30 protein-coding genes, 3 tRNA genes and 1 pseudogene are annotated in these 41,735 nt (G+C 53.0%); 18 read left to right on the forward strand and 16 right to left on the reverse strand.

Annotated elements, in window-relative coordinates; all coding sequences use genetic code 11:
- Positions 1 to 77: 77 nt before the first annotated feature.
- Positions 78 to 1,613, reverse strand: a complete 1,536-nt coding sequence (locus RBB62_RS18615; protein ID WP_309400757.1) for an adenylosuccinate synthetase — start codon at positions 1,611 to 1,613, stop codon at positions 78 to 80.
- On the opposite strand from RBB62_RS18615, the gene RBB62_RS18620 reads away from it, so the two are divergent.
- Positions 1,612 to 2,547, forward strand: coding sequence for a hypothetical protein (locus RBB62_RS18620; protein WP_309400759.1), 936 nt, complete (start codon positions 1,612 to 1,614; stop codon positions 2,545 to 2,547). The genes RBB62_RS18615 and RBB62_RS18620 overlap by 2 nt on opposite strands.
- Positions 2,548 to 2,551: 4 nt before the next feature.
- Here the strand turns inward: RBB62_RS18620 and RBB62_RS18625 are convergent, their stop codons facing one another.
- From RBB62_RS18625 to RBB62_RS18635, 3 genes are all read right to left on the reverse strand, one after another.
- The gene (locus RBB62_RS18625) at positions 2,552 to 2,827 is read right to left on the reverse strand and encodes a PLDc N-terminal domain-containing protein (RefSeq protein ID WP_309400760.1); all 276 of its coding nucleotides are present in this window, start codon (positions 2,825 to 2,827) and stop codon (positions 2,552 to 2,554) included.
- 110 nt (positions 2,828 to 2,937) lie between these two features.
- Entirely contained in the window at positions 2,938 to 3,792 is an 855-nt protein-coding gene (yaeI, locus tag RBB62_RS18630) for a phosphodiesterase YaeI (RefSeq protein ID WP_309400761.1), read from the reverse strand.
- Positions 3,793 to 3,813: 21 nt separating this feature from the next.
- Positions 3,814 to 5,469, reverse strand: a complete 1,656-nt coding sequence (locus tag RBB62_RS18635; RefSeq protein ID WP_309400762.1) for an AAA family ATPase — start codon at positions 5,467 to 5,469, stop codon at positions 3,814 to 3,816.
- 180 nt (positions 5,470 to 5,649) lie between these two features.
- Here RBB62_RS18635 and RBB62_RS18640 point away from each other — a divergent pair, with 180 nt between their 5' ends.
- Positions 5,650 to 5,979: an HU family DNA-binding protein gene (locus RBB62_RS18640; protein WP_309400763.1), complete on the forward strand. Its 330-nt coding sequence runs from the start codon at positions 5,650 to 5,652 to the stop codon at positions 5,977 to 5,979.
- Positions 5,980 to 6,183: 204 nt separating this feature from the next.
- Here RBB62_RS18640 and RBB62_RS18645 read toward each other — a convergent pair whose 3' ends face one another.
- Entirely contained in the window at positions 6,184 to 6,972 is a 789-nt protein-coding gene (locus tag RBB62_RS18645) for a ParA family protein (RefSeq protein WP_309400764.1), read from the reverse strand.
- 120 nt (positions 6,973 to 7,092) lie between these two features.
- On the opposite strand from RBB62_RS18645, the gene RBB62_RS18650 reads away from it, so the two are divergent.
- Together RBB62_RS18650 and galK are read left to right on the forward strand one after the other, a co-directional pair.
- Positions 7,093 to 7,166, forward strand: a tRNA-Cys gene (locus RBB62_RS18650).
- 380 nt (positions 7,167 to 7,546) lie between these two features.
- The gene (gene galK, locus RBB62_RS18655) at positions 7,547 to 8,707 is read left to right on the forward strand and encodes a galactokinase (protein ID WP_309400765.1); all 1,161 of its coding nucleotides are present in this window, start codon (positions 7,547 to 7,549) and stop codon (positions 8,705 to 8,707) included.
- Between the two features lie 267 nt (positions 8,708 to 8,974).
- On the opposite strand, the gene RBB62_RS18660 is transcribed toward galK, so the two are convergent.
- Complete coding sequence (locus RBB62_RS18660; protein WP_309400766.1) at positions 8,975 to 11,326, reverse strand: PAS domain S-box protein; 2,352 nt, start codon at positions 11,324 to 11,326, stop codon at positions 8,975 to 8,977.
- A gap of 294 nt (positions 11,327 to 11,620) precedes the next feature.
- Here RBB62_RS18660 and RBB62_RS18665 point away from each other — a divergent pair.
- The 7 genes from RBB62_RS18665 (at position 11,621) to RBB62_RS18695 (ending at position 20,290) form a co-directional block, all read left to right on the forward strand.
- Positions 11,621 to 11,698 (forward strand) — tRNA-Pro (locus tag RBB62_RS18665).
- Between the two features lie 161 nt (positions 11,699 to 11,859).
- Positions 11,860 to 12,273 (forward strand): ExbD/TolR family protein, encoded by a 414-nt coding sequence (locus RBB62_RS18670; protein ID WP_309400767.1) that lies wholly within the window; start codon positions 11,860 to 11,862, stop codon positions 12,271 to 12,273.
- 6 nt (positions 12,274 to 12,279) lie between these two features.
- Entirely contained in the window at positions 12,280 to 12,723 is a 444-nt protein-coding gene (locus tag RBB62_RS18675; protein ID WP_309400769.1) for an ExbD/TolR family protein, read from the forward strand.
- Between the two features lie 235 nt (positions 12,724 to 12,958).
- A complete protein-coding gene (locus RBB62_RS18680) occupies positions 12,959 to 14,293 on the forward strand; it encodes an efflux RND transporter periplasmic adaptor subunit (protein WP_309400770.1) in 1,335 nt (444 codons plus the stop codon).
- Between the two features lie 21 nt (positions 14,294 to 14,314).
- Positions 14,315 to 17,575 (forward strand): efflux RND transporter permease subunit, encoded by a 3,261-nt coding sequence (locus RBB62_RS18685; RefSeq protein ID WP_309400771.1) that lies wholly within the window; start codon positions 14,315 to 14,317, stop codon positions 17,573 to 17,575.
- A gap of 4 nt (positions 17,576 to 17,579) precedes the next feature.
- Positions 17,580 to 19,115 (forward strand): TolC family protein, encoded by a 1,536-nt coding sequence (locus tag RBB62_RS18690; RefSeq protein WP_309400772.1) that lies wholly within the window; start codon positions 17,580 to 17,582, stop codon positions 19,113 to 19,115.
- A gap of 182 nt (positions 19,116 to 19,297) precedes the next feature.
- On the forward strand, positions 19,298 to 20,290 hold the full coding sequence (locus RBB62_RS18695) for a hypothetical protein (RefSeq protein WP_309400773.1): 993 nt from the start codon (positions 19,298 to 19,300) through the stop codon (positions 20,288 to 20,290).
- Here RBB62_RS18695 and RBB62_RS18700 read toward each other — a convergent pair.
- Together RBB62_RS18700 and ovoA are read right to left on the reverse strand one after the other, a co-directional pair.
- Positions 20,280 to 20,984: a heavy metal translocating P-type ATPase metal-binding domain-containing protein gene (locus RBB62_RS18700; RefSeq protein WP_309400774.1), complete on the reverse strand. Its 705-nt coding sequence runs from the start codon at positions 20,982 to 20,984 to the stop codon at positions 20,280 to 20,282. The genes RBB62_RS18695 and RBB62_RS18700 overlap by 11 nt on opposite strands.
- Positions 20,985 to 21,027: 43 nt before the next feature.
- On the reverse strand, positions 21,028 to 23,175 hold the full coding sequence (ovoA, locus tag RBB62_RS18705) for a 5-histidylcysteine sulfoxide synthase (RefSeq protein ID WP_309400775.1): 2,148 nt from the start codon (positions 23,173 to 23,175) through the stop codon (positions 21,028 to 21,030).
- 180 nt (positions 23,176 to 23,355) lie between these two features.
- Here ovoA and RBB62_RS18710 point away from each other — a divergent pair.
- Positions 23,356 to 23,431 (forward strand) — tRNA-Lys (locus RBB62_RS18710).
- 272 nt (positions 23,432 to 23,703) lie between these two features.
- Here the strand turns inward: RBB62_RS18710 and RBB62_RS18715 are convergent.
- Positions 23,704 to 24,057, reverse strand: a complete 354-nt coding sequence (locus tag RBB62_RS18715) for a site-specific integrase (protein WP_309400776.1) — start codon at positions 24,055 to 24,057, stop codon at positions 23,704 to 23,706.
- Here RBB62_RS18715 and RBB62_RS18720 point away from each other — a divergent pair.
- On the forward strand, positions 24,056 to 24,427 hold the full coding sequence (locus tag RBB62_RS18720) for a hypothetical protein (protein WP_309400777.1): 372 nt from the start codon (positions 24,056 to 24,058) through the stop codon (positions 24,425 to 24,427). The genes RBB62_RS18715 and RBB62_RS18720 overlap by 2 nt on opposite strands.
- Before the next feature lie 333 nt (positions 24,428 to 24,760).
- On the opposite strand, the gene RBB62_RS18725 is transcribed toward RBB62_RS18720, so the two are convergent.
- A complete protein-coding gene (locus RBB62_RS18725) occupies positions 24,761 to 25,507 on the reverse strand; it encodes a hypothetical protein (RefSeq protein ID WP_309400778.1) in 747 nt (248 codons plus the stop codon).
- A gap of 228 nt (positions 25,508 to 25,735) precedes the next feature.
- Positions 25,736 to 27,580 carry a heparin lyase I family protein gene (locus tag RBB62_RS18730; RefSeq protein ID WP_309400779.1) on the reverse strand — a complete coding sequence of 615 codons (1,845 nt, stop codon included), beginning with the start codon at positions 27,578 to 27,580 and terminating at the stop codon, positions 25,736 to 25,738.
- 169 nt (positions 27,581 to 27,749) lie between these two features.
- Between RBB62_RS18730 and RBB62_RS18735 the strand changes: the two genes are divergently transcribed.
- Positions 27,750 to 28,499, forward strand: coding sequence for a hypothetical protein (locus RBB62_RS18735; RefSeq protein WP_309400780.1), 750 nt, complete (start codon positions 27,750 to 27,752; stop codon positions 28,497 to 28,499).
- Positions 28,500 to 28,601: 102 nt separating this feature from the next.
- On the opposite strand, the gene RBB62_RS18740 is transcribed toward RBB62_RS18735, so the two are convergent.
- Together RBB62_RS18740 and RBB62_RS18745 are read right to left on the reverse strand one after the other, a co-directional pair.
- Positions 28,602 to 29,315, reverse strand: coding sequence for a hypothetical protein (locus RBB62_RS18740; RefSeq protein ID WP_309400781.1), 714 nt, complete (start codon positions 29,313 to 29,315; stop codon positions 28,602 to 28,604).
- Between the two features lie 10 nt (positions 29,316 to 29,325).
- Entirely contained in the window at positions 29,326 to 32,382 is a 3,057-nt protein-coding gene (locus RBB62_RS18745) for a hypothetical protein (protein ID WP_309400782.1), read from the reverse strand.
- Between the two features lie 193 nt (positions 32,383 to 32,575).
- On the opposite strand from RBB62_RS18745, the gene RBB62_RS18750 reads away from it, so the two are divergent.
- Entirely contained in the window at positions 32,576 to 35,068 is a 2,493-nt protein-coding gene (locus RBB62_RS18750; protein ID WP_309400783.1) for a DUF4962 domain-containing protein, read from the forward strand.
- On the opposite strand, the gene RBB62_RS18755 is transcribed toward RBB62_RS18750, so the two are convergent.
- From RBB62_RS18755 to RBB62_RS18760, 3 genes and pseudogenes are all read right to left on the reverse strand, one after another.
- A complete protein-coding gene (locus RBB62_RS18755) occupies positions 35,065 to 35,997 on the reverse strand; it encodes a LacI family DNA-binding transcriptional regulator (protein ID WP_309400784.1) in 933 nt (310 codons plus the stop codon). The genes RBB62_RS18750 and RBB62_RS18755 overlap by 4 nt on opposite strands.
- Positions 35,998 to 36,132, reverse strand: a pseudogene (locus RBB62_RS20345) (LacI family DNA-binding transcriptional regulator); the annotation flags it as partial.
- Positions 36,133 to 36,146: 14 nt separating this feature from the next.
- Positions 36,147 to 37,079 (reverse strand): NAD(P)-dependent oxidoreductase, encoded by a 933-nt coding sequence (locus RBB62_RS18760; RefSeq protein WP_309400785.1) that lies wholly within the window; start codon positions 37,077 to 37,079, stop codon positions 36,147 to 36,149.
- A 389-nt stretch (positions 37,080 to 37,468) separates the two neighbouring features.
- Between RBB62_RS18760 and RBB62_RS18765 the strand changes: the two genes are divergently transcribed.
- From RBB62_RS18765 to RBB62_RS18775, 3 genes are read left to right on the forward strand one after another with little or no spacing between them, the layout of a single operon-like run.
- A complete protein-coding gene (locus RBB62_RS18765) occupies positions 37,469 to 39,229 on the forward strand; it encodes a sodium:solute symporter family transporter (protein WP_309400786.1) in 1,761 nt (586 codons plus the stop codon).
- Between the two features lie 2 nt (positions 39,230 to 39,231).
- Positions 39,232 to 40,710, forward strand: a complete 1,479-nt coding sequence (locus RBB62_RS18770; RefSeq protein WP_309400787.1) for a sulfatase family protein — start codon at positions 39,232 to 39,234, stop codon at positions 40,708 to 40,710.
- A gap of 32 nt (positions 40,711 to 40,742) precedes the next feature.
- On the forward strand, positions 40,743 to 41,609 hold the full coding sequence (locus RBB62_RS18775; protein ID WP_309400788.1) for a sugar phosphate isomerase/epimerase family protein: 867 nt from the start codon (positions 40,743 to 40,745) through the stop codon (positions 41,607 to 41,609).
- Positions 41,610 to 41,735 lie beyond the last annotated feature (126 nt).

Here is a 41,735-nt window from a genome sequence, read left to right on the forward strand (position 1 = left end):
CACGATCTACTGTCACAAAATCCATCAAAACAGCAAATCAACTTCACCACAGCTAGGCCATCAAATCCGACAGGCTGTTAGGCGAGCTTCAATAGCTCGCTGATCTCAGGAACATCCTTAATAATCTGCGACGGATCCGGGCCCACGCCGACGTAGCGGACGTTGAGGGGCGGGTGTGAGCCGCCGCGGCCTGCGATGTCGAGCGTCGCCTTGGTGCAGAACGCTACGTAGCGCTGAGCGGCGGCGGGGAGGTCGGCAAAGCTGCGGACCGTGGAAATGTCTTCGGTCCAGCCTTCGAGCTCTTCGTAGATCGGCGTCAACGTCTTGCGGTAGGAGTCCTCGCGCGGGACGCCCTTGACGACCTTGCCTTCGGGATCTTGATACGCCACGCAAACCTTCAGCGTGCCACCATCCTTCTGGGTGAGGGCGTCGAGCTTGTTCATGACGAGGTCCTGGTAGCCGCCGTAGCGGAGGCAGTCGCCTTTTTCCACGGCGTCAAACCAGCCGACCATGCGTTGGCGGCCGGTGCTTACGCCGAATTCGATCTTCTTGAGAGCAACGGTCAGCGGTGCTTCGTCATCCATTTGGGTGAGGAAAATGTGCGTGCCGACCTTGGTGTCGTAGGCCTTGCAGCAGCCGATAGTGTGGACGGGCTGCGCGGGGATGCCGGCGCTCTGGAAGAGTTCGGGCGTAAAGGTGTGGGAGGCGGTGACGTTGGGCGAGAAGCCGGCGCGCTTGTCGAGCCAGTAGCTTTGGCCGAACTCGCCGACCAGGTATTTGCCCGCCTGTTGGTTGGCAATGACGAGCTCGCGCACGTCGGCAATGTTCTTCTCCAGCTCCTGCAGCGCGCCCATATATACTTCGATTACGCGGTCGACATTGAGGCCGTAATCGCCCTCGCCGCGGAACTGCGTGAAGTCGAATTCGCTCGTCGGGAAAATGCCCGCTTCGATGCTTTCCTTGTTCGCGCGGGTCTCGGCGTTGGTCAGGGTGTCGAAGAAGCCGCTCCAGGACTCGGGGGAGACTTGGCAGACGTGGCGGATGACGTTCACCGCGCGCTCAAGGCGTTCGCGGAAGCGCTTAGCGATGTTTTCCGGCGCGTCGTGGATGTCGCCGTAGAAAATCTGCATCTGGCCAACTTCGTCCAGGTAGGCGGGGGTGATGCCGCGTCCGGTCGAGCCGCGCGCTTCGCCCTTGAGCACGTTCACGCGGTAGTCTTCCCAGGCCAGGTCGAGCAGGCGGTGGGAGAGATCGCTGACCATCGTGCGCTGGTCAAAAACAAGGCGCTCCCAAAGCTTGTAACCCTTGGCCTCCAAAGGCTTAAGCTCCCACAGGGCCTTGCGGGGGTCGGCCACCACGCCGCTGCCAATTGCGAGCCAGCGGACGGAGCCGTCGACCACGCCGGCGGGCAGGAGGTTGAGCTTGAGGCCGCCCGCGGTGTGCCCGCTGTTGGCGCCGCCATTGACCTTCATGACGATCCCCACGGAGTCATGATGCCCCGTCTGCTCCGTTATCTCGGCGATCACCTCGGGGATGAGCCGTCCCTTGCCTTCGTCCCCCATGCTGACGCCAACGTCGGCAATGAGGCGGCTGGAAAATGGAGTAAGGGCCATGTCTTATGTGCGGTTTTTCGGGTTGGTTTCTGGTGCCCGATATTCGGGCAAAACGAAGCAGCCTAGGACTTCCCCAACACAATGCAACCCAACGTTCCGCTGGATCGAGATTTTCCATCTTTACCTAATTGTCTCAGTGCGTGATGGTGAAGCCATGCGCCATTACCGCTGTAATACCTGCCAGCAAACCTGGGATCTGGAGGAGTCGACCGTGCAGGCGCACGGGGCGGGGTTGACGTGCCCGGCATGTCGTAGCCCGCTCGCGGAGGTGTCGGTAGTGCAGGCAAAAGCGGCTGCGGGGGCGGACGGCAATGCGGAGCTGGAGGGCACGTTTCTTGATTGGCTGGGTGAGCGGTTTCTGGGCGCGCCTAAGGTGGAGGATCCGTGGGCCAGTGGGGCGCGCTTTGTGTTCTGGTGCCTGGTCGCGTGGGTGAGCATACCGTTTTTCCGGTTGCCGCTACGGCTGCTCGACGACTACCATTTCTGGATCAACCGCGTGAACCTGATTTTCCACGAGGCGGGGCACATGATCTTTGGCGTGTTTGGGAACGAGCTGCTAATGTTCCTCGGCGGCGGCTTGGGGCAACTGCTCATGCCGCTGATGATTGGCGCGGCGTTCTTCTTTAAAAACCGCGACTGCTACGCGGCGGGCCTCGGCCTGTGGTGGGCGGGGCAAAGCCTCGTCGACACGTCGATCTATATTAATGACGCCCGCGCGCTCGACTTGACTCTGATCGGCGGACACTCGGGCCGCGAAGTCGACGGTCACGACTGGAACAACATCCTGACGATCCTCGATTGCCTGGACCAGGATATCTACATTGCGCGCACGGTGCTGCTGACCGGGCGGATCATCATGTTCGGTGGGCTGCTGTGGATGCTTGTCGTGATTGCGCGCGGGGTGACCCTGTCCGTAACGGCGCGCAAGGGCTAGGCTTCTAGAGGGGCGGTGACCCGGGGTGATAATGGCGCGGCCCTTGCCTGCGCTGCGGACGGCGCACGAAGTAGTAAATTAGCGCGCCAATCCAGTTGGTTAAGACGATGACGAGCACCCAGATGATCTTGTCGTTGCCCTCGGAGGCTTCGTTTTGGAGGCAGTCGACAAGCATCCAAATCCAGAACGCCAATGCCGCCAGCGAGAATATCACGCTCGCGGCCATGATCATAAACCAGAGGATCATGAATCCTCCTGCGGCAGGTCCGGCTACTTCCATAAACTTATTTCAATTGGGTTGTCTTAAAATAAGATTGGAAACGTCTTTCATGCTGGCAATGGAAAAGTGTCCGCTGTTTGCGGCTCACTACCCACAGTGGTTAACGCTGATCATCCTAACGTCAGCACGCTCACTTCCGGGCGGCAGTTGAAGCGCAGGCCGTGGAGGTTACCGATGCCGCGCGTGATGTGGAGGTGACGTCCGTCCCAATGGTGGAGGCCTTCGGCGAAGTGCTTGTCTTTGACGGGGAGGAACGGGCGGACGCCGAAGAAGGGAATGATCAACTGGCCGCCGTGGGTGTGCCCGCACAGGGTGAGGTCCCACTGGTAGGGCTGGAGCAGCGTTTTGGTGTCGGGGTTGTGGCTGAGGACGATGACCGGGGGCGTTGCGGTGGCCGCTGACTCGGCGGGCGCGAGGACGGTTTCTGGTTTTGCATCGCCGGACCACAGGTCGCCAAGGCCGGCGATGGTCAGTGTTTGCCCGTCGATTGCGATGTCGCGCTTTTCATTAAAGAGAAAGTCGACGCCGGCGTCGGTGAGCATTTGCTGGACGCGGCCAAAGTGCGAATAGCCTAGCGTGCCGCCCGCCCACTTGCCGCCGTCGTGGTTGCCAATGCAGGCATAGGTGGGCATTGCCGCGCTGAGCTTGCGCAGGATGGCGGCGTAGCGCGTGGGATCGTCCAGGCTCCAGGTGATGAAGTCGCCGGTGAGGCAAGCGAGCTGCGCGTTTTGCTCCAGCGCGAGGTCGATCGCTCGCTCAATGTAATCGAGGCTGACTACATCGGAGGCATGCAAATCGGACAAATGTAGCAGCCGGATCGGTTGGCGCAGTTTGCCCAGCGGGACGCGCCGCTGCGTGACCTCAAGCCAATGCGGCTCAAGGTAATGCATGTAGCTGAGGCCCGCAAGGCCCGCAAACGGGGCCCCCAGCAGGGTGGCGAGGAAGGCTTTTCGGGTCAGGCGCATGGGGACGGCGGTGGCTTGGCGTCAGTCTTTGGATTCTTCCGCGTCGATGACGGGCTCGTCGGCTTCGGGCGCGGGCGTGGACTCTTCCACGTGCTTGAAGCTTTGGACGACCCACTGGGAAAGCTCCTTGTCGGGATTTTCCGCGGCGGCGAGGTTGATTTCGAATGTCGTCTGCCCGGTGTTGCGGGCCACGATGTTGAGGCCGTGTGGGAAGTCCTTGAAGCGCTCGTCGCAGATGGTGCGCAGGGTGCGGTCGGCTTCGGTGGCGGCCTCGATGAGGTGGTCCGCCGCTTCGTCGGTGAAGGTGAGCTTGAAGCTGTTTTCGCTCTCGAAGGCCTTGGTGAAGGCGTCGAGTTCCTCTTCCCACACGCCGCGCATGAGGTGCTTGTGATCGACAATGAGCTTGGTCAGCGCGTCCTCGGGGTTGGCGATCATATCGGTCGTTACCTCGAAGGATTTGATCGCGGTGGAGGGCAGCTCGAACTTGTAGTTGCGGAAAATGCGCTCGAGGACGGTCATCAGGCCGCGGGCGCCGGTCTTCTCCTCGAAGGCCTGGCTGGCGATCTCGATGATGGCCTCGGGCGTGATCTTGAAGTCGATCTCGTAGCCCTGGAAGTCGCGGCGGTATTGTTTGAGCAGGGAGCCCTCGGAGCTGGTCAGGATCGCGGCGAGGTCGTCTGGCTGAAGGCTTTCGCAAGCCACGCGGACCGGGATGCGGCCAATGAACTCCGGCTCGAAACCGTAGTCGATAAAGTCGCGGGTCGCGGCTTTCTTAAGATACTGGAAGGGGTCTTCGCGGGCGGAGTCAGAGCGGCTCGCGCCGAAGCCAATGGACGACTGGTCGACGCGCTTCTGGATCGTCTCACCGAGCTTGTCGAAGGCGCCGCTAACAATGAAGAGGATGTGACGCGTATTGATGGTACGCTTGTTGGGCTTTTTGCCGCGCTGGCCACCGGTCATCATGGCCTGCATCTGGCCCATGAGGTCGTTGGGGGAGAAGAGGTTGACCTCGGTGTCCTCCATGAGCTTGAGCAGGTTGATCTGCACGCCGCGGCCGGAGACGTCCTTGCCACCGGCCATGTTGCCGGAGGAGGCGATTTTATCGATTTCGTCGATGTAAATGATGCCGTATTGGGCGAGCTCCACGTTGCCATTGGCGGCCTTTACGAGGTCGCGGACAAGGTCTTCCACGTCGGAGCCGACGTAACCGGTTTCCGAAAATTTTGTGGCGTCGGCTTTGACAAAGGGCACCCCAATATAACGCGCGATGTTGCGCATGAGGTAGGTTTTGCCGACGCCGGTCGGGCCGAGGAGCAGGATGTTTTGCTTGGCGTAATCTTGCTGGAGCAGGCGCTCATTTTCGAGGCACTGGCGGATGTGGTTGTAGTGGTCGCAAATGGCGACGGAGAGCACCTTTTTGGCGTCAAACTGCTTGATGACGTAGCGGTTCAAGTGGTCGCGGATATCCTTGGGCTTGAGATTAAAATCCCTTATACGACGCAGGGTTTCGGCGTCTTCGGCCTCCTGATCGATCTCGCCTTGCGGCTCTTCTTCATCGGGCGCGGCGCCCATGCTGCCCATAGGGTGCATGCCCATGATTTTACTGCCTGGCGGCATCATATTCTGAAGCTTCTTTTGGATTTCTTCGAGGATGTTGCCGTCGTCTTTATCACTCATGATTTGCGTAAATTAAGGTGGGTTATGTTGGGTTGTGCGGCGTGGTAGCGCCTGTAAAAAATTTCCTAACTAATAGATGATGAGGGACTAAATAATGTTTGACACTCTAAGGACGATGCAAGACTATCACTCTCACCAGTCCACCGCGTTGCGTCAATTACATCTCTTCCTTTCCTAGTTATGTCCGGGAACCTCACCAAACGGGATATCGTCCTACAAATCTACGAAAAAACCAATTTTCCGCAAAAGGAGGTTCGGGAGACAGTCCAGTTGACGCTCGACGCCATTGCGGACGCGCTCGCCCAAGGGCGCAATGTCGAGTTACGTAATTTCGGCGTATTCGAGGTCCAACTGCGCAAAAGCCGCATTGGCCGTAACCCGAATCGTCCGGAGAAAGACGTCGTCATCCCCAAGCGCGCCGTGATTAAATTTAAGGCGGGCAAGGAGCTGAAGGCGCACTTGAAAGATCTAGATTTGTCCAAACTAGACGCTGAAGACACCGCCGAGTAGGCTAGGTTCGCTTTTTTTAGGCGCAGTTTTTAACTACGAATGGCGCAGATGTGCGCAGATTGTAGGTTGATGTTTTTTAAGTATGAGTGGGCGCAATTGCCTCAATGTTTCTCTTACTGAATGTCATCCACGCCCTTGGCACACGCAAATATCTGCGTCGATCTGCGATATTCGTAGTTTCCTAATTGTGGGAGTTACCGGCGTTTACCCGGCCTTTTCCAGATCGAAGCGCGTGATGACCTCCTTGGCGAACTTGCCGTAGGCAAAGGCGCCGGGGTTCAGGCGGGCGTATTCGAAGATGGATTTGCCGAAGCTGGGTGCCTCGGAGAGTCGGACCGTGCGCGGAATAACCGTCTTGAAGAGGAGGTCGGGGCGGTAGTTGCGGACTTCGTCCACGATTTCCTTGGAAAGCTTGGTGCGGGAGTCATACATCGTCATCAGGATGCCGCCGACTTCGAGGTCGGGGTTGACTTCGGCTTCGCGGAGCTGTTCGACCACGCTGAGGATCTGGCCAAGGCCTTCGAGCGCGAGGTATTCGCACTGCAGGGCGACGAGCAGGTAGTCCGCCGCGGTGAGGCTGTTCATGGAGATCATGCCGAGGGCAGGGGGGCAGTCCAAGACGATGGCCGAGAACTGGCCGCTGGCCTTAACGGGCTCCAGCACGTTCTTGAGCTGCATCAGGTAGTCTTCCTTCTGGCCGAGCTCGACTTCGATCGCGGACAGGTCGACTTCGGACGGGATGATCCACAAATTCTTTTCGCGGGTGGGCTGAACCTTGTCCATAGCTTCGCCTTCGCCGTGGAGGGCGTCGTAGAGGCTGCCGCCGGGCTCCTTCTCAAAACCGAGGCCGCTGGTGGCGTTGGCTTGGGCGTCGAGGTCGATGAGTAGCGTCGGCACCTTGCGGCGGGCCAAGCCCACAGCGAGGTTGATAGCAGTCGTGGTTTTACCCACTCCGCCTTTTTGGTTGGCAATAGAGAAGACCTTGGTCGGCATGCGGGTGGGTTTAGAGAAATATGCCCTTCGGCGGAAGGAGAAAAAGCAGTCCGGCAGAAAAAACGCAAAAAGCGCTTGAAAGCTGCGGGAAATTTCATTGGGTTGTCCGCTTCAACCGATGGTGCGGTAGCCAAGTGGTAAGGCCCGGGTCTGCAAAACCTGTATCGGCGGTTCGATTCCGCCCCGCACCTCCATCCCCGCCAATCCGCATAGAAGTGCGGTTTTTTTGTTTCTGGGACCTTGGAAATTGAAAAGTGAGAATGAAGCTATAGGGTTTTCTCAAGAAAAACAAGGTGCTCAAACAGTAGCTTGATGCTTCGTGACGGAAGCTTTCATTTAACTGATTTGCGGCTTCGTATTCTGGCAAAGAAGGGCCAGAGGCTTGGTTAGTCTTACATTTTGAATATACTGGCCAGCGCCGGATCAAAATCGAGCTTCGGCAGGAGATGCGGTGATTGGCGATCTGTGTGTCAAACATGCGAAAAACACCCTTGACTAAGCGCCATCATAGAAACCTTGGCCCTTGTGGAAATTTTGTCTTTCAATTTTCTCCCAACCCCCTTGCTTAGAAGGCGTGATCGAAGACCTCTATATCCAAAAGTTTGGCCGCAGCCCGGAAGTGATTGCGCAGGCCCCCGGCCGCCTTGAATTTATTGGCAACCATACCGACTACAATGGCGGGCCAGTGCTCGGTGTCGCAGTCGACCGTCGTGTGTCCGTTGCGCTTGCGGCGCGTAGTGACCGCCAAGCTTGCTTCCGCAGCGCCAGCATGGAGGGCGAAGTGTGTGTGGATATCGATTCGTTTGCACCGCTGAGCGGCAATGAGTCTTGGGCCAATTACCCGCTGGGTGTCCTCAAGGAACTCATTTCGGCTGGTATGCCAATCCCGCATGGCTTTGATATGCTAGTGGACAGCGACTTGCCGGCTGGCGCCGGCCTGAGTAGCAGCGCTGCCTTCGAACTCGCCAGCGGCTATGGCTATTGCGGACTTTACGAGTTTGAGCTCGATCGCGCTGATATGGCTCGCGTGGGTCGCCGTGCGGAAAACAACTTTGTCGGCATGCCTTGCGGTATCCTCGACCAAGGCGTTTCAGCATTTGGCGATGTCAACAGCCTCGTTAAAATCGATTGCGAAAAGGAACTTTTCAGCCGCCTCACACTTCCGGACGACGTGCACTTCTGGGTGTTTAACACTGCCAAGAAACACTCACTGGTCGACTCGCTTTACGGCACGCGCCACCAGGAATGCATGGAGGCCCACCGCCGAATGCAAGCCCCGCTCCCTCAAGCGCAAAACCTTGCCCAAATCTCTACGGCGCAGCTCAGTGAGCATCAGGACCTCCTTGGTGATGTGCTCTACCGCCGCGCCCTCCACATCTCAGGTGAATGCGAACGCGTGCTGGCCGTGGAATCTGCCTTGGGGAAAGGCGATATGGCTACGGTTGGCGAACTGCTTTTTGAGTCGCATGAAAGCTCGCGTGTAAATTTTGAAAACAGCATCCCGGAGCTCGATATTCTAGTCGATGCTCTGAAGGAATCGCAGCACGTTTGGGGCGCCCGGCTGACTGGCGGCGGTTTTGGTGGCGCGGTGATGGCCGTGACTAATGGCCAATTTGGGCAGGCAGACGCAGAAAAAATTGTGGCCGCGTATCAGGAAAAGTTCGGACAAGCAGCGACCTTCTTCCACACGACTACTGGCCCCGGAGCCAGCCAAGGCCAACTCTCGGCTACCTGATCGGGCACCTAAGGGCTGATTCAGTCGCCGAGGTTCAGATATGGAATTTCGACCTCACAGACTTAGAGGGCGTCTAAAAAGTCTGATCGAGTCGGCGAGATGTATTTGGGAGGCAAAATTTCGGCTTCTGAATCGAGGCGAAACCAGTTTCGTCGAGGTGAAGAAATGAAATTTTGACCACGAAGACGCTCTCCAACGAAGGTCAATTGACTTTTTAGACGCCCTCTTAGAGCTGGCCTAATCCCAGGCAATTCAGAAGAGCACGCATTAATGCTTCACTGCATCTCGCCCAATTGCGATTTTTCGCAAAATAGAGCGGACATTGCGGGCGATGATAGGCTTGTAAATGAACTCTACGCGCTCACGAGACTGCGGAGTTGAGGCCTTGTTCTGGGGGTTGTTTTCGAGCAAAGCAATCAAGTTGGCCGAGATGTTGGACTCCCCAGCATTGCCACTGCGAATCAGTTCGAGCATCTCGCTGAGCGTGAAGTCGTTGAGATCGTCGTCGATCATAACGATGTCGTAGCCGTGATCCTGAAGGTGGCTGATCGCCTCAATACCATCATGATGCATGGCGATTTCATAGCCCATGCTGCTCATGACCTTGCCCAAAACCTCACCCGTGGCATGGTTGGGGCAGAGCAGTAGGATACTCAGCGGAAATATTTCAGCAAAGCGTCGGTCCTCGATTTCCTCGTATAGCAGGCCGGTGACCGTCTCACCATCGGCCAGCTCGTTTTCACGGGTCGGTAATGTAAAGTAGAAGGTGGAGCCCTCATTGAGGTTGCTTTCCGCCCAGATTTTACCGTCCCAAAGCTCAACAATGCGTCGGCAAATCGCCAAACCGAGCCCTGTCCCTCCAAAGCGCCGCGTAGAGCTGGAGTCGAGTTGAGTGAAAGACTGAAAGAGTTTGCTTTGGTCGCTATCACTTATGCCGATGCCAGTGTCCTTTACAGCAAAAAGAAATTCCCAGCTCCAAGGGTCTGATGCAGGCAATGGATGTGCAGAAATGGAAATCGTAACGCCACCCATCTGTGTAAATTTAAGCGCATTCGCGGTAAGGTTGAGTAAGACCTGGCGGAGCTCAGTAAGGTCTGCCATAATATTACGCGGCGTATCTGGCTCAAACTCGATAGCGAAGCTCAGGTTTTTCTCCTTAACTTCCGCCTGTGTTACCTCCTGAATCTCATGGCAAAGCGCAGTCAGGTCTGTATCTTGGACCTTCAGCTCGATCTCACCAGCCTCAAGCCGACTATAATTAAGCACATTATTAATGAGTTCCAGCAGGTTAAAGGCGTTGGCTTTGATGATATTGACCAGTTCGACGTCATCCTCGCTTTTAAGCGATTCCATGAGCAGGTCCGCAAAGCCAATGATGGAGTTCATTGGCGTGCGCACTTCATGGCTCATCACAGCAAGAAATTCATCCTTACTGCGGTTGGCTGCAAAGGCGGATTCGCGGGATTCCTTCAGCTCGTTTTCAATGCGTATCTGCTCGGTAACGTCATTCACGATGGAGGCGTAGCCCACGACATTGCCTCTCTCATCTAGCAATGAAGAGTTGATCCACTCACAGATGATCTTCTCGCCACTGCGCGTAAGGTTGGTGTTCTGGCTGCGGTTGCTTCGCTTTTGCTCGCGCATCTCGCAAAACAGGCGATGGGCCTTCTCGACGAACTCCTCCTCGATGAGCATAGAAAAAGACTGTCCAATAGCCTCCTTCTGGCTGTAGCCGAAGATCTCCTCTGCCGAGTCGTTCCACGCGCGAATTTGGCATTCGGTGTCCCACTCGATAAAAGCCAACGGCATGCGGTCAATAAAGAAGCTTAAACGCTCAAACGCATCGCTGCGTTCAACCTCTACCCTGCGCCGTAAACTGATGTCTCGGCAGCAGCAAATAACCCCGATAATATCCAGCTGATTATTTTTTTCCAAGCTCATCGAAACCTGAATGGGCAACTGGACCCCATCACCCCGGCGGATCTCAGTCTCAAACTGATGCCGATCATGGATCAATAGCGGTTCCAGCAAAGAATGCATATTGAAATCTCGTTGTTGAGCCTGCTGGAATATAATGGACAAATTCCGTCCTATTGCCTCGGTCTCGGAATAGCCAAATATGACCTCTGCCCGCTGATTCCAGGACTTGATGACGCCATTCAAGTCCGTGCTAATAATAGCCATCGCAACTTGGTCTAGCATCCGTTGTTGCTGTACAAGATCTCTTTTTTGTTCGAATAGATCGCGCCGAGTCTTAGCCAAGCGCAAGAGCATAGGGACCATTGTCGGCAGCGCTTCCGTGGAATCTAGGGGCAAAAAGGCATCATAGATTTCGACTGAGGGAAATGGGCTAGAACCTTCCCCAATTCCGAGCACGGACGCATATTTCGCTTCTTGCGTCAACAAAGCCTGCGTCTTCTTGCTCAACTCGTCCCAAGCTTGAATGACAAAGATCAAGACGCGATCCCCTTGATCAGCAATTGCTTGCAGCAGAAGGTGCGCATCATCTGAACACTCCACGTAGCGCACTCCCTGAAGTGCCGTTCGGGTAACAAGATTGGAGCAATCGCCGATCAGTAACAGGGTGGCCTTGGTGTCCAATGATAATTCAGGGGCCATAGATAGGATTTATACACTAGACTGATTTTGTTCTTTGTCCAACCCATTCCTAGTGTCCCTCGTCGCAATATTTAGACAAATCGGATTTTATTTCAAAGTTGGCATAACCGATGCTTTTAGTTTATTCGAAGGCGGCTTCCGCGCATGCGAAGTCACCAATTCTAAAGGGGTCGACGTTTCGGGGTTTCCGTCGACCCCTTCTTTTTTGCCCCCTGCTTAAAGAGCGGGATAAAAAATGGAAGAATGGATTGACAAGCCTCCCTGAGCACGATGTCTTCTGCATTTCTTTTTTGGCGGGCTGTAGCGCAGTCTGGTTAGCGCACTACACTGGGGGTGTAGGGGTCGGAGGTTCGAATCCTCTCAGCCCGACCATTTGATTTAGGCCTTGGATTGCTCCGAGGCCTTTATTTTGGGGGCTACACCAAAGATTGGGGAGTGGGCCATTTTTAGCCCAAGAGTAACAGTCGGGTGACGTTTTTTGCGCGACTTCGCGAAGTCTTGACCTATTGGCATGTTTGTTGCCTGTAGGCGGTATGGCACTGAAACTACACCGATCCGAACGGCCCGAGGAGGAATTCCAAATGGCTCCGATGATCGATATGGTGTTTCTGCTGCTGGTTTTTTTTATGTGTGTGAGCACACTGGCCCAAGCAGATAAATCCAAGGAGGTGACCTTGCCCGAATCGCTGGAAAGCGAGGTTGCAGAGGATTTATCGGACCGCGGTGTGGTGACTGTAGATGCCGACGGCCAAGCCTATCTGGGCGAGCGTCCGGTTTCGACGGAGGAAATTAAGTCCACGCTCCAAGCGTCCTTGCAGCAGAACCCGCGTTTACGCGTGACCGTTCGCGCAGACCAACAAACGGCCTACAAGGACATCAAGTCCGTGCTCAAGGTTTGTGCCGAGGCTGGAGCCTACGAAGTTATTTACGCAACCCACCAGCAGTAATTCACGATGGCGCAGCTCAAAAAGAAACCGGAGGAAAAGGTGTCGATCCCAATCGCGCCGATGATCGACTGCGTGTTTTTGCTCCTGATTTACTTTATGGTGGCGGCGACGCTCCAAAAGCAGGAGGCGGACATTTCATTCCAGCTCCCGGGCACTGTGGAGCAAACCGAGCCGTTGGAAATGCCGGATGAGCAGATCATCGAAGTCAGTGACGAAGGGCAGGTGGTCGTGAATGATTATGCCTACGACTCACCTGAGGCGTCCCGCTTTATGGAGCTCGCGAGTATGCTGTCCCGTTTTAAGCAAGCCAGTGACGCCAATCAGGTAGAAGCTCTGGTGACGATTGCACCAGCAGATGGCGCTAACCACCAAACTATCGTCAAGGTGATGGATGCGGTTTCGCTGGCGGGCATCAAAGGCGTTAATTTTTCCTTTGGGGAAGAATTCTAGATCAATTGTTTTTCTGGTTTCAGAGAATTGCTTCTTGTGGAGTGCAAATGTCATTTGTGTGGGGGAATGTGCAGCGGGGGCATTTTGCTCTATTTTTTTCGAACGTACGTTTAATGCTCAGTTGACAGTCCTCGTGTGAGGAAGATATTACACACATTCAAACTAGGGCTTACTGCGCATGATTTGTAAATTTAAGAACCACATTGGGCTGACGCCAGCATGTTTCATTGCTGGCTTGAGTCTCATTATTACTGGCTGTGGCCCTGAGCCCATTCAACCTAAGGGCCCACCTCCACGCACGGTAACCGCGACTGAGGTTACACAGGGCAGTGCGCCACTGTATTTGGACACTTTGGGGCGTTCTACTGCTTTTGAGGCGGTCAATATTGTTAGTCAGGTCGACGGTCGGATTGTTGAAACGCCATTTACCCAAGGCTCAGTGGTTAAAGAGGGTGATTTGCTCTTTAAGATTTTCCAGCCGCCGTACATTGCTGCGGTTGAAGAAGCCGAAGGCCAAGTTGAGCAAGCGCGCGCACAGCTGGCGATTGATAGCCTGAGCCTGGAGCGTAATCGCCCGTTGGTCCCACAGCAGCTTATTTCTGAGCAGGATTTCCAAACCCTCGAAGCGAACGTGGAATCTGACCGTGGGGCTCTGCGAATGGCGGAAGGCCAACTCTTGGCGGCTCGGGTCAATCTGGACTACACCGAGATCCGTTCCCCCATCGATGGCATGGCGAGTGTCTATTATGTGGATGCTGGGAACGTGGTCTCTGCGATGGATGGCACCACATTGGCTACTGTTCTGCGGATGGACCCGATATACGTGGACTTCATTGCTCCAGTTTCCAAGTTCGACCAGATCCGCAAATACTTTAGGGAGTCCGGCAACAAGCTGAAGATACGCGCCAGCTACATTTCGGACCCAACTCAGGAACGTTACGGCGAACTGACGATTCTGGGTAACTCGGTGGACACTGAAACTGGTACGGTTAACCTGCGAGCTACCTTCAAGAACAGCGACCAGTTTTTCTGGCCGAATCAACCCTTAGCCATCCGCGTGATCCTGGAAGAAATGAAGGATGTGCTCCTTGCTCCAGATCATTGCGTGGGCATTGGTCAAGGGGGGAATTATGTCTTCGTGATCGACGAGGAAAAGAGCACCGTTACCCAAAAGAACGTGGTTATCGGGCAGGTTCAGGATGATGGCAATGTTGTCATTGAAAGTGGTGTCAAGGCTGGTGATAAGCTGGTTGGCGAGGGGCTGGACTTTTTGCGCTCCGGTATGGAGGTGATCGTTACCGACGGTAATCCGCGCGACGTCAAGTTGCCACCGAGTATGATTGAGCCAATCGTCGATATGCTCAAAAAATACAAGAAAGCGACGCCAGCCCAACTCAAGAAAATGCAGGATAGTCGGCGCCTTCCGGTTGATCTTTTAAAGAAGCTTAAGGAGCACGGTGTGTTGTCCGCTAAGGAAGAACAGTTTCTGCTGAACCTGGAGACGGGAAGCATCACGGGCGAACCGTCGGATGGCAGCAAGCCATCCGCCACAGGGGAGCAAAGCAAGTAACCGGCCACGCTGGAATCCGACATGGCTGATTCGCAATCCCAAACTGCTCCCGAGGGTGAGAAGCCCGAGGAATTAACCGCGAGCGATCAAAACTCGCTGTCCGCGCCTTTCATCAAGCGTCCGGTGATGACCTTGCTGCTGGCTTTGTCGGCGGCGTTGTTTGGCATTTGGTCGTACCTTACCTTGCCCGTTAGTGACTTGCCGAATGTTGACTACCCGGTCATCCAAGTGCAGGTGAGCTATCCCGGCGCGAGTCCGGAAATTATGGCGGCCAACGTCGCTTCACCTCTGGAGCAACAGTTCCTGCAAATTCAAGGCATTGAGCTGATCACTTCAAGTAACACGCAGGGGAACTCCAACCTAGTGTTACAGTTTGACTTGAGTAAAAGCATCGACGCGGCGGCGACTGATGTCCAGTCCGCCATCACTCGAGCGCAGGGTAACTTGCCGACGGACTTGCCCAGCCCTCCTACTTACACCAAGACGAACCCGAACCAACAGCCTGTTATTTATATTGGCTTGGTTTCATCGACGATGACTGAGGGCGATATTTACGACTACGCATTTACGGAAATCGCCCAACGTCTGCAACTGATCAACGGCGTTTCGACTGTCGATGTTTATGGCTCGAAGCGCTCAGTTGAAATTCAGCTTAACCCAGATGAACTTTATAATCGCGGCCTTACGTTTGATCAAGTAACGCAGGCGATTCAGCAAGGCACGAATTCTCTGGGAGCAGGCCAGTTTAAAGGCAGTACGACGCAGTATACTATCCAGCCAAATACGCAGCTCGATACACCCGAGGAATATAACAACCTGATCATCGCGGTGAAAAACGACCGCCCGATATATTTGAGCGATATTGGCGAGGCAGTTGAAGGATTGCAGATGGAGGACCTCAAGCTCGATTATTGGACGAACCCGGTCAACTCTGGCATTGAAGTCCCGCCAAACGCGGCGGGCGTAGTGCTCGCTGTGCAGAAGGCAGACGGGGCGAACGATGTGGAGATTGCGAATGAGGTCAAAGCCATGTTGCCCGAACTACAGCAGCAGATCCCTCAGTCGATCATCATGAGCATCATCTATGACCGCTCGAAAACGATTGTTGCTTCGGTAAAGGATGTGGAGGAAACGCTGATTATCGCTTTTGTGTTGGTTTGCGGAACGATCTTCCTCTTCCTTGGCCGGGCGCGTGACACGATTATCCCGATGGTCGCGCTGCCGATGTCGCTGCTACTCACCTTTGTGGTCATGAAGCTATGCGGCTACACGCTGGACAATCTTTCGCTGATGGCGCTGACCTTGTCCATCGGCTTCCTGGTAGACGATGCCGTGGTGTTTTTGGAGAACATGGTGCGACGCATGGAGGACTACAAAGAGAATCCAATTGTTGCTACGTTCCGGGGTGCGAAAGAGATCAGCTTCACCATCATGTCGATGACTTTATCGCTGGCGGCGGTCTTCATCCCGCTGGTCTTCATGGGCGGTTTGATGGGGCGTATCTTCCGCGAGTTTGGTATCACGATTACGGTGGCGGTCATCATGTCTGGCTTGGTCTCTCTTTCGCTGACGCCTCTGATGTGTGCGCGTATGCTGCGAGCTCACAGTGAAGAGGACGAGACCTTCATGCAGAAGCTGGCGAACCGAATCGAAGGTGCTTGCCTGGGACTTTATGATCCGTCGCTGAGGTTTTTCCTGAAGCACAAGTGGATTTCTGCCGTGAGTTGGATTATTTGTATGGTCGGGGTTGGCTATTTCTTGGTTATCGTGCCTAAGACCTTCATTCCGGTCGGAGACAGTGGCTTTATTCAGGGGGCGTTCATTGCTGATACTGGTGCTTCAGCACAAGACCTCCAGCGCTACCAGGCGCAGATTAAGCAGGTGATGTCGAAGAATCCCTACGTGGATAACTTTGTGACGGTTTCCGGTGTGAGTGGCTTTGCCCAGAGTAACTTCATCCTGACTTTTATCTCGCTCGTTGATGCCAGTGAGCGCCCCGATGCGCCAATTGAGATGGTAAACGGACAGCTACAGGCTGCTTTATCGTCCATTCCGGGATTAATTCCGGCAATTCAACCTAATCCTTCTCTGGAAATCTCGACGGGGGCAACTTCGACAACACTTGGTAATTATGCATATACGCTCTCGGGGCTGGATACTGAGGCAGTCTACAAGGCAGCGGAGCAGTTAGTAGGAGCGATGCACCAGAGCGGCTATTTTTCCTCGGTGGTCAGCGACCTTTACTTGACTAATCCGCAGGTCGAGGTGGAGCTGTTTCGTCCCTTGGGCAGCGCTTACGGGATCTCGGCAACGAATTTTGCGACTGTGCTGAAGGACGCCTATTCGCTGAATTACAGTTACCTGATCAAATCCCCCTTCCAGCAGTATCAGGTCATTGTGGAGGCTGCTCCGGATTGGCGTTCTCAACCAGACAATCTGAATGCGTTGTATTTCCAGTCGGCTTTTAACCAGAGTGAATTATTCACGAGCAATTCGGCGGTCTTTGATATTGAGAACAATCTGGTTCCATTTTCTTCAATTGCGACCTTCCGTGAAGATGTTGGTCCTCTGGCAGTGAATCACATCAATAACTTCAGTTCGGTCACCATTTATTACAACATCAAGGGCGATGCTGTTGGTCCGGCCAATGATTTTGTGAAACAGAAGGTTGCGGAGCTGGTGACGCCAGAGATTCAAACCAGTTTCCAGGGGCAAGCATTGATGTTCGAAGAAACGGTTAAGAGCATGCTTATGATGGCCATTGTGGCCGTGTTTGTAATGTATGTAATTCTCGGCATTCTTTACGAAAGCTGGATCCACCCGATTACCGTGCTGACCGCGTTGCCGGTTGCCGTGGTGGGCGGCTTGGCGACTTTGCTCGTGTTGCAGCAGGAACTCTCGCTTTACGCCATGATCGGTATGTTTATGCTGATGGGCATCGTGAAGAAGAATGGTATTATGATGATCGACTTCGCCATCATGCGGCAGGCTGAGGGGCTTTCCCGCGAGGAAGCGGCGCATGAAGCCTGCATGGAGCGTTTCCGACCGATTATCATGACTACCGCAGCCGCGCTCTTGGGAGCGGTGCCGATCGCAGTAGGGTGGGGGGCTGATGCCGCGGCGCGCAAGCCTCTGGGGTCTTCAATTGTTGGTGGACTCATCGTTTCGCAGCTAATTACGCTTTACGTGACGCCTGCCCTATATCTGTATTTCGATTGGTTCCAAGAGCACGTCATGGACAAGATTCCACTGTTCCAGCGAGGGGAGCGCGTTAAGGTATAAAGCCATGAAAAATTTAAAATTTAATGTCCCCCATGTTGGTTCGTCGCTGAGTCTGCATGTTGGCAGACTGGCGCTGATTTGCGGCCTGAATTTAACTTTTTGGCTCTTCCCTGGATGCGTGAATGTTGACGACGAGGTCGCGGCGCGCCCCAGTGAGCTTTGGCGTCCGCCAGCCGAGGCTCTGCGCAATGCTCCCAAGCCCGATAATCCGGGTATGGATGCGGTCAACTTTATTGCTGGAGAGGACAAATATTACACGCAGAACCCATCTGGCTCCAATGAGAGCCCAGTGGCGTCAGTAGGGCTCCCGAAGCTGGATCTACCTGCCTTGGTGGACATCGCTCTTTCGAACAACCCGGACACTCGCTACACTTGGCTCATCGCACGGACCCGTGCTTCGGAATACGGCCAAAGTTTGAGCACTTATTATCCATACGTATCGGTTGGTGCCAGTGTGCAGCGTGAGAAGCTGAAGAACGTGAACTTCGCTGGCAAGACCTACGCGACTACCTATGGACCGTCGCTCGACATCAATTGGCTACTCTTTAATTTCGGGGCCCGAGAGGCACAGGCTAATGCTGCTCGCCAAGCGCTTTACGCGTCGAACTACGACTTCAACCAGATTTACCAGGACGTTGTGCGCACTGTTCTGGTAAATTACTACGACCTTTGGTCAGCTGAGTCGAATCTGGCTGCCTCACAAGCCTATCTGCGCAATACAGAGGCAACTTATGATGCGGCTTCCAAGAAGTTGGAGTCCGGCTTGGGTAACAAGCAGGATGCCCTTCGAGCCCTGGCCAACGTGAAAACCGCTGAAGCGCAAATTGAAGGTGATTTGGCGAATATCGAAGCCGCTCGCGCGAAATTGGCGACCAGTCTTGGCGTTGAGGTTTCCTCCAATTTGCAGATCGAGCAAATCGAAGAGTTTCCTGATTTTGCGGGCCTCGATGCTGATGTAAATCGATTGGTTGCAGAAGCTCTGCAAAATCGCCCGACTTTGCTTTCTTCGTACGCTTCCGTGCGAGAGCAGGAGTATAATCTGGATGCGGCGAGGGCAGATCTATTCCCAGAGCTCAGCGCTCAAGTCTCCATGCAATATGCGGAGGTTACTGGCAGCAATCCTTCACCTTACAATGATTACGTTGCAGCCCTCGTGCTGGAATGGGATATCTTCCAAGGATTCTATAAGTGGTATGAAATCGACAAGCAGCGTGAGTTGACGCGGGCCGCGCGCCAAGATGCTCGCAGAGTTGAATTGGAGGTGCTTCAGCAGGTTTGGACGGCGTTTTTCGCCTATCGTTCGGCGATCAAGCAGGTGGATTCGACTACCTCGGCCTTGGATGCTCAGCAAGAGGCCTACGACGCCATTGCCATTGGTTATCAGTCAGGCATCAACAGCTTGCTGGACTTGCTGACATCGCAGGAGGATCTGGATAACGCGCGTCGTAATTTGATTTCAGCCAAGAATACACTCGGTACATCGATCGCGGATTTAGCTCGCGCAACTGGCAGATTGCCACGGTTGACGGCGGATCAATGAATTGCCATGGATTCAACTTCATGAAGAAGTGAATCCTGATATTGCGCTCTGCAATTTTGATGGCTAGTCTGATCACTTAAATCTCTACATGTGCTTATAATAGTTAGTGGAATTCCTTTACCTGCATGGGGTTCCGCTAAGGAAACTTAGATCATACACGGGTGTCTGACAAATGGTATTACATGGTTGATCGCAACAAGATCGGTCCTGTTACAAGGGACCAAATCTTGATTTTGTTGCGTCGCCGGGTCCTGAAAGGACATACACCAGTATGGAATTCTTCGCTTCCACGCTACGTTCCGTTGGAAACCTTGGAGGAGCTAGCACCCTATGTTCCGGATGACGAGTCAGAGCTTACTGATCCCATTGTCGAAGAGGCACCGCCCCCCCCGTTAAAAGGTTTCACCCGTTTCTTAAATCCCAAGAAAAAGGTTGAGCCCAAAGCCGTCGCTGCACCGACGCGCGCGCCATTTCAACGACCTCACCAGCTGTCTGATGAGGAAGATCTTTCGAAGGAGGATCCAGACGCTATACCTGGTTCCCAGCGGAAAAAGACGGCGAAAAATTCCCTGAAACTAGAGCCTGATGAGCCAAAATTAAGCACTGTAGATCAGATGCGGGGGGCCGTATCCGAAGGCATGCGTATGTTTGGCGCCGCCTCGCTGGCTATTGGTGCCGCGATTTTTGGGGTGTTCGTACTCGGCCTTATTGACTTGTTGATCGGTGCTCAACGGGATGTGCTCTATGATAATTTAACTTGGCTGCTGCCGCGTGAATTTCTCTCATTGCTCGATCCGGTGGAATGGATGGGCGTGTTGATCGTCGGCGGTTTGGTTGGCTCTGGGGCATCGGCTGGGTGTGGTGGTCGTGGTAATGTGACCATCGCGGCCATCGCGTCGATCTGCGCATTTGTCAGTGTTTCAGTGGGCGCAATTTTTGCCGAGATTCTGGCTGTGTCGGTGGAAATTCAAGAGCCACTGGCCACTTTGGTCCTCATGCCGGAATCTTGGTTTGATGGAGCTTTGGCGCTCTATCATAACCTGTTGGAGGAGCCGGATGATTTGCTCTTCCTTTTTGGTGCCGCCGGTGAAGCGTTTCTAATCGCGCGGCATAACTATCGCCGCCACGAAGATGAGGATGAAAAGCGCATCGTTGACCCTTTCCTCAAGACGTAACCAATTTACGGTGTCGCTGCCAGCGGGTGAAGAAATGCCCCGCGCATAGGATGGTCAAGGCTGCCATGAGCAAGCTCATCATGTCGAACAAGCGCGCATAAGCAAAGCCTTCCAGCGCCCCTAGAACGCGTGGTAACTGTAGTAGGAACGCATTGACGCCAAACACCGCCGCAAAGACCAGGGAGGACTTTGAAGGAGCAGTTAGCGATGGCTTTGATGCTGTGTTGAGGATGAAGCCGAATCGCTGGAGTGCATTAGCCAGTTTGGGGAAATCGACTTGGCCCTTTTTCCAGTCAAGTTCGATAACGGAGTAGGGCGAACTCATGCGGCAACCTTCGATGCCGGTGAGTTCCGTGATCGCACGCTCCGCAAGCCACGCACAGGCTGGGCAGGAGACTCCTTCGATGACAAATATACCGTGTGCCATCTCGTTCACGGAGTGTTCGTAGTCCTGGGCTTGCTGCGCGACATCGCCCCAGTCGTGGTGCTCGAATGGGCGCTCATTAAGCGGCTCGGTCAGCCCCACCTTGAGTTGATAGTATTTATCCAATCCTTCCGCGTGAATGAGCTGGGAGACGCTTTCACAACCACGGCAGCAAAAGAGCTCTCCTTGCTTGGGCAGAAAGGGGGCACCACAATGTTGGCAGCTCTGCCTTTGAGCGCTTAGATACTTGGAATTCCGGTTCGCCGTCATGCCGATCTCTCAACACAACGGCGAGTTTGCTTCGAATTCAACCTTAAGCTTTTCGCCAAAAGCTGACCTGAACGAGATTGTGCTCAAATACCCGTGCGTTGCGACGAATGACCTGCGGTATCTCAATCGGCGCTTCGGCGCTCTTGAAGTGCTCACCCAAAGCCAGTTCGATGCCATCTAGAGTTGATTGGTTTTCGCCCGTGCGGTCTTTAAAACCGCCCAGCCACTTGTCGCGCTGAGTGTGCGTTTCGTTCCAATCATTGGTCGATGCAATCACGAGTAATCCGCCTTCGTTGAGTCGCTCATGCACGGATTTAAGGAATTGCGCCGGATCGTAAGATCGCTCTAACTGACAATTGATGAGAATCAGGTCATAGCCGCGATAGAGATCCTTCATGTTTGAAAGATCGGTTTGCATGAACTCCACTTTAGAGCGTGCGCTGTCGAGCCCGATGTTTTTCAGATACGCCTGACGAAAGTCGACAATGTCGCCCTCGGAAGGAATCTCCCACTGGGTGTAGCCTTTGTCGACCATTTCCACGCCAATGCGGATTGTGCGCGCCGTTGGGTCTAAGCCCAAGACTTGTTTAAAGCCGGCCGCCAGTTCAAAGGTGGTGCGGCCGACCTTGCAGCCAATTTCCAGCGCCTTGTTGCGTTCTTCCTTGGCCATGCGGTCTAGGCAGATTTGGGCAATCTTTTCGGCGTAGTTGTCGACGCCCAGACCGTCTGGACCGTAGTGGGCTTCGCAGTAGGGGGTTACGTCGGGATCGGTCTCGTAACGGTCGTCCTTGATAACGACTTCATGCTTGCTCTCTACATAGCGAAAGCCTGCGTGCTGATAGAAATGTCGGCGAAAGGCATAGCGGCTGTCGCGGATGACTTCATTGCCCGTAGAAATCCAAGAGCCGCCTTTTATTAGGTTGTGCTTGGTGTCGAAGGTTGGCGTGGAGAAGTCGTCATATAGCGGATGCACCTCGAAGCCTGCGAAGCCGGCAATTGGGGTCTCTGTGTGCTGCCATACATTGCCCATTACATCGAAGAAACCTTGACCAAATTCGTAGCGATTAACCGGGGTGGAGGAGGCGCAGACTTCTAAATTGATATTGCCCGGCGCGCCGTTTTTCCACGCGCCAACATCGGGCGTCCCGGTGTAGTCTAGCAGACGATACCACTCCTCCTCACTGGGTAACCGAATGGATTTTCCGGTCTTGGCGCTGAGCCAGTTGCAATAGGCTTTGGCTTCCAGATAATTGACTTCAGCGGGCCATGACCAAGGCATTTCGATCTCCTTCAGCATCGTGCGGAGGGCATATGATCCATCTCCCCGCTTGCGCCAGAAACGCGGCATGCCGTGGGCGTCATACTGCGCCCACTTCCAGCCTTCTTCGCTCCAGTACGCCTGTTGTTGATAACCGCTGTCGTCAACGAACTGGCGGAATTCGGCGTTACTGACGAGGTATTTAGAAGCCTTGAATTCAGCCACTTCAGTTTCGAAGCTGCCATATTCGTTATCCCATCCATAAAAACGGCTGGGTTGCTCTTTACCTTGTTGGACGAGTCCACCCGGTACACCAACCAAATCATTCTCGGGGGGAGTCGGGTCATCTTGGCAAACGGCCCATGATGGGTGCTCCTGCTCCACTAGGGATAAGGGAAGCTGCCGTATTAGCACGGAGGAGGTCTCCAAGTGAATGCGTTCATGCTCAATGCCCATCATGATGATCCAGTAAAGGCTGTTCCACTGGACGGGCATTTCGAGCGGCGTTTCGTCGATTAGCTTATCGATGGTCGCGCGCACTTGCTCGCGGTAGGCTTTTACCTTTACGTGGTCGGGCCAGACGTAGTGGGCTTCATTTAGATCGTCCCAGCTCATCTCGTCCACGCCAATTGCGCACAATGATTCCAAGTGCGGATCTAAACGCTCCTTCAGGAACTTGCCCAAAATCAGTTTATTGATGTAAAAGACCGCCGTGTGACCGTAATAAAAGATCAACGGGTGCCGTAGAGGATCAGCGCGAGTCACGAAGGCCTCTTGGCTGACCATCGGCTCAAAGAGCTTTTCGTAGATATCAAAAGTTTGGTGGAAGTAGCGTCGAATCTCTTCACGCTTTTCTACAGGGGTGCCTTCTAAGAGGTTGATGGTCAAAGGGGTTTCGACGCCGTCGAGAAGTGAGTTGGTTGTCGTTGGCATTGCGAATACAGGTAGCGGGTTTATGTTGTTGTTACGATTAGACAGTCTAACTAAATCTCCAAACCTGACAACCGAATCGGGAGATTTTTTGTTTCTTCGAGGTTTTGTAAGAAAATAGAAACTTTTTTCTTGCGTGAACCGGTCGAATCAAGTTTTCTCCACGGCTTTCCAACGTTCTGGGCCTCTCTAGCTCAATCGGTAGAGCAGTTGACTCTTAATCAATTGGTTCGGGGTTCGAGTCCCCGGGGGGGTACCATTTTTTGGTGCGTCAATTCGCATCAGAACGTGACTAACAAGCCCATTATCATGGGCTTCCGTATGTTTGTCATCGTGATTGAATTTGCCAGTTCGTGACTTGGGAAGCCCCGTAAAGTCTGCATTTTGTGAAGCTGGCGCAGGCTGATTTTCTTTGGTAACTTCCTGGTTTTCATCATCCTGCCACGGTAATTGCTGGACTGCCTCCTGCATTGGGAGCTGAGAAACGTCTGTGTAGACCTGTGAAGTAAGCTTTGGATCGGCTATGACGCATCAATTCCTGAGCCATGCGTTGAGGGGTGCCACACTGGTCGCATATGTGTAGCGCAGAGCGTGAAAGTCTAATTTGCGGCCTAAGGCATCAATACGGGCTATCCCCGCCTTATCCAGATCAACAAGCAGTGCATGGCTGATATCTTTCATGCGCGGAAAGACAGAAGCATCTGGTGTGGCGTTGGCAGGCTTTGACGCGAGAAGTTGGCGGGCGAGTCCGGGGTGGAGTGGAATCGTGGCTTCTTTGCGGTTTGGGGTGGTTGATGCGCGCGCCTTGATATGCGGCAGTGAACCGTCAAGCTGACAGTCTGCCCAGATGAGCGCAATTAGCTCACCTTTCCGCAAAGCACTCATGAGTATTGAGGCTGATCGGCAGGCGATCACTGAACTGCCGTTGACTCCTGGCTTGCTTCAATCTCTACGTGAGAGTGCCCGGCTGCATTCAACGCATTATTCCACCCAGATTGAATGTAATCGCCTGACCGAGACTCAGGTGCGCGAGGTCATTGAAGGCGGCGGGCATTTTCCTGGACGCGAACGCGATGAGTATGAAGTGAAGAACAATTTCAAGGCATTGGGGTTCGTTGAGACTGAGGCGCGTGCAAATGTATCGATTACAGAAACCTTGATCCGAAAAATTCACGGTCTGGCATTTGATGGCGTTGCAAAAGTGAACCCCTATCGCGATGGACAAAATGTTAGTGGTCGAAAAGGGCAATGGTGATCGAAATGATCGAAATCATGCAGCTAAATCGCACCCTTGAGGCACGCTGAAACTGCTTATAATAGCTCGATTACGATTACGGTGATCGAAATCAAATCAGACGATACGGCCTGATACTTTGGGCAATGAGTCTTTCGGCATTGTCATACCCCTGAGGGCACAATTTCCGCCAGTGTTATTAAAGAGCTCCCAGTTAAGGACCCCAAGAGCGGCAACTTATATTACTACAAGCCATCCTCTGACACGTCACAACGCAGCCAGGCTAACGAATGCATTGGCTCAGTTTGCGTAGTGAGACGAGGGGCGCTTTTGCTCGTCTGGACGCATTGAGTTTTATTTACGTGAGCGCCGTTTGACATAAGCAAGCAGGAGCGTTATGGAGGCAACTCCAAGGGCGTAGGTGGAAGGCTCGGGGATCGAGGATACATTCACGTTGTCGATATATGCCTGCTGGGTTGCTGCATTGAAGACACGAAAGCCAAAGCGCTCGACGTTGTTGGATCCAACGGTCCCGTCTGAGATGATTTGGGAATAGGTGTCGGAGGTGTAGTCGTAAACCCACAAGTTGTAAGTGGAGGCAGCGAGAGATACGTTCGTGTTATCGCCAATAGAGTAGAATGTATTCTCGGCGGTGTCATTGACGTAGAGGAATATGCGCACATCGGTGTCCATCGAGTAGGCGGAGATTCCCTTGATGCTGCCCTCGCCAATGCTCAGCACAGCTGGACCGCTGGAGTTGATATCCGAAGCCCCATAGCCAAAGTTCATTGTGTCTGTGTAGATGCTGGTTGGCTCGTAGTAGTCGAATGAGAAGAGGCTCGCAATTCCTTCCAACTCATTTGTGGTTTCAGAAAAGTTAAGCTGGCCGCCTGTCGTGCTGTCGATGAGTTCTACATATTTATTGTTGGCCCCAAAGGGGCTGCCAGTGTCTTGAACGATTGTTTTGCCGGGACTTGTATTGGTCCAACCCGAAGGAGTGGAACCGACCGTGTCCGATTCAAAATTATCAGAAAAGTAAACCGTTTGAGCTGACAGGCCTGTCAACCCGGTGAGGACTAAGATAGGTAACAATTTTTTCATGACATTTAGTTCGTTTTTGGGATTAATTTCAAGCTTGTCGCCTTGAATGTTCACCGTGCTCAGTTAGTAGGCTGCTGGGTGAATATGGGGCAGTTTTGATGATTCGGCTATAGAATCATGCCGACTTGTTGAGGTCAAAATGGTCGTTTGATTTAACTGTAAACACTTGGGTTGCGCTCTGTTTTGATCTGGTGAGGTTGCGTTAAAGAGTTGGTTTCGGCAGGTCATTTAGCGCAGTAGTAGAAACAGGATTGGGCGGTTTGGTATGAGGCTGCTTTCTCTCGAATCAAGTTTGCAGAAGTCGCCGATGGTATCATCAAATTGGAGTTGGAGTGAGATTTCATCGTTGAGCGTTGCATCGGGAATCGGGAGGTCGATATAGCCCAGCGCCTCACTGCCGGAGCCTTGATATCCTAGATTGATCAAGTTGCTGGCGTTACCGTAAGTGAGGGTAGATTCTGTCCAGCTGTTATCTACTCGGTAGGCTTTCATTGGCGATGTGAAATCAATAAAATCGCAGTGGACACTGAGGATTGCAGACGCTGTGTTGTAAGCTGCGTATTGGCTGTAATCGAAGTGGATGTATGTCTGACGATCGTATTTGAGCTGGTCGGGCTGATGCTTCACCATGATGAGGCTGTCGCTGCCATAGTTATTATTGCTGTAATAGCCGCCCTGAGTGTAAGTGTCTCGGTCAGGGAAGGCGATCAAGCCATCTTCGAGGATTTGGAAATTATCAAAATAGATCGTCTCTTCCTGTGTGTAGCTAATGTGGCGATAGATGCCGCACTTGAAGTAGGGACCGTCGGCGTCGTTGTATGAGGTCGGGCCGCTGTAGTTAACAATGTGTTCGCCATCTTGCCAAATATCGAGAAAGCCATTGCTGGTATAATCCCAGAGGACGGAAACTTCGAAGGTGATCCATTGCCCCTTGGGCAAATCGAAGTTACTACCGTCGGGATTTTTATGACTAACCTTAGTCGTGGTGGAGCCATCGTTAACTGGTTCGGCGCTGTAAGCTGTGGTAATGGCGAGTTTGCTGTCAGTGGTAATGCTAAACGCTAGGTTGGCATTGCGATAGGATTCGTTGGGGTCTTTTCGACCATGCCACTGTGCAAAGATAGAGTGACCTCCGCTTGGCAGTTTGGCGGGGTGCCCGACTGTGGGCAGATAAACGCTGAAACGGTAGAAGTATTGTTTCCCGATCGTTATTGGCAACCGGTGGCCGATCTCGGATCGCACAATCGAGTTGTCCGGGTTGCTTAGGGTTACTTTTAGCGCCCGGTTGCCGGAGTGGACAATGTTGTCGGTCGTTTCAAGTACGGCGGTTGTTCCCGGGGTTTCCTGCCACCATTCGTCATCGTCGGGCACGGTTAAGCCCTCCCAGTCCTGCGTTTGGTAGACGATGTCTTCTTCGATTCGCAATAGCTCGACGTTGTCAATGTATGCGCATTGTTGGGGGGAGGCGAATGTTCTGAAACCGACCTTCGCAATGTTGGACGCATTGATGCTGCCTTCGGCTACAATTGCGGAGGTGTTGGCACCGGTGTCCTCAAAGATAACGCGGTAATCGCCGGATCGCACAGATCCGCTGGCGTCGGCAACCGTGTAACGAGTGGCTAGCGCAGTGTCGTTGACAATCAGGTATACGCGATACGTGGTGTCTAGACTATAAGCAGAATTGCCGTTGACGGTGCCATCGTTCAAGCTGATGCGGACGCAATTGCCGGTAGAGTTGAGATCGGTATCGGCGTAGCCAAACCACATTTCATCGTGGTTGCTGTCGTTGGGTTCGTAGAAGTCGAAAGAGAGGATTGAGGCTTTGCCCGCTACGTCGGGAACATTCTTGAAGAGTGAAATTTGAGCGCCTCCTGAGTCGTCCAGGCTGATGCACTGATTGCTCGATCCGAAGGGGGAACCGTTGTTTGAAATTAAACAATTGGCCGCAGTGTCCCAGTTGGCGGGAGAGGTTGCTGGAGTTTCGTTTTCAGCGTCTTCGAAAAATATCTGGGTATTCGCGTTGAGGCTGAGGGTAAGGGTAGATAGCGGTATTAATAGGAGTTTTTTAAGCATACGATAATGGGGGTAAGGGGTTGGCTGATCTATCCCCATTGCGAGTAAGTTTATCAACATGCTTGGCAGTTTAATTGTAAAGTTGGCCGCACTGTTTACAGTTAAATTATCATGGCAATTGGGAGTAAGATCGCGACTGGCTAGGGTGGCTATAAACCATAAGTTTTATATGTCTAAAGTTCTATATATATCCCTCTTGGCTTCCGCTTGTTCCTTGCAGGCCGACACTTCAAAAATCTTTGAAGATGATTTTGAAAATCGAAGAACTGGCACTGTGTTGCAGGATTCTATTTCATCCGACGGCAAGGCCCAATGGTCCTTTCAAGGTGGTGATGACGGTGGTGTTATTCTCGAGAGGAACGGAGATGTCCTGGTTTGTTTTCGGCAGAATGAAGCCGCAGATTCGGGCATCCTGTCTGCACGTCTGGTGTCTGATCCGCACTCTTCTATTCATGTGAAAGACGGGGTCATTGAATTCGATTATTACTACCTTCAGGCCTTCAATGATAACGTGAGCTTTATGTTGAACTACCGCTTGGAAACGGATCTCAAGAACCCGAATACCGGTGGCGTGATCAATGGCTACCAGCTTCGTTTAAGAGCGCTTAATTCGACCAACCCGGATTCTATTATGTGGACGATTCAAAAGGATCCAGATTTGCCTGATCCGGTTATCCAGACTGGTTCATTCTATGTCTCTGACCTGGTCGTGAAAGGGAACGATGCTCCCGGTGAGGTCGTTCGGGTAAAGCTTGAGCTGGATGGTGAGTCGCAAAAACTGTCGCTGAACGGCTCGATCGTTGCTTCCTTCAAAGATGCGACTTCGAATAACGCTTACGAAGGCGCGTTTAACTTCATTAACAATGGGTCGCGTGCAAGAGGCATCGGCCAAATAGTGGTTTCGAAGAAAACGAAGTAAGCCAATGCGCTTTGCTTGAGGTGCGGCCCGAGCGTTCGCATCTCAAGCACGCTTTTAGAATGGGCAAATTTTTGAGCGACAAATCGCAGCCAGTTGTTTTCGTCATTGCGCTTGCTGAGCCTGATCGGTGGGGGTCGATTTCAGACGTTCCCTCATGGGGATCATTTCCACTCGCCCATTACTGCCTGGGATAAAAATAAGGTGAACGGACATATCGGGAGTCACACCAAAGGTGCTGTTTATCTTTGGCTCCCAGCCTTCGCCTTCTTTTGCGGCGAGTTGGATCGAGACTTTAATCACTCCGGGATTATCAGACTCGAATGGCAAAACCGTTGATTCTCGGGGCGCCAGTTGAAACTTCATTCCGTTGAGGCGTCCGGCAATCTGGCTGGAGGTCATGTTGATCAACCTGGATTCTCCGTTGTGCAGCGGCTCAGTCGGCATTGGCATGGCTTCGGCCGCAACTCCATCCCCGGAGTATTGCTTGATGAAGACCAGTGCTCTCCGGACGCTGGCGTCCAGCATGACGTCGGCGACGGGAAGGGGCTCTGCTGAGTCCTCTTGGCGTTTATATAAAAGCATTGGAGCGGCACCGCTGTATTGATACGGCTTGGATAAAGCGCCATTGGGAATGAAAACCCGCTCAAAGGCGTCGCCTGACTGGACATACAGGTCTTTGATTGTGCGGTTCACACTGATTGCCCGCCAGGTTACATTCAACTGCTCTTCGGGTAGTTGGCTTTGAGCGGTGCAGATTGGACTAGTCGCAGTGAGAGACAGAAAGATGGATGCGTATTTGATGGAGTGGGTAATCATGCTAGTCGCTTTATTTTTGTTCAGGAATCCAACGTAGGGCTACGATTCGGAAACGTCGCCCCATGCTGCCGGCGGTAGTTGCAGTTTCGATCGGTTCAGTCGCTGAGACTTTTTCCGGGAAGCGTTGGACAATGGCTTCCAGCCATGCCTTTACCGGCGTGCTTCCGGTGACGTGGGATTCGCCGTATGCGCGAATGCGAAATGTGTCAGAGCGTGCGGTGATGATGGGCGCGATTGGCGTTAGTAGATCCGCTTGAGTTATCGCTCCAGGCGCTGCATCGAATTGGTTTCCGTAGAAGAATGTAGGTTCTGGAAAAGTAGTCCCATCGGGTTCGCTGTTGATCTCGTCGCCAACGATGTCGTCATTAATCTGGCTCTGGTCGATGGCTCGCTGAAGTGCGCCGGATAGCGCCTGGTAGGCGTTTGCGCCACTGCCTGCGGTCAGATTTCGATTGATGAAATGAGCAAGCGAAAGGAAAGGACCACGCGCTTTGACTTCTTCTACAATCGCCTCGGCCAAGTCGTTGATTTCGTCATCGGTCAACGCCCGGGCGCCGTTCCACACTTCGCTGCTATCGGCGCTGTTTACGCTATCGGAGTCAAAGCCATTGCCAATTGGGCGGGCCAGGCGCGGAAAGAGATAAGACAAGTTGTTTTGTTGAACGCCGTCTTCGTGAACCAGCGTATGCTTATTCAAGCCGGCGAGTAGCGCCTTCCATGCTTCAACAGAAGTCGAGTTGACATTGAACGCGCCTTCGACGAGCAGGCTCTGGGCGCTGCCATAGGCATTGTCTGGAATCTCGGAAAGCGCTGATTGTAGCGTGAGCCTTGGATTGCGAGGGTTGTCAACCGCAGTGGCGTCATCGCTGGCGTCTAGCGTGGAAAAGAAGAAACCATCCCAAAGCGCTTCGTTGGTGCGGTATGACTCATCGAAGTTGGCCTGCATAAGATACCAATGGGTCGTGTTGTCGTCAAAGTAGCTCAGTGTTCTGGGGACGCTAGGGTCGGCCAGGGAATTCCCCAAAATGTAGCTTGGGGCGAAGGAATCCGTGTTGTCATAGGTAATGCTTGGGTTCATGAACTTGACGCTCAGATCGACGTGACGTAGTTGGCCGAGTGATAGAAAATTTTTCGGGTCGGAAGGGATTTCGAATAAACCAACTTTCGCGTGGGCGGAGAAACCGTGGCTATTGCCGAAGTAGGCGTTGCTAGTGCTTGCTTCTACATCCGTGGTAAAATCGCCCAAGCCATAATCGCCAGCGAAAAGCCTGGGGGTGCCTGTGCGCACATATCCGTTTCTGGAAAAGTGGCTACTGCGTAAGTTGAAGTTCGCCAAGTAGCGCACGTTATCCAGGTCGATCTTGTAGCTGAATCCAGCTTTAGGGAAGATGACCAAGTTATCGCCCTGCTCTGCGATGGCCGAAGTGGAGGTGACATTGGGGGAGTAGGCGATACCATCGTAGTTACTCAATGGCGTTTGGGAATTTGCGCCATCGAGTTGCAGCTTGAAGCGCAGGATGCCTGAGTTATCCAGCATAAACTCATAGAACTCCGGAGTGACCCCCTCGTTCAGGGTGTCCTTGAATTCTACAATGGCGCTTTTGGAATCATCGAATCCGGCGACGAGCATATTCCCTTGGCTGTCATCGGCATTGTGTGTCGTTAGGTCTGGATTCAACGGCCCGACATAATTGCCAGTGTCTTTCAGGGTGAGCACTTTGACTTCTCCTGGACTGAATTCCAGTATATCCGAATGGAAGAAAATGGCACCGCTGTAGTCGTTGCTTCCACTTTTACTCCTAGGATTAAAAAGAGCGTTGAGGCCGTCTTTGAATTTATAGCCACCGAATGTTACCGGACCATCTGAGGTTTCAACGTCGACCGTAAGCTCTGTAGAATCTCCCGTGTTGTGTTGTTCAAATACGAATCGGTAAGTGGCGGGCGCCAAGCTTGCGTTGTAGGGATTGTGGAGCACGACAACCGGGAAGAGGTGCATGCGCAAGTGTCCGCCATTTTCGCCTAGAGTTGGGTTGCTGAAGGAGAAGTTGAAGTATAGCTTTAGTTGAGTGAGCACCGGGCCAATGCCGTTTTTATGGTTGCTGCTATTGTGGATATTACGGACCAGAGGCGTTGGGGTAAGGCTGCCGTTTACCTTGAGGACTTTTGCATGTTGGTACCAATCCTGGAAAGTACTCCAGGCAGGTCCCGGCAGCGTATCGCGCGTTAAGACCGGGTCGGGTTCTTGGTAGAGATAGCCTGTGGGCAAGGCGTCGTTTTCGAACATCCAGGTTAGGTCTTGCTTGAGGCCGCCGAGACGTTGATCACTGAGGACGCCTTTGGAGTGCACACTAATGTCGTGGAAATGCGACTTGCGAAAAGTGTTGTCATTGCCAAGGGCGAGATCCAGCGAGTCGTCTGAGAATATGCGGTCCAGCGTTTCGGGATTCATTGGAAAAGCATCTCCTATCGCTTCGCTGTCTGGCGCGGTGCTGGCCTGCATCATATGTGCTCCTGTTTGGGGCATGGTCAACAGGCGTCGCTCATCGGTAAGGGTGTGGGCAAGGTCGTCGCTGATGTTAATGGTCGCTTTGACGCCTTCATCGCCAACCCAGTAGGCATAGCTATTGGTCGTGAAGGTTGGGCCTGAATCGATGCTAACGAGCTCCGCGCGCACCTTATCATTTACATCGTTGACTGATGTGTCGCCTACGAGCACGGGCCAATCGGTGGACACTGGATCCAGGAGGTTGTCTTCAACGTTTTCGCCCGACACGAGCACTTTCTGAAGAGAGGCAGAGTAACTGCTTAGGTTTCGAGAAGCGTCATAAGCGCCGGTGTTTGTCCAAACGCCGGTCCAATGTTTTTTCGATGAGTCAGGCGCGAGGGTGGCGTCTACATTGATTGATCCGGTTGCTACGGTGTCTTCACCGGCTACGGATTGTAGTTCTCCCATTGCGACATAGAGACCGTAAAGCGCATTTTGCTTAGCCATCATATGCTGCTTCTTGATGCTCACACTCGCCAGCTCCACTTGCGTCATTGTGCCAATCGATAGCAGGAGCAACATGATGAAGGCCATGAGCGTTAGTGCTATAACAAGGGCAAATCCACGTTTGCCTTTGGGGCATGGGGGCGGGAGGTCTTTCATTACAAGCTGATTAGTGCGAAAATGAATCGTCTAGTGGGGCGCGGGGCATATATTTTTATGCTCCTGATTCAAACGAGGCTGAGTCATTGGCAGGGGTATTATTATTGCTTCTTTGACGGATATCATCATGTTTTCGATGAGCGCGAGCAAGGTTCGTTTAAGTCGTATATCATTTAACTGTAAACGAAGGGAAGGGGATGGCCGCGATTTGTTTACAGTTAAATGCGCGTACATGTTGTCTGTCGCCATGCACAGGATGCTTATAATTGGGCATATGTTTGTTAACCCTATCCGCCGTAATGCATGCCTCCAGGCATGGATTATTCTGATTTCAGTATGCCTCTCAGCCGCCTGTTACGCTGATGCTAAAGGCAGTGAGCGTATACCGCCCCGACAAAAAATAGTGGTGACTCCCGAGCCTTATGAAGGGATGCCCATTGCGCTCAATCCGCCAACCTTTCGCTGGCCAGAATCGACAGAACTTCCCGCTACGGTAACGGTGCGCTCCAGCTCTGGAGATGTCGTGCTGAAGTCGGATCCACGGGATCATTACTACTTCCGCCCTCTTGAGCCGTTGCCATCCGGTGAGTACGAATGGTCCTTTACTGACGCCAACGGCGTGGTGACTGGCGGCGGTCATTTTGAGTTGTCAGAAGACTTGGAGAAATGGCCGGTTGCGCCAGCAAAGGAAGCGGTGAACAACATTCCTTCCGGGCATCCGCGTGTTCACACCCGACCGGAGAAGATCGAAGCGCTGAAGCTGTTGCTTCAGAATACGGAGAATAAGGATTTTCAGGATTTTCTGAGGCGGCATGCCGGAGGTAAGCGTCCTGATTTGGAACCTTTGTCGGAGGAGTTTTTCTTCGATGTGCGAGATGATAGCTACAAGTCATCGAAGCAGATATTTTGGAAGTCTGGAGATTACTCTTTGAAAGCAGCCCGTGGCATTGTGGAAAACTGCATTCTCTACCAACTGACTGGTGAGCAGAAATACGCTGAGTACGTAAAAAAACGCGCGTTGGCAATAGCTGATCTGAACCCGTGGGGATTGACCACGCATGATGTTAATCAGTTTGGAAACAGCCGCCTCGTGAATGCGCTTGGTTGGGCTTACAGTTGGCTTTACGATCAATACACGGAGGAAGAGCGCGAGAAGATTCGTAATGCGATTGTCGATCGTTGTCGTATCGCTTTGTTGGATGCGGAAGCTGAGCGCTGGCCTTGGCCAATGATTCCACGTTTGGAATACACGAAGGTTGAGCCGCATGCCTGGCAGTTTGTTGTCTATCATTTGTCGGTTGGTTTGATTGCTGTTTATGGAGAATCGCCGGAGGCGCAGGAATGGCTGCCTTGGCTGATTGATTTGTATGTGGCCAATTATCCGTGGTTCAGCGGTTCGGATGGCGGTTCCGCCGAGCAGGTTCCTTATTTCCTGGGGACTAATCTGATTTCAAGCCAGCAAGCCGTGCATCTGGTCAAGACGGCTACTGGTCTCGATTTGGCTGGTAATCCCTGGCATCGCAATGCGCCTTACTTCATGATCTATGGTTTTGGAACTGGCGCTAATGCGAGCCAGTATGGAGACAACTCTGGGCGTCCTCCGGGTGGTTCTGGCACGATGACTGCGCGCAATGCCGCAGTGCAGTTTCAGGATGGCGTGGTTGCGAGTTATTACGATTTTCTGCTGCGTCGAGCATCTGCGCGTAATACATATATCCCGTTGCTGGAGGCTCCCTTTGAGCTGCCGGAGCGTAAGTCGCTCGCCGACTTGCCTACGAGTCGCTTGTTCAGCGATGTGGGTTTGGTCTTCATGCGTTCCGAGTGGGAAGATCCCAATAACGAAATTTTTATGGAATTCAAATCGTCGACGTTTGGTTCCATTGGTCATGGGCATAACGACCAGAATAGCTTTAACCTGTCGGCCTACGGAAAAGTGCTACTACTCGATAGCGGATTCTATAACTACTATGATAGCCCGCACCACAACGGTTGGACGCGGACAACGCGCGCACACAATGCCATCCTCATGGATGGCACTGGGCAGCCGGGTAGCTCGGATCAATTCTATGGCGAGATTGTGCACTTTGAAGACACCGATGACACCACCTATACCATTGGGGATGCACACCGGGCCTATAATAAAGTCGACCTAGAACGCTTTGATCGGCATGTGCTATGGATCAAGCCCGATGTGTTTGTCATCGCTGATGATGTTCAATCGAGCGAAGCGATTCAATATCAGTACATGCTCCACGCCAAGAATCCCTTTAAGATTGATGGGAACGTACTGCAGGTGGACAACGAGCCGGCTCATGCTAAGGTCACTTTTATTGAGCCGACTAATCTGAACATCTCGCAGTCGGATCAGTTCCTGAAGCCTATTGAGGAAATTGTGCGCCGCCCCGGAAAAGCGACTCCTGTTCCGCAGTGGCATATGACGGCGGAGACACCCGAGAAGTCAAAGGCGCAGCGATTTATCACGGTCATCGAAGTTTACAAAACAGGGGACTCTAACGAGGTCACGGTGGATGTTGTGGAAAGCGACGAAGGGGTGTCCGTGGAGCTCTCCGATGGACGCAAAGGCCAAATTACCTGGCGGGACTAGCGCAGTGACTGATGTGCCAAAGATACGGGTGGACCGACTTTGTGGACAGAGTTGCCCGGAGTCCAACTGGGAAAGATTAAGTGGGTAATGGGGTGGACGGGGACGCCCTTGTCGTTCTGTTCAATCAGCGATGCCAGCAGGCGCATGGCTTGCGCTCCAACGGACTGCTTGTCTATGACGATGTGCCCGATCTCGGTGAAGTCACTGTGTTGATATGGCGATGCAATGCCGATTGATTCTTTGCCAATGAACTCAGGGTCTTGCAACCGGTTAATCACCGTGGGCGTTAACGCAATGACGGCATCTGGGTTTTCTTTTTTAAGCCAGGTGGCCAGAGTCTTATCGCTAAAGTCAACTTCGATCAGCGGCTTCAGGCATGACTTTCGGTAGGGCAGTTTGTGTTGAGAAGAAAAATACGCGGCGGTGTAGAGGTTGTTGACCCGCTCATCGGTGTGCGGGTCTGAGATGAAGCCGATCCTGCGATAGCCAAGTTGACAGAGTTCTGCAAAGACCCTCTGAACGGCCGCGTAAACGTCGGTTGAAATCGTATGCAGCCGTGGCGACTCGAGTGAGAAAAAGAGTTGGACGCTGGAAAAAAGCTCCCACTTCAAATCGAGCGTGGTGTGCGGCGACTGCTGTGGTCCAACGATCAAGCCCTCAATGCCGCGAGCTGAGAGAATGTTGGAAATGCGGTCGAGATTGTATTCAAGCTCCGGTGATTTGAGCCAGAATTCTTCCAACTTATAACCCAATTGTTTGGCGGTGGCTTGGGCTCCTTCAAAGAGATCCCGGTGGTGGGGATTCAGTTGTGAAATGTGCGCGTGGTCGTGGTTGTTCAGGTAGGCGATGATACCTGAAAACTGACGGCCCGAACGCTGGTGCCGATAGTTGACGAGGGCGCTCAAAGCAGGGTCTTTGGTAAAGCCCATCTCTTTGGCTATCTTTAAGATTTTTTCTCTGGTTTCTTCAGAAACTCTTTTGGAGTCGCGTAAGGCCAGAGAAACTGCCATCACACTAACGCCTGCTCTACGCGCGATGTCGCGCATGGATACTCGCTTCTTCATTCAGTCATCGAGTATCAGGTCATTCGCTCATATTGTTCAATAGTAATCTCGTTGGTCAGTGGGGCTTGGCTGAGGTATGCATCGATGTTCTTCAGCGCAAGCACGCCGGCATTGCGGTGCGACTTTACGTTGTTCCCGCCCAGGTGTGGTGTGCCGATCATGCCGCGTAAGCCGCGAAGCGGGGAATCCTCAGGCAGCGGTTCTGTTTGGTAGACATCCAACCCGGCGCGGAGGCGCCTTTCACTGATTGCATTGGCCAAGGCGAATTCATCCACCAGCTCACCGCGTCCGACATTGATGAACACGGCATCGACAGGCAGCATTTGGATGCGTCTGCGGTCGACCACGCCGACGGTTTCCGGCGTAAGCGCGCAGCATTCGAAAAAGACTTCGCTGGTATGGAATAATTCATCGATGTCTGCTACGCGGCGAACGTTGTTTTCGAGAAACGCGGATGGCTCGGCGTATGGATCATAAGCGCTGATCTCGGCTTCGTATGGCTGGAGGAACTTTGCCAGGGATGCGCCGACTTGCCCCATGCCATGGATGCCGATTTTTGCGCCGATGAAGCTCTTTTGAGGTGGCGACTTTGGATCCCTCCAGCCTTTCTCGTAGTGCAGAGAGTTTGTGTGGTAGCCGACATTTCTCAAGGCGGCAAGCGCCAGCATGATGGCGGATTCTGCCACGGTCTTCGCGACCGTATTGCCCCAGTTTGTGACTTTCATTCCAAGTTCAAGATGGCGCTTGTCGACTTGGTGGCGAACGGATCCGCAGATGTGGCAGTAGATCGAGGCAGGCGGCTTCCCGTTGATGATGGGTAAGCGTGGCGTCGACCAGGCGCCGAGAATGATTTCAGGTTGTACGTCCTGAATAATGGCTTCGAGCTCACGCTCGGTTGAGCCCTTGACCCAAGTGTATAAGCGCGGATCGGGAAAGATGCGACTCAAGCTTTGCTGGCCATAAAAATGGTCTAGTTCCTTCTCGGTTAGTAGAATCAGTGTATGTGCATTAGCTCGCTTGGCACCTTTGTGCTTCGCCTCTGTGTGATGAGATAACATTAACACCTATGGAAGCATTTGCCAGAGGCTAAACAAGGCACCTGATGGTGTAACTGTAAACCTGCTGGAGGTGTTTTTCTTGCGGTCGGTATTGAGGCGTATTTTTGGAATAGTGCTTTTGCTGTTTTAGTTCGTTTACGTCAGGGATTTACAGTTAAACACCCGCATGGTTTGTTTTGCCCGATCCTGAGCTCATCCTTACTGTTTTACTTATACATGAATCATGTTTGCATCGAGCTGTTGGCTGCGAGCGCGACCCGACTTTTGCTTTGCCCCTTATGGATACTCCTTCAATTCACACCATCGATTACATTACGATAGTTGTTTATTTGCTACTGATGATGGGAGTCGGTTGGGCTTTTAAAAACTTCAATAAGGGCATTAGCGATTACTTCAAGGGCGGCAGTCGAGGCACCTGGTGGCTGGTTGGAATGAGCATGTTCATGGGCACGTTTAGCGCCTGGACTTTTACGGGCGCGGCCGGCGTGGCTTACCAGGCTGGTTGGTCTGCTTCGATTATTTTTCTGTCTACTGCGACTGGCTATCTTCTGAACTTTATCTGCACCGGGCCTTGGTTTCGCCAGATCCGTGTAACGACTGGCCCCGAGGTTCTCAGGATGCGTTATGGCAATGGTACACAGCAATATTACGCCTGGATCAGTATCGTGACCGGGTTGCTTTATGCCGGGTTGCATTTATATGGGCTATCGATCTTTTGCTCTGCGGTTTTTGGTCTGCCGGTGGAGGGCGTGATCATCGTTATCGGCATTGCGGTTTTGTTTTACGCGACAACCGGTGGTAGTTGGGCGGTGATGGCCACAGACTTTTTGCAAAGCTTAATCCTGCTGCCGATCACCATACTGGTCGCCTGGCTTGCTTATCGGGCCATCGGCGGCTTTGGCGAATTGCAAGCAGCGGTTGTTGCGCAGGGGCTGAGTGAAGATTTTAAGATCGTCAATAGCCCGGGTGAATTTGCCGCTGGCGCATTTACCTGGGGCTGGGTCGCGGCGATGTTCACGAAGAACGTCATTGCATGGAACACCCTTGGATCGGCTACGCGATTCTTTGCTTTGAAGGATGGTCGTGATGCGCGCAAGGCGTCGTTGCTCTGTGTTGTGCTCATGTTGATGGGCGCTGGGATTTGGTTCCTGCCGCCGATGGTTGCGCGACTGTTGTATTCAGATCAAATCGAAGCCATTGAGCTTGGTAAAAGTGCGGAGGCTGCCTACGCCATAGTTAGCATGAATTTGCTGCCCCCGGGCTTGATGGGCTTGGTCGTGGTTGCTATGTTTACGGCGACGATGAGTTCGATGGACACGGGGCTCAATCGCAATGCAGCAATTATCGTTAAGGATGTTTATCCGGCGTTTTGCCGATTGCTTTCCAAGACGCCTCGTTCTGATGAAGAGTTGCTCAAGGCGAGCCGAATCGTCAGTCTTCTGCTGGGGATTGGAATTATTTTGCTGAGTCTTTACTATTCGAAACGAGCTGGGGCTGGCGTCTTTGAAATCATGCTGTCAATCGGCGCTTATCTCTCCTTGCCATTGTCAGTTCCCACTTTGCTCGGTTTGTTTTTTAAGCGAGTGCCTGGCTGGGCTGCGGTTTTCTCATCTCTATCAGCTTTTTGCGCTTCGGTGTATTTGGGGATTTCACCGCAATGGGGCGCACCCAAGGTGGATTTTCAAGTTACCGTGCTCATTGTCTTAACGGTAGGCACGATCGCATTTTTCGTCAGTGGATTCTGGTGGCCCAAGGTGAGTGATGCATATCGCGAGAGGGTGAATGCTTTTTTCAAGAACATGTATACGCCCGTGGACTTTGAAAAGGAAGTTGGCGACGCCAATGACTCGCATCAATTGCGACTTATCGGGAAGATCGCCGTTATTGTGGCTGCACTTGTTTTGCTGCTGATTCCTTTTCCTGAGACGTGGGCCGACAAGGTAGAAGTACTATTTGTCAGTGGCTTTCTGTTCCTGGTTGGCGGGCTCATGTGGCTCAGTGGCGTTCGGGCAGACCGCGCAAAATCAAAGTCTTTATAACAATGGCCACGAGTCCACAGCGCGATTATGTCTTTATCCTGTGCGACCAGCTCAGGGCTGACTTTCTACGTTGCTATGGGTGTGACGCTATCGATACGCCCAATCTTGATTGGTTGGCGAGCGAGAGCGTGGTCTACGAAAATGCCGTTTCGACGTGCCCGCTTTGTGTGCCAGCGCGGGCTGCAATGCTCACGGGGATGACGCCGCTGCAATCGGGAGTCATTAGTAACGAGCATTGGCTGCGACCGGACCGAGTAGAGATGGGCTACCGAACCTGGCCCGAGCTGTTGTTGGAGCAAGGTTATCATACGGCGGCAGTGGGTAAAATGCATTTTCATCCGTTTGAATCTTCAGAAGGGTTTGCAGAGCGTATCATTGCTGAGGATAAACGTTGGCCGTTGATTGATGATGATTACATGGGCTTTCTCCGCAAGAATGGAGTTGGCCCTGATAAGTTTAACGCCATTGATTTGCCGGATTACGTTAAGCAAAAAGGCGCGGTCCACTTCCCGCATGATATATCACTGACGCCGGACCGCTTTGTCGCCGAAGAGGCTGTGCGGTTGATTCAGCGACAACCTACCGAGCAGCCATTGGCGTTGATGGTTGGTTTTCCCGGGCCGCATTGTCCCTACGATCCCGTGCCGGAATTACTGGAGCATGTGGCGCCGGAGAAGTTGCCGCAACTCTGCCCGCGTTCGCTTTGCCAATCGGATGCGGCGCTCGAAATGCACGCGAGGTTCATTAAAGGGTACAAGGGATACTGGCATCAGCTGGATTATACCGATTTCACGGAAGCAGATAAGCTGCGCATTCGACATCACTACGCGGCGCTCATTGCCCAAATTGATGATGAAGTCGGGCGCGTGTTGAATGCCCTGCGCCAGGCGGGGCGCCTTGACTCGAGCGTGATTATCTTTACCAGCGATCATGGCGATCATGTGGGTGATCAGGAACGGGTGGGCAAGGGCACATTTTACGAACCGTCTGTGCATGTTCCGCTGCTGATGCGGTGGCCTCAAGCTGAAGGGGGAGGGCAGCGCATCTCGACGCCGGTCGCCTTGCAGTCGGCGCCAGCGACCATTCTGCAAGATGCCTGCGGGAAACTTCCTGATTGGTGGGCCTATCCAAGCCTCCCGCGTGGGGATGTTGCAGGGGAGGTCGATCCGGTTTTCGGATACATGGAAGACGGCTGCATGGTTCGGACTGGGCAATGGAAACTTTGCCGCTATGCCACAGGCTTTTGTGAGCTATTCGATATGGTGGCCGATCCGCACGAAGCGGAAAACCTTTATGATTCCGAAGATCACTACGGAGAGCGAATGAAGCTGGAAGGTCTGCTCTTGGATTGGGTTACGTGCAATGCGAACTCGGGTCAATTGGCTGAGCGGATTGATAGTCCTGAGCCCTTATGCCGCTCCCACGCCTTTGCGACTCGTGGTTGGAAACGCATTTATCCAAACCCCGGCTATTCCAAGTGATTATAAGATACCCCCCAATTGATTCAGTTGAGATGAAAGAACCGGTGAATTTAGCACAGCAAGCAAAGCAAACCCACAAAAGAATTTATGATGTTAAGTGGGCCTATTCTTCAATGGGGATGCCCGAGGCAGACCTGGCAACATTACTCAATGTTGCGGAAGGTTGGGGCATTGAAGAACTCGAGTTGCGGACCTTGGAAGATTCCATTGATCTGCCGGATGTATTAGCCAAACGCTTTCAGTCACCCATTGAATTTGCTAGCTACTTGGAGCGCTCTTCATCGGTAGAGGTGTCCGTGCTTTCTGGCAGTTTACGGCTTGCGAAAAACGTCGGAAAGGATCGCGCCGATTTTCTGGCTTATGTCCCTTGGGCTGAAGCTGCCGGTGTAAAGTGGTTACGCGCATTCGACTTCGTCGGCCCCTATGCGCCCTGGACAGAGGAGATGTTTGAGCAGGCGGTTGATACCCTGCGTTGGTGGAAGATGGAAAAGGAGAAGCATGGCTGGTCGGTGGAAATACTCGTTGAGGGGCACCATCGCATGTTTTATCCGGATATGTATTATCGAGTCGGCGCAGCATTAGGTTGGAACCCGCCGCTGTTGTATGACCTGGGGCATGCTCTCAGTGAATTAGGCAATGAAGGGGCGCTTGCGACCTACCAAGAGCTGCGGCACCACATCCCAAGAGTCCACCTGAAAGACCCGGCAGTTGTTGTTCCAGGGGGCATGAAGCACAGCATTCCAGGGCAGGGGACTGGGAACTTGGAGGAGTTGATGGACGCTTTTGTGGCCCAGGGAACTCCGCCGGTTGTAACACTCGAATGGGAGCGCCAGTGGGAAAAGCGACTCCCGGAATTAAGCGTAGCGTTTGAAGCCTTGCGCGCGAAACACTGGCTATAGCGGTTTGTTAGAGGGCGTCTAAAAAGTCGTTTCACCACAAAAAAGCTGCACATTGCTTTACCAGTGTGAGATAGACTTGGGATGCGAGAGAGATACCCAAGTGATTTAACCGACAGTGAATGGTCC

Origin of the sequence: Cerasicoccus maritimus, from assembly GCA_031296935.1 — a bacterium.
GTDB classification, from domain to species: domain Bacteria; phylum Verrucomicrobiota; class Verrucomicrobiia; order Opitutales; family Cerasicoccaceae; genus Cerasicoccus; species Cerasicoccus maritimus.

Coding starts and splice junctions, on each gene's coding strand:
- RBB62_RS18620 (WP_309400759.1), top strand. CDS start 1,612: ATGTCTTATGTGCGGTTTTTCGGGTTGGTTTCTGGTGCCCGATATTCG.
- RBB62_RS18615 (WP_309400757.1), bottom strand. CDS start 1,613: ATGGCCCTTACTCCATTTTCCAGCCGCCTCATTGCCGACGTTGGCGTC.
- RBB62_RS18625 (WP_309400760.1), bottom strand. CDS start 2,827: ATGGAAGTAGCCGGACCTGCCGCAGGAGGATTCATGATCCTCTGGTTT.
- yaeI (WP_309400761.1), bottom strand. CDS start 3,792: ATGCGCCTGACCCGAAAAGCCTTCCTCGCCACCCTGCTGGGGGCCCCG.
- RBB62_RS18635 (WP_309400762.1), bottom strand. CDS start 5,469: ATGAGTGATAAAGACGACGGCAACATCCTCGAAGAAATCCAAAAGAAG.
- RBB62_RS18640 (WP_309400763.1), top strand. CDS start 5,650: ATGTCCGGGAACCTCACCAAACGGGATATCGTCCTACAAATCTACGAA.
- RBB62_RS18645 (WP_309400764.1), bottom strand. CDS start 6,972: ATGCCGACCAAGGTCTTCTCTATTGCCAACCAAAAAGGCGGAGTGGGT.
- RBB62_RS18660 (WP_309400766.1), bottom strand. CDS start 11,326: ATGGCCCCTGAATTATCATTGGACACCAAGGCCACCCTGTTACTGATC.
- RBB62_RS18670 (WP_309400767.1), top strand. CDS start 11,860: ATGGCACTGAAACTACACCGATCCGAACGGCCCGAGGAGGAATTCCAA.
- RBB62_RS18675 (WP_309400769.1), top strand. CDS start 12,280: ATGGCGCAGCTCAAAAAGAAACCGGAGGAAAAGGTGTCGATCCCAATC.
- RBB62_RS18685 (WP_309400771.1), top strand. CDS start 14,315: ATGGCTGATTCGCAATCCCAAACTGCTCCCGAGGGTGAGAAGCCCGAG.
- RBB62_RS18690 (WP_309400772.1), top strand. CDS start 17,580: ATGAAAAATTTAAAATTTAATGTCCCCCATGTTGGTTCGTCGCTGAGT.
- RBB62_RS18695 (WP_309400773.1), top strand. CDS start 19,298: ATGGTTGATCGCAACAAGATCGGTCCTGTTACAAGGGACCAAATCTTG.
- RBB62_RS18700 (WP_309400774.1), bottom strand. CDS start 20,984: ATGACGGCGAACCGGAATTCCAAGTATCTAAGCGCTCAAAGGCAGAGC.
- ovoA (WP_309400775.1), bottom strand. CDS start 23,175: ATGCCAACGACAACCAACTCACTTCTCGACGGCGTCGAAACCCCTTTG.
- RBB62_RS18720 (WP_309400777.1), top strand. CDS start 24,056: ATGAGTATTGAGGCTGATCGGCAGGCGATCACTGAACTGCCGTTGACT.
- RBB62_RS18715 (WP_309400776.1), bottom strand. CDS start 24,057: ATGAGTGCTTTGCGGAAAGGTGAGCTAATTGCGCTCATCTGGGCAGAC.
- RBB62_RS18725 (WP_309400778.1), bottom strand. CDS start 25,507: ATGAAAAAATTGTTACCTATCTTAGTCCTCACCGGGTTGACAGGCCTG.
- RBB62_RS18730 (WP_309400779.1), bottom strand. CDS start 27,580: ATGCTTAAAAAACTCCTATTAATACCGCTATCTACCCTTACCCTCAGC.
- RBB62_RS18735 (WP_309400780.1), top strand. CDS start 27,750: ATGTCTAAAGTTCTATATATATCCCTCTTGGCTTCCGCTTGTTCCTTG.
- RBB62_RS18740 (WP_309400781.1), bottom strand. CDS start 29,315: ATGATTACCCACTCCATCAAATACGCATCCATCTTTCTGTCTCTCACT.
- RBB62_RS18745 (WP_309400782.1), bottom strand. CDS start 32,382: ATGTTGCTCCTGCTATCGATTGGCACAATGACGCAAGTGGAGCTGGCG.
- RBB62_RS18755 (WP_309400784.1), bottom strand. CDS start 35,997: ATGGGCTTTACCAAAGACCCTGCTTTGAGCGCCCTCGTCAACTATCGG.
- RBB62_RS18765 (WP_309400786.1), top strand. CDS start 37,469: ATGGATACTCCTTCAATTCACACCATCGATTACATTACGATAGTTGTT.
- RBB62_RS18770 (WP_309400787.1), top strand. CDS start 39,232: ATGGCCACGAGTCCACAGCGCGATTATGTCTTTATCCTGTGCGACCAG.
- RBB62_RS18775 (WP_309400788.1), top strand. CDS start 40,743: ATGAAAGAACCGGTGAATTTAGCACAGCAAGCAAAGCAAACCCACAAA.